Origin of the sequence: Afipia massiliensis, from assembly GCF_014203115.1 — a bacterium.
GTDB classification, from domain to species: domain Bacteria; phylum Pseudomonadota; class Alphaproteobacteria; order Rhizobiales; family Xanthobacteraceae; genus Afipia; species Afipia massiliensis.
The window spans coordinates 284,844-341,075 of record NZ_JACHIJ010000005.1 but is presented as its reverse complement, the minus strand read 5'-3'; the positions used below and the strand labels follow the sequence as shown (position 1 = coordinate 341,075).

The window sequence follows — 56,232 nt, the reverse complement described above, 5'->3', positions numbered from 1 at the left end:
GGACTTCGGCCGGATCGATGTGCTGGTCAACAGCGCGGCGCAGCCGAGCGGGCAGGCCAAGCCGCCGTCGCTGAGCGAGATCACCGACGAGATGTTCTGGAGCGACGTCAACGTCAAGGTCATGGGCTATCTGCGCATGGCGCGCGAGGTCGCGCCGCTGATGACGGAGCAGGGCTGGGGCCGCATCATCAATATCAGCGGGCTTGGCGCGCGTCAGACCGGCACCACCATCGGCAGCATCCGCAATGTCGGCGTGGCTGCGCTCACCAAGAATCTTGCAGATGAACTGGGGCCGCGCGGCATCAACGTGACCTGTGTGCATCCCGGCCTGACCCGGACCGAGAAAACGCCGGGGGTGATCGCGTGGCGCGCTGGGCTCACGAAGAAGACGGAAGCCGAAGTCGAGAAGGCGATGAACGATCTCAATACCATCCGCCGTCTCGTCACGGCCGAGGAGATCGGCCATATCGTCGCATTTCTGGCGTCGCCAAAGTCGATCGCCATCAACGGCGATGCGATTGCGGCGGGCGGCGGCGCGCCGGGAAGCATCTACTACTGAATCATCCCAGCTTGTGCAGGATCAGGTTCAGCTCCAGCTCGCGGAAGCGCGTGTAGTTGGTGCGCACCCATTGATGCAGTTCCGACGACTGATCCTTGTTGGTGCGCAGGTAGTGCGAGAACGAGAAGTTCAGCCGCCCGATAATTGATTTCAGGAATGCGGGCAGCGCCGCGACCTTGAACGGCCGCACGCGGGCGAATTCTCGCGGTAACGGTCCCCACAACACGTGTTCGTTCTCGACCGGCACGATAGCGGCGTTCGGAAACGTCTCGCGCAGCATCGCCCACGCCATGATGGAGGCCCGGTCGCGATCGGGAATGAACAGAACGATCGGATCGACGCCGCGCCGGTCCGCTTCCTTCATGAAGCCGATTTCCGCGATGAGCTTGAAAAAATCGTCGAAGGCGTGAAAGCCGAGGTCGATGACCTTGGGCACGCCGTCATTGACGATGAGACGGTCCATCAGCGCCATCTGCCCGAAGGTATCGCTGATCAGCGCGGTCTCGGTCACGCCGGGGAGATAGTTCAGCAGCGACGGCTCGCGCAGGTTGATGTCGAAAGCGGTCACCGCGCCGCGCTGAAGCACGAGGAATTCGGTCAATGCCCGCGCGATCAGGGTCTTGCCCACCGCGGGGCGGGGCGAGCAGACGATATAGACAGGCGTGCGGCGCATCGGCGCGATGTCCGGCGGTCAGACGATCAGATCTCGCTTGTCGGTGCGCGCGACGTATTGGACTTGTCCTTGGAGCCGACGATCTCGGTCAGCTTGATGCGGTCGAATTCGCCCCAGACATTGCCCAGCCAGTGGCGGACATAGCCGCGCAGCACGAACGAGTAGTTCGCGGCCTCGTCCTTCGTCCCCTTGTTGGCCACGAATTTGAGGAATGGCACCGAGGCGACTTCGACCTGCTCGTAGGCCATTTCGTTCAGCTTCGGAATCGTGATCTCGGTCGCGTTCTTGATGCGGTGGAAATAGGAATTGTAGGTCGCCTGATCCCACTCGAAGAAGCTGGTGTTGTTGATGAAGTTCTTCACCAGGAAGTACTTCGCGCCGTCCATGAAGTTCGCGGTCTCGGCGATCTCATCGAGCGAGGCAATCGACGGGCCGAGGATGTGGAACACGGCGAAGGTGATCTGGCCGGAGCGGGCGGCATCGAGAAAGCCGATGTCGCGAAGCGCCGCGAGGGTGGGGGACAACAGTCCTGCGCGAACGTCGATAACGGTCACACTGGTGCCCGACGAATTCAGCGTATCGAAGATCTTCATCTGATCGGACGTCGAGGTAACGTCGACGATCTCGGTGATGTCGGGATGAAAACGCATCAGCGTGCCGCGCGGCGATTCGGTATCGAAGGCACGGGTTGGGATGTTGTTTGCGCTGAAATAGTCGAGAACGGTGCGCGAAACGGTGGTCTTGCCGACCCCACCCTTGTCTGCGCCCACTACGATCACTGCCGGTTTCGCCATAAGACCCCTTTACGCGCTAAACACGTCCGCCTGACGACGGGAGCTTAGCCTGCTTTCTGCCGGAACATGGCAGAATCGAGGGATAATTCAATTCTTGACGACGCTGTTATGCTTAATAAACAACGGCTTCGTTAATGCCGAAGGGTCATCGGCGGCCCCATGGACCGAGAATCGAGCCTGCCGGCGTCGACTGCGGGGAACTGCCCCATGGTCCGGTATGTGGAGGCTCCGGCCGCGCTTCGGGCGAGGGCTCGCCGGATTGGGGCGCGTCCTGGCCGGTTTCGGCGTCGCCGCCCGGCAGCGGCAGCGGCATCGGGCCGGGATCGTGGCCGCCCGCGTACTTCACCAATGCCTTGACCCGCGAATCGACCGAGGGGTGGGTCGCGAACAGGTCGGCAAAGCCCTCGCGCGGATTGTCGATGCACATTTCCATCACGGCGGAGGTCGCACCTAGCAGTTCGCCGCGGCCCTCGATCTTGCGCAGCGCCGAGATCATGGCGTCCGGGTCCTTGGTGAGTTCGACGGAACCCGCATCCGCCAGCAGCTCGCGCGAACGCGACAGGGCAAAGCGCACCACCAGCGACAGGCCCCAGGCGACGCCGATCAGGGCAATCGCCAGCAGCACGATGGCGAAGGCACCACCGCCCTTCTTGTCACCGTCCGACGATGACGAGGAGGACCGTCCACCGCCGCCGAGGCTCCAGTTGGAGTTGAAGAAGATGCGGAAAAACAGTTCCGCGAAAAAACCGATCACGCCGGCGATGACGACCGCGATCACCAGCAACTGCACGTCGCCGTTGCGGATATGCGTCAACTCGTGGCCGAGGACGGCTTCCATTTCCCGGTCGCTGAGCGCCTTCATCAGGCCCGTGGTGACGCTGATCGCATACTGGCTGCGGTTGAGACCGGTGGCGAAGGCGTTGAGCGCGGGGCTGTCGACGATCTTGAGCTTCGGCATCGGAATGCCGCGCGAGATGCAGAGGTTTTCGAGCAGGTTATAAAGTCGCGGCTGTTCCTGCCGCGTGACGTCATGCCCGCCGGTGACCGCATCGATGATGTTCTGGTGAAAAAAGTAGGCGATCACGATCCAGACCGCGGCGCCGATGGTGGCGAAGGGGAACGCCTTGATCAGGTCGCGCCCGGCGAGGGTGATATAGGCGTCGAACGGACGGTTGCTGTTGAGTGCGACTTCCGCCAGCAGCGCACCGGCGAACACCATCACATAGACGAGCAGGAAAAGGCCGCCGAGCAGCAGCATCGAACGAAACTTGTTCGACGCGATGTGCGTGTAGAGACCGTACGCGGCCATGATGCGCTGCTCGTCGTTTCCGGGATCAGGCGATCAGAACTTGACCGATGGCGCCTGCTCGAGTTGACCGCGCTGCTCGCCGAGGTCGAAGAAGTCCTTTTTGGTGAAGCCGAGCGCACCCGCGAACAGGGCTGCCGGCAATTGCTGGATGCCGGTATTGTATTCCTGAACCGCATTGTTGAAGAAGCGGCGGCTGGCGGCGATCTTGTTTTCGATATCGGACAGCTCGGACTGCAACTGCTGGAAGTTGGCGTTGGCCTTGAGGTCCGGATAGGCCTCTGAGAGCGCGATCAGCCGGCCCAGCGCCGCACCGAGCTGGCCTTCCGCTGCCGATACCTGCGCCGGTCCCTGCGCGGACATGGCCGCGTTGCGGGCCTTGATAACGTCCTCCAGCGTGCCGCGTTCGTGGGTGGCGTAGCCTTTGACCGTCTCGACCAGGTTGGGAATCAGGTCGTGGCGCAGCTTGAGCTGCACGTCGATGTCGGCGAACGCTTGGCTGACGCGCTGCGCCAGCGCGACCAGCCGGTTGTAGGCGCCGAACACGAACAGCGCGATGACGACGATGACACCGAGTAAAATCCAGCCGGACGACATGAGGGAAAACTCCTTGAGGACAACGAATGGCGCACCCTAAACCAAAAACCGCCCGTGCGGCAGGGGCCGCACGGCGGAGTGGTTCTCATTGGTCGCCTTCAAGGAGCGATGGTTCAAGGCCCTGCAGACAATTTAACAGTCTCGATCTCTCGTTCGTCATGTCCGCGCATAGTCGTTCGAAAGAACGGCGTCGCTTCCGCTCGCCTATGTCGCGGGCATCCACGTCTTTCTTTGGGAGGTTCAAGACGTAGATGGCCGGGACAAGCCCGGCCATGACGCTCTTTTCTGATGGGCGTTCTGGCCTTTCAGCCGATCAGGGCTTGGCCATGTGCCATGCGCCGTTGAGGAAACCGTCGCCGGTGGTATCGCCGGGCTTGGTGTCCTTCGCGAACGTGTAAAGCGGCTTGCCCTTGTAGGCCCACATCTTGCTGCCGTCGTCGCGGGTGACGATGGTCCAGTCGCCCGAGGCCTTGGCGTCTGCGGCGGCCATCAGCGGCGGCCAGTTGGTGGCGCAGGGGCCGTTGCAGGCCGATTTGCCGCCAGCGTCCTTGTCGAATGTATAGAGCGTCATGCCCTTGGCATCGACATAGGTCTTGCCAGCCGGAGTGTCAGCGACTTTCGCCGCCTGCGCGAAGGCACCGGTTGACGCGAGCATGAGAGTCGCAGCCGCAATCGCGGCGAATGTTTTGGACATCGCAGTTTTACTCCTGATGAATTTTGCGTCGGACGCGAACGCGTCATCAGGACAAACTCCGGCATGGCGAAATTATTCCGGCCCAGCATTCTCAGCGGGAAAAACTGCGTCGCCCCAATCCCATTTCTTCGCGCGCTTGTACGCAGCCTTGTCCCGATGCGGGACGCTCGCGGTTTCTATTCCATCGGCTGCGCAAATTTTTGCGGTCACCGCGATCTTGGTCACCTGCGGCTGGGCCAGCACGCGCGAGGGCCTGTGCGCGGGCGGCGCGCGTGACAGAACGACGTAGCTGAATTTTTCATCCTCGTAGGGAAGGTCCGCCGCTTTGAGGTGTTTATGCGCGCGAGATCGTTGCAGCCGTTGCGTGAAATGACACCAGTCGGGTTTGGTCAGCGGACATGCTGCATCGTGCGGGCAGGGAGCGATCACATGCGCGCCCCTGGCGATCAGCCGCGTGCGCAGATCGATGATGCGCGCATAGCCTGCCGGTGTGCCGGGTTCGACGACCAGCAGCGTGTCGCTTGTTTTCGCCCACATGGCGTCGGCCAATGCTGCGCGTTCGTTCGCGCCCAACTCGTTGATGACATAGCTTGCGACGACGAAGTCCGCCTCGGGAGCTTCTGCAAGCGCTTTGCGCGCGTCTCCGGACTCGTAGCGCATCGTGTTGAACCGCGAGTGCGACTGCGCAAGCTCGGTGGCAAGATCGCGTAGCGCCGTATTGGCGTCCAGCAGGGTGAAGGCGTCTATGGACGCAAAGGCTTCGCTCGCAGCCCATGTCGCGGTGCCTGGTCCTGCGCCGATATCGAGCAGGCTACGTGGAGCGAAATCCGGATTGACCTCCGTCAGAGCATTGAGGCTCGCGGTGACCGCCGCATAGGTCGCCGGCATCCGCGCGAGCGCATAGGCGAGCGCGTCCGTACCGGTCCGGATACCGCCGGAGCCGCCGCCGTCGCGATAGGTGCGTGAGATAGTGTCCGCGCGCTGCGCGGCGTCGTTGCGCGACAGGCCCTCGACCTTGCGGGCAAGCGCGGCTTTCAGTTCGGCGGGGAGATCAGGTGTCATGAGAGTCCTCAGGCGGGTCCGGCCTGAGGCTTATTATGCCACGTTCTGGTCGAGAACCTTCATCGCACCGTCGAGATCGACCGACACCAGCTGCGACACGCCACGCTCAGCCATGGTGACGCCGAACAGCCGGTTCATGCGCGCCATGGTGATCGGGTTGTGGGTGATGATGATGAAGCGCGTCTCGGTGGATGAGGTCATCTCATGCAGCAGGTTGCAGAACCGCTCGACGTTGTGGTCGTCCAGCGGCGCGTCGACTTCGTCCAGTACGCAGATCGGCGAAGGATTGGTGAGGAACACTGCGAAGATCAGCGCCAGCGCGGTCAGCGCCTGCTCGCCGCCGGAGAGCAGTGACAGGGTCTGCGGCTTCTTGCCGGGTGGCTTGGCGATGATTTCCAGACCGGCCTCGAGCGGATCGTCGCTCTCGATCAGGGTCAGTTCGGCCTGGCCGCCGCCGAACAGCTCGGAGAACAGCCGCTTGAAGTGGGTGTTGACCGTCTCGAACGAGGTCAGCAGGCGTTCGCGCGCTTCCTTGTTGAGGCTCTGGATGCCGGTGCGCAGCTTCTTGATCGCTTCTACCAGATCGTCGCGCTCGGTGGTGAGGGTCAGGTGCTGGGCCTCGACCTCGCGCAGCTCTTCCTCGGCGCGCAGGTTAACAGCGCCAAGACGCTCGCGGTCGCGGCGGAGCTTTTCGAGATCGGTTTCGATGTCGGTCACGGCCGGAAGCTCGGTCTCCGGCGTGATTTCGGCCAGCGCGGAGACACCCTGCGGCTCGACTTCGAGCATGTCGCGGATTTCGCGCTCGATGTCGTCGAGCCGGCGGCGCGTCCCTTCCATCCGCTCTTCGGAGCGGGCGCAGGCTTCACGCGAAGCGGACAGCGCATCGAGCGAGGCGCGGGCGACGCGATCGGTTTCCGCCATCGCGGTTTCGGCAGAGGCCAACGCATCGGCGGCAGTGCGGCGGTCGGCTTCGGCGTATTCGATTTCGCTGATCAGCGCGCTGCGCTTCTCGGCGAATACCTCCGGCGCGTTTTCAAGCTCAGCACGCTCGGTCTTGACCTCGACGATGCGGGTCTCAACCGTCGCAATCTGCGACGCGGCGTTTTCCTTGCGGTTCTGCCATTCGTTGCGCTCGGCGATAATCGCCTGCACGCGCCGGTCGGCGAGTTCGGCTTCGCGCGCCAGCGCCTGCGCCTCGGCGCGGACCTGCGCCGCGAGACGGCGGTGACCGTCCATATCGGCGCGCACGGTGGCGAGCTTTTCCTCGTTCTCGGCGCTAGACGGCAATTCGCTCAAAACGCCGACGGCGGCTTCGTGCGCGTCGTGGGCCTCAGTGCGATCCGCGGCAAGGCGGGTTCGGCGCTCGTCCAGCGCGGAACGGCGCGAGGCGTGGCGATTGATCTCGCGTTCGGCGTTGGCATGCTGCTCGCGCGCGGCATTGGCTTCGCGCTGGGCGGAGCGTGCGGCTTCACGTGCGGCGCTCTCGGCGGCGGACGCGGCCTTGAGTTCGGCGTCGGCGTTGTCCAGCGCCCGGCGCTTTGCGACGGCATCGGCGCGCGCCTGCTCAAGTTCGGATTCGATGTCGATGAGGCGGGCGCGCTCGGCCAGCCGCCGTGCTGCGCCGGTCGGGGCATGCGCTGCCGCGACGAAACCGTCCCAGCGCCACAGGTCGCCTTCGCGCGAGACCAGCCGCTGGCCGGTCTTCAGTTGCGAGGCAAGCTGCGCACCGCGCTCGCGGCTGACGACGCCGATCTGCGCCAGACGCCGCGCCAGTTCCGGCGGAGCGGTGACATGGGCTGCAAGCGCTTCGATGCCCTCAGGCAGCGACGGATCGCCGTCGACCACGCCGAGGTTGGACCAGCGCATCGGCGCGGTCGGATCGACCGGTGCGTCGAGATCGTCACCCAATGCGGCGCCCAGCGCCTTTTCGAAACCCTTGGCGACGTTGACGCCGTCGATGATCGGCGGCCACAGGTTCTTGGTTTCGCCGTTGACGATCTTGGAAATCGTCTTGGCTTCGGTCTCCAGCCGCTGCACGCGCTTTTCGGCGTCGGCAAGCGGCGCACGCGAGGCCTCAAGCGTGGCGCGGGCATTCACATGCGCGGCCTCGCTGGCCTGGGTCGTGGCTTCGGAGATCATCAAGGCTTCCGCTGCCGCCTCCATCGCAGCGACAAGCGTATCGAGATCGCCAAGTCCGCCAGTCTCGGCGGCGAGCTTCTCGACTTCGCCCTCGACACTGACGATGTCCTGATCGAGCCGCGCAAGGCGATCACGATGGGTGCGGACATTGGCTTCGAACTGGTTGCGCTTGGCGGTGAGGTCGGCGAGCGCGGTGGTCAGTTCGGAGAAGGTCCGCTCCGCCGCGGCCAACGTGGCCTCGGCTTCCGCCACACGCTCATCGGCTCCGCTGCGCTTGTCGACGCGCGACTTGATCTCGTCCTTGAGGTCGTTGTCCTCGGCCTCCAGCCGCGCCAGTGCGACGTCGGCATCGGACAGCTGGCGCTGCTCGCGCTCGATGTCGGCGGCGAACTGCGTCAAGCGCCGGTCGAGCTCGATGACGCGCTCCCTGGCGCGCGCTTCCTCGCGGTCGAGCATTTCGCGGGCGTTGGTCAGGCGCTGCAAGCCGGCTGCGGCGCGCGCTTCGTTCTCGCGCAGGCCCGGAAGCTCGGAAGCGCGGATCGCCTGGATGCGTGCGGCTTCCGCCTGCTGAAGGGTGCGTTCGGCCTGCTCGCGGACATTCAGGTCGTGGGTCTGGCCTGCTTCGGCGACGTCGGTATTGGCCTGCAGCCAGCGCAGGTGAAACAGCAGCGCTTCGGCCTTGCGGACCTTGGCGGCGACTTCGCGATAACGGATCGCCTGACGCGCCTGCTTTTTCAGGCCTTCGATCTGGCTTGCAAGCTGACCGATAACGTCCTCGACGCGGGTGAGGTTGGTCTCGGCCGCCTTGAGGCGCAGTTCGGCTTCATGACGGCGTGCATGCAAACCGGCGACACCGGCGGCGTCTTCCAGCACGCGGCGGCGCTGGTCGGGGCGCGCCTGAATGATCTCGCCGATCTTGCCCTGGTGGACGAGAGCGGGTGAGCGCGCGCCGGTGGCTGCGTCAGCAAACAGGATCTGCACGTCGCGCGCGCGCACGTCGCGGCCATTGATGCGATAGACCGAACCTGCTTCGCGCTCGATGCGCCGGGAAATTTCCAGCACTTCCTGATCGTTCATCGCGGACGGCGCCGAGCGATCGGAGTTGTCGATGGTCATCGCGACTTCGGCGTGATTGCGCGCAGGGCGGTTGCCGGAGCCCGCGAAGATCACGGCGTCCATGTCCGCGGCGCGCAGCGACTTGTGCGAGGTTTCGCCCATCGCCCAGCGCAGCGCTTCCACCAGGTTCGATTTGCCGCAGCCGTTCGGACCGACAACGCCGGTGAGGCCGGGTTCGATCAGAAAGTCGGTCGGTTCAACGAAGGACTTGAACCCGTGAAGACGAAGACGCGTGAGTTTCATGCAATCGACACTCTGTTGGCCGGGGAATTCTCGAAGTCGGAATTTTCCAGCCGGGGCAAGGTCATAGCAGGCCTATGCCAGTATAACTGAGTCGCGGAATGCGCCTCGAACTGTCCGCACAATGGCGAGGCAGACCGCGCAGGGCAACCTGCGCAGGAGGCTTTTCCCAAGGGATTTACAGGGATTTCCGAGGGATTTCAGTGTGTTTTGGGGCGGATGTTCCCGGGAACCGGGTCGGTTCCGCCCGGAACGCCTTAGCTCTTGAGCAGTGGCTTGATCAGCTTTTCGAAGGCGTCGAATGAGATATCGCCCTTCACGACGGTTCCATTGACGAAGAAGAACGGCGTCGAGTTGACCTTGAGCTTGCTGTAGGCGTGCTCGCGCACGTCCAGAATGCCCTTCTGGATTTTCGGATCATTCTGCACGCAGTCCTTGATCATCTGCTCGCTGAAGCCGGCCTGCTTGCCGACGCGGTTGATGGTGCCGAGCGCGTCCGAGGCCAGATCGTTCTGCTGCTTGAACAGGATGTCGATGATCGCGAAATATTTCGGCGCATCGTCCTTGGCGACGCAGCGTGCGAGCGCCGAGGCGGCCAGCGCCACCTGATCGAGCGGGAACTCGCGGAAGATGAAGCGCACCTTGCCGGTGTCGATGTAGTTGGTCTTGATCTGGGGGAACACGTCCTTGGTGAACGACGCGCAGTGCGGGCAGGTCATCGAGGCGTATTCGATGATGGTGACCGGTGCGTCTTTCGATCCCATCGCCATGTCGCCGAGCTCGCCGGCTTGATTGATTTCGGCGGCGGTCTGCGCATTCGCCTGGCTGACAAGCTGCCAGGGCGAAAGGCCGAGTGCTGCGGCGAAGCCGGTGAGGGACAGGGCGGCGGTAAAGGTGCGGCGCGTGATGTTCAACGGTCTGCTCCGAAAATACGTGCGAACGGCGTCGTCACGCCTGATGAGGGATGTTTCGCTAGCTTGAAACGACAATTGTGGCAATGCCGGGCCGCTGCCGCGCGCCTTCCGGAGGCTCAATTTCGCTTGATCGAGGCGCCGAGCCGCGCCAGCGCCGCACGCAAATCGTCATCTTCAACGGTGCCGAGCGAGGCCGCAACTTTCGCGACGGCTGCCGCATCCGGCACTTTTCGGGCTTTTCGCGCAGGTTTGCGTGACAGCGGCGCCTGACGCAGCGCGATCCGCCCGACCGCGTTCCAGCCGAGGAAGCGGTTGACCCGCTCCAGAATGACATCCGAGGTGTGCTGGATTTCCAGCGCCATCGGGCCCTCGACCCGCAATATCAATGTCGCCGGTTCGGGGATCTGGTTCTCGACCGGACGGGGCCACTGGATTTTCAGCGGTTCCGAATGGGCCGCGACGTTCGGCCCCGCGATCTCTGCCCATCGCGTCACCAGTTCGCGCGAGGCAAAGCCCTGCTTGGCGAAGACGTCGTTGATCGCACTGCCGAGCAGTGCGGATAACGGCTTCGCGGTGAGGGGACCGGGCTTGTTCATGGGTGGCTGACGTCGGTACATAGTGTCCCATGACCTTATCAGGCGCAGCCGCGCGGCGAAAGAAATCTCCGGACAACGTTGAAGCGGATCGCCCGGCGCTGCTGCTCGCTTGGTACGACCGCCATCGGCGACAATTGCCGTGGCGCGCGCTGCCGGGCCGCACGAGCGACCCTTACCGGGTATGGCTGTCGGAAATCATGTTGCAACAAACGACCGTGAAAGCGGTCGGGCCTTATTTCGAGAAGTTTACCGCGCGCTGGCCGACGGTGGCGGCGCTCGGCGCTGCCTCGCTCGATGACGTGCTGCGCATGTGGGCGGGGCTCGGTTACTATTCCCGTGCGCGCAACCTTCACGCCTGCGCCGTCACTGTGCTGCGCGAGCACGACGGTGCTTTTCCCGACACCGAAGAAGGTCTGCGGACGCTGCCGGGCGTCGGCCCTTACACGGCTGCGGCCATCGCGGCGATTGCATTTAGCCGGCAGACCATGCCGGTGGACGGCAATATCGAGCGCGTGGTGTCGCGGCTGTTCGCGGTGGAAGAGCCGCTGCCAAAATCCAAGCCGCAGATCCAGCAACTGGCGGCGACGCTGCTCTGGGAGTCACGCGCGGGCGACAGCGCACAGGCGCTGATGGATCTCGGGGCCACGATCTGCACGCCGAAGAAACCCGCCTGCGCGCTCTGTCCGCTCAACGACAATTGCGCTGCGCGTATACGGGGCGATCAGGAGACGTTTCCGCGCAAGGCGCCGAAGAAGACCGGTGCGCTGCGGCGAGGTGCTGCGTTCGTTGTCACGCGCGGCGATGAACTGCTGGTTCGCACGCGTGGTGAAAAGGGATTGCTCGGCGGCATGACGGAAGTGCCGAATTCCGAATGGCTTGCCGGTCACGACGACAAGGCCGCACGCGCGCAGGCTCCGGCGCTCAATGCATCACGCTGGCATCGCAAGGCAGGCGTCGTGACGCATGTGTTCACGCATTTCCCGCTCGAGCTTGTGGTCTACACCGCAAGCGTTGCCGCGCGCACGCGCGCACCGGACGGCATGCGCTGGGTGCCTGTCGCGACCTTGAAAGACGAAGCGTTGCCGAACGTGATGCGCAAGGTGATCGCGCATGGATTGGGCGATTAGCGAGAGCGGCATTGGTACGATTGGCCGCGATGTGAATCCCTCCCCCTTGTGGGGAGGGACGGTCGAGCGTAGCGAGACCGGGGTGGGGGTCTAATTTCTCCCCCACCCGGCGCGCCCGTTCGCTTCGCTCTCTGCGCGCCACCCTCCCCACAAAGGGGGAGGGAAAAGAGAGGCAGTGCCGTGAGTGCTATCCAGCGCTCGATAGCATCGACGTCTCAGGCCGGGGCACGATCGGCGGCTTGGCGTTGAGCGCATCGACCTGGAAGCCTGCGACGCGCTTGTAGGTGTTGGCGACGTCTTCCAGTTCCTGCTGCGACATCACCTCGGTCACGACATTGAATCCGTTCGGCGCGCGTTCCTCGACGAGCTGCATCACCTGCTCGGGCCCGTTGCGGCGATTGAGCTTGACGAGTTCGGTGGTTGCCGGGCGGCGTTCGGCTTCATAGGCCTGCAGGGCCTCGGACGTCTCGCCATGATTGAGGATTTCACGCGTGATCACGCGGGCGTCGAGAATGGCCTGCGAGGCGCCGTTTGAGCCGATCGGGTACATCGGATGCGCGGCGTCGCCCATCAGCGTCACATTGCCGAAGGTCCAGCGGTCGATCGGGTCGCGGTCCACCAGCGGATATTCGTAGGCGTGCGCGCAGTTGCGGATCAGGCCGGGGACATCGAGCCAGTCGAATGTCCAGTCCTCGAACCAGGGCAGGAATTCGTCGAGCTTCGCGGCGCGGTTGTAGTCCTCGCGTCGCCACTGATGGTCCGGCGGAAAGAAGCGTTCGGCAATCCAGTTGATGCGGAATTTGCCGTCTCGCGTCGGCGTATTCGAAATTGGATAGCAGACGAACTTCAGGCTTTCGTGGCCGGCCATGATCATGGTGCGGCCGGACAGAAAGGCTTCGCTTTCGGTGATGCCGCGCCAGAGGATGCGGCCGTTCCAGATCGGCGGCCCTTCGTCCGGATAGAGCTTGCCGCGCACGGCGGAGTGAATGCCGTCGGCGGCGATCAGCAGCGTGCCGTTATAAGTGCCGGCATCCTCGCCGGTCGCTTTGTCGATGAAGCGGGCAGAGACGCCATCCGGCGTGTCGGTGAAACTCGCCAGATGGTGGCTGTTGAGCAGGTTGTCCGCGCCCAGACGTTCGATCACGGTATCGAGCAGGATCTGGTGCAGCACGCCGCGGTGGATCGAGATCTGCGGCCACTTGTATCCGGCCTCAAGCCCGCGCGGCTCGCTCCAGATCGGCTTTCCCTGTTTGGAAAAGTAGGAGAGTTCCTTGGTCCTGACGCCCGAGGCATCGAGCTTGTCGAGCAGGCCAAGGTCGGTCAGTTCGCGCACCGCATGCGGCAGCACGTTGATGCCGACGCCCAGCGGCTTCAGTTCCGGCACGCTTTCAAACACGCGGCACGGAATGCCGATCTGATGAAGACTGAGCGCGAGCGTCAGCCCGCCAATCCCGCCGCCTGCGATAAGAACCGTCATGATACGCTCCTGTAACTGGCGTGGTCATGGCACGGGAAACGGCGAGGGGGCAACTGCGAAAGGACATTTTGGGGCTCTTGTCGCGGCTCCGCAGCCTCAAGATATCCGGCTTCAAAAGCGACGCGGTGGCGTTGGAGCGCGCGCTCGCTTTCGGCTTTTTCAGGTCGCGGACTTACGTCCAAGGTAATTGATCTTCTGATCCGACAGTCTACGCTCGGTTGCATGGGCACCCAGAATTCAGTTTCGCAAGACACGGCGATCGGGCCATTCAGTAGTCTGCTGAAGCATTGGCGCGGCGTCCGTCGCCTCACCCAGGTCGAACTGGCGGGCGATGCGAATGTCTCGGCACGGCACCTGTGTTTTCTGGAAACCGGCCGCGCGCAGCCGAGCCGCGAGATGGTGCAGTTGCTCGGGACCGCGCTGGATCTTCCGCTGGAAGAGCGCAACGCCTTGCATGTCGCGGCCGGATTTGTCCCGCCGTATGGCGACAGCGGCTTGGCGGCGGACAATTTGCAGCACGTGCGCCAGGCGCTGGACTTCATTCTTCGGCAGCAGGAGCCGTATCCCGGAATCGTCATCGATGGACGTTGGGACGTTCGTATCCGCAACGAAGCGTCGCGGCGCTTGCTCAAGCCGTTCCATGATGCCTACGACATGGAGCCGGAGTTCGCCGATAATGCCATGCACACGGTGTTTCACCCGAAAGGCCTGCGGCAGTTCATCGTGAACTGGGACGAGTTCGCCGGTCAGATGATCCAGATCCTTCATCGCGAGGTCGCGCAGGGCGGCGGGATCGCGGCGCAACTGCTTGCCGAGGTCATGGCCTATCCCGGACTGCCCGCGGAATGGAGGCTGCCGCGTCACGTGGCCGGATCCTCGCCGGTGATGACGATGCGGCTTCAGAAAGACGATTTTCGTCTCGCTTTCTTTTCGACATTTACGACGTTCGCCATGCCGACGGATGCGACGCTGCAAAAACTGAAGATCGAATGTTTCTATCCGGCGGACGACGCTACGGCGGAAAAGGCACGCGAACTGGCGCTCTGACAAAAACTCAGGAGATTACAATGCTTGCCCAACCCAACCATCAATCGGCCGAAACGATGAACATGCTGCGCGCGCTGAACGCACGCTTCATCCATAACTTTGTGACCAACGACGTGGCCTCGCACGACGCCATTCTTCATCCGGGCTTTATCGACATCCGGCCCAACGGCCAGCGGCAGGATCGCGCGATGTATCTCAAGCACTGGGCGACGGGTTTCGATCCCAAGGTGATCGTCTACTGGGACGTTCGCGACGAATTGATTACGGTGATAGGCGATGTCGCGCTGGTGCGGTCCACCAACAAGTGCACGCGCCGGCGCGATGGAACGGATGTGACCGGGATGACGACGTATACTGACACCTATCTGTTCGAGAACGGCAAGTGGACATGCATTCAGGCGCAGATCACGACAGTTGCTCCCGAGAACTATCCGTCCGACGATACCATCGTCAGCGTCTACATCGAGGGAAAGCTTCAGAAGCAGCTTTCATGACGGAGCGCGGCGTTTCGGCCGCTCAAGCTCCCGTCCGATCCCGAGCATGACGGTCCGCAGCCAGATCGAGCCGGGGTCCATCTGCGCGCGGGTCGGATAGAACATGAACTGCTCGTCGATTCCCGGATCGACGGGCGGGGCGACCGTCACCAGCGACAATTGCTTCGACAGCGCGGCGATCAGGCGGCGCGGCACGAACGCGACGAGATCGGTACGCGCGGCGACGTGCAGGGCCTCGATATAGCTCGGCACCACCAGCGCGATCCTCCGCTCCAGCTTTTTGGTCTGCAGCCACGTGTCGATCAGGTCTTCGCTCTGGCCGCGAATGACGACCGCGACATGCCTCGCCTTGAGAAACGTGTCCTTGCTCTTCAGCCGCACTCCCGCCGGATGCCCCTGCCGCACCGCCAGCGCATCGGAGTCGGTATAGAGCAGTTGCCGGTGAAATCCCCTGAAGGCATCGCCGATGCTGATCACCATGTCGATGGTGCGCGCGAACTCGGCGGTGAAGATCGCGGGGCCGCGCCACGGCACGACGTCGATCCGCACACCGGGTGCTGTGGCATCCAGCTTTTTCATCAGCGGTGGCATCAGCAGTTCGACGGCGAGGTCGGGCATCATCAGGCGGAAGCGCCGCTCGCTGCGGGCGGCGTCGAAATCGTCCGGCATGAACAGGCCGCGCACCTGATCCAGCGCCTGCGCCAGCGGTGCACGTAACGCCTGCGCCCGTGGCGTCAATTCCATGCGCGCGCCGGCGCGCACCAGCAACGGATCGCCCAGGGCATCGCGCAGCCGTCGTAGCGCGTGGCTGGCCGCCGGTTGCGACAGGCCGATCCGCATCGCCGCGCGGCCGACATTGGCCTCCAGCAGCAGCGCGTCGAGGGCAACCAGCAGGTTGAGATCGAGCGAGGCTAAATTCATCAGGCGAATATATATCATACAAAGCATCGATTGGAAGAATATCGATACGCGCTCCATCATCCGTTCATCACACAAGCAGAGGACGGAACTCATGAGTGCCGAAGCCAACAAGAAACTGATCCAGCAGATCTTCGCCGACTCCGCCAACCGCAGCGGTACGACCTTCATCGATAACATTGCGGAGGATGTGACGTGGGTAGTGATGGGGCAGTATTCGTGGTCGGGAATCTACACAGGGAAGGAGGCCATCACGAACGGCCTTCTAGGCCACTTGCGAACCTTGCTGACCGATCGCGCAAGAACCGTTGCCTTCAATTTTGTTGCCGAGGGCGACGCCGTTGTGGTCGAAGCGAAAGGCGATAACGTCACCAAGACCGGCGACCGGTACGACAACGAATACTGCATGGTCTGGCGCGTTGAGAACGGCAAGATCAAGCAGATCAAGGAATACTGCGACACGGCATTGGTCGAGCGCGTGCTCGGGCCGTTTCCGAAATCGCAATCGCGGGCGGCGGGTTGAATGCTGGCTCACACCGGAGTCGGCGCCAACTCAGGTAGCCGGCGGTCAGAGCCATCATCGGGTGCGATGCTGGACATCGCTCGGGCGGCGGCGTCAATTTTCCGGACATGGCGAAGACGCAGCCGCGAACGGCGTCAACTCGCAGCGATGAGCGAACGTGACGTCAACGATATGGGCATGTGTTGGGCAGAGGTCGCGGCCGAAATCGAAAAGCCCTGCTGGCGAGAATAAGAATAGGCGGCGGGTCAGCCCGCCGCCATCTCGCTGCGGATTTCGGCGCGCAGCTCGTCGATCAGCTTGAGGCCCTTTTTGGTCTCGATGTGCCAGAAGGTCCAGCCGTTGCATGCCTCGGCCCCCTGAGCGAGCGCGCCCATGCGGTGGATCGAGCCGACCTTGTCGCCCAGCATGATCGCGCCGTCGGCGCGCACCAGTCCGGCGTGCTTCTTCTTGGAATCCACCAGCTTGGTGCCGGGCAGGATCATGCCGCGCTCGACCAACTCGGAGAACGCGACGCGCGGCGCACCGCGCGCGGTCATGAACGGCGCCAGCGTGGCTTCCGGCAGCGGCTCGATGGCGGCGATGCGGGCCTCGGCGGCCTTGGCGTAGGTTTTGTCGCGCTCGAAGCCAATATAGCTGCGGCCGAGACGCTTCGCGACAGCACCGGTGGTGCCGGTGCCGTTGAACGGATCGATCACGAGATCGCCGGGCTTCGACGACGACAGCAACACGCGCGCCAAGAGGCCTTCGGGCTTCTGAGTCGGATGAACCTTCTTGCCGTCGCCGCCCTTGAGGCGCTCGTCGCCGGTGCAAAGCGGGATCAGCCAGTCGGAGCGTGCCTGCACGTCCTCATTGGCGGCCTTCAGCGCTTCATAGTTGAAGGTATAGCCCTTGGCGTTCTCGTCGCGCGCTGCCCAGATCATGGTCTCGTGCGCATTGGTGAAGCGGCGGCCGCGGAAATTCGGCATCGGGTTGGTTTTGCGCCACACGATGTCGTTGAGAATCCAGAAGCCCAGATCCTGCATGATCGCGCCGACGCGGAAAATGTTGTGATAGGAGCCGATCACCCAGATCGTTGCCGACGGCTTCATGGCGCGGCGCGCGGCAAGCAGCCATGCGCGCGTAAAATCGTCATAGGCGGCGAAGGATGAGAACTTGTCCCAGTCGTTGTTGACCGCATCGACGTGGGATTCGTCGGGGCGCTTGAGATCGCCCTTCAGTTGCAGATTGTATGGAGGGTCTGCGAAGACCAGATCGACCGATCCGGCTTGCATCTTCGACATCTCTGCGACGCAATCGCCAATGACGATATGCGAACTCGGAGCATTTTCAAATTGAGTGCGGGGCGCCTTTGCAGACGCCCCGCGACGCGACACTACCATGACTCAAAACCTGACTCAGGCGACGCAGCCGGCGACGCGGGACTAACTAATCCGACTGTCATCACCATGAATGGCCAAGGTAAAAATCGGCTTAATCAAAAACAGGTTTGTGACGAATCCGAAATTGATTCAGAAATCCGGTTTGCATCGCGGATCGCAAACGCACGCAGTGCGTTGAACAATGCAGCCAATCGCTGGAATACTGGCGCTGCGCACGTTTCGTTGCGAAATTCAGCCTGCATTCATGTCATGGAGTGGAAACCCATCGAAATGCCGCACCGAACTTGAAACGCCGCACTAGGCAATTTTTGCCGGGCGCGGTATGAATCGTTAACAGATACTTTTGCGGCTCCGTTGCATGTCGCTATGACGCGCCCGCCGGTTGAGGAGATTTCCGATGCGTTACGATGATTTCCGCCGCAGCGACAACATCGACGACCGCCGCGACGACAGCGGCTATGGCGGAGGCGGTGGCGGCGGTTTCGGATTTCCGATGGGCGGAGGCGGCGGGCTCGGCATCGGCACCATCGTCGTGTTCGGCCTGATCGGCTGGGCGGTGGGCATCGACCCGCGCATCCTGATCGGCGGCGCCGAGATCCTGACCGGCGGCCAGCAGCAGGCGCCGAGCTATCAGACCGATCGCAAAACCGGCAGCCCGCCGAAGGCCGGCGCGCCGACGGACGAAATGGGCAGCATGATCGCCGGTGTGCTCGGCGAACTCGACGACCGCTGGAGCGAGATATTCCAGGCCAGCGGACAAACCTATCGCGGCCCACGTATCGTGCTTTTCAAGAATGCCACCAACGGCGGACGCTGCGGCATGGCGCAGTCGGCCATGGGGCCGTTCTATTGTCCGCCCGACAAGCAGATTTTCCTCGACACGGCATTCTTCCGCGAGGTCGAGACCCGTTTCCGCGGTTGCTCCGGCAGCGCCTGCAAGTTCACGGCGGCCTACATCATCGCGCATGAAGTCGGCCATCACATCCAGAACCAGCTCGGCATTCTCTCCAAGGCGAGGCAGATGCAGGAGCAGGCCAGCAGCAAGGCCGAGGCAAACAATATTCAGGTGCGCGTCGAGTTGCAGGCCGACTGCCTGTCCGGCGTCTGGGTGAACCGCGAAGAGAAGAAGCGTCCGGGCTTCCTCGAAGCGGGCGACATCGATGCGGCGTTGCAGACGGCGGCGGCGATCGGCGACGATACCTTGCAGCGAAAGGCGCAGGGCCGCGTGGTGCCTGACTCGTTCACCCACGGTTCGGCGGCGCAGCGCAAGCGCTGGTTCATGACCGGCTTCCAGCAGGGCACGGTGCAGTCCTGCAACACGTTTGCGCCCGGCGTTCAGCTCTAGAGCCCGTTCATGACCAACGAGGCGCCTCAGTTCGTCCCGCTCAATATCGCGGTGTTGACCGTGTCCGACACGCGCTCGCTGGATGACGACAAATCCGGAACGACGCTGGCGGATCGCCTCACGGCGGCGGGACATCGTCTTGCTGCGCGCGACATCGTCACCGACGACGCCGATGCGATCCGCACCAAGCTGCGGATGTGGATCGCCGATCCCGGCGTCGATGTGGTTATCACCACGGGCGGCACCGGTTTCACTGGCCGCGACGTGACGCCGGAAGCGGTCGAACCTCTGTTTGAGAAGCGGATGGACGGTTTCTCGATCGCGTTCCACATGCTGAGCCACGCGAAGATCGGCACCTCGACCATTCAAAGCCGCGCCACCGCTGGCGTCGCCGGCGCGACATTCATCTTCTGCCTGCCGGGCTCGCCGGGCGCGTGCCGGGATGGATGGGACGGCATTCTCGCGCCGCAGCTCGATTACCGCACCAGGCCGTGCAACTTCGTGGAAATCATGCCGCGGCTGGACGAGCATCTGAAGCGCGGCAAGGCGAAGTAGTAGTATCGCGCGTCAGCGCCGCCTGAGAATTCTGGCTAGCCACATGGACAGAATGCGCCACATGTTCCGGCGTACTTGAAGACGAAGCCGCTTCGCATTGATCTTGTGAAACGCGACGAGGTCCGGCGTGGCGCGCCGCGCTGGTTCGCGACGCGAGGACATTACAAGTCACGCTCCCACGTCTCGCCGATCAAGTCGTGGCCGAAACTGCGATGCGGTTCGGTGGCGACATGCACGAAACCTGCGCTCTGATAGATACCGCGTGCCGCAAGCAGGATGCTCTGGGTCCACAGTGTGATCTTGCGGTAGCCGCAACTGCGCGCTAAGGCGATGCACTCATCAACCAGCCGTTTGCCGATCCCGAGGCCGCGGCCCGCCGGATCAATCAGCAGCAGGCGAATCTTTGCGACGTCGTCGGAATGCTTCACCAGAAACACCGATCCGACCTGTCGCCCGTCGATCTCGGCGATCCAGCAGCGTTCGCGCGCCGGATCGAAGTCTTTCAGGAACTGCGCGACGATCTCGGCGCAGAGACCTTCGAAGGCGATGTCCCAGTTGTATTCGCGCGCGTAGAGCAGGCCGTGCTGCTGCACGATCCATCCCATGTCGCCGGGCCGGTGAGTGCGCAGCGTCACTTCTGGACGCTCGTCCGCATCACCCAGCAACAGCTCGATGGTTGTCATCGCGGCCACGAGACGCTGCCCGCCGTCGCCAGGCAGCGCTTCGATCATTTTGCCGACTTCCTGACGCGACGCGCGCTCAAGGCGGCTGAAGGCCTGCTTGCCCTTGGCGGTGAGCGCGAGTTCGAACTGCCTGCGGTCGGAGGGGACCGGCTTGCGCGTGATCAGCCCCTGTTCCGTGAAGTCCTGAACGATGCGGCTGAGGTAGCCGGGATCGAGGCCCAACTCGCTGCCGATCTCCTTGGCGAGGGTGCGGTCGCGATGCGCCAGTTCGAACAGCACGCGGGCTTCGGTCAGCGTGAACGGGCTTTCGAGCAGATGCTGTTCGAGCACGCCGATCTTGCGGGTGTAGAAGCGGTTGAAACGCCGGATCGTGTCGATCCGCGTTTCCTGTTCGGCTTTGGAATGTGGGCTCATGGCGAGCGACGCCTCGTCGTGTTCAGACGGGCATCTTCGAGATATTGTTGACGCAGTCAAGTATTATTGTTGACGGGGTCAACTAATGTCAGGCGGCGACGAAAATCCGCGTCCGCAGGACCGCGCGACCGGTCCGGCCCAGCTTTGAGAGCAGTTTGGCCTCGGCGCGCCGCGCCGCAGGGGCATAGCCGCCGACCCGCTCGTAATGATCGCGGGAAATCAGCAGACCCTGATCGGGGGACGGGCCGGAGATGAACCGCGCCAGCGATTTCACCCCGTCGCGCACGGTGGCGTCTTCATAGGGGGAGCGCGCGTAGCGGAAGACGCCGGCGCGCTGGCGGCCGCTCAGGGAAACGCCCTGAATGAACTGGGTGGTTTCGTCGATCCACCCCGAATCCAGCACAGCACCGGGTAGCAGGAACAGTAGCCAGGGCGAGCGGCTTTGCTGGGCGCCCGCCGCGAGCGCGGCAGCGCGTGAGCCCTCGAACTTCAGGAAATGGCAGCCGGCAATATCGGCGACCCGCTCGATCGCCTCGGACGCAGCGCGATCCACCAGCACCACGTCCCGCACGAGGCCGGCCGCCGCGCCTGGCACCAGGGCCGCGAGGGTGGCAACAACGGGTTGCTCGACGCCTTCAGTGGGAATGACAACGCTGATCATGAGTGGGTGAAATACGTGTCCGCCAAACGATTGATGCGAAACCGTTATCATCTTGTCACAGTCAGAACAGCCCGTCAGGTGCAGCTTTTTGCGGCATTCATTAACGGCAAGGCAGGCTCGGGAACTGTCGCTGGACGATCCGTCGGATGGATCGTGCCCTTGCCACGACCGGCCCAAATATTTGGGGATAGGCGCCCTTGAAGTTCTTGTTTTGTTCTCATGCGATGCTATGTTCTCTCCATGAGCCATGCATCCCATGCCCTCAAGCACCCGCCGGTGACGCCCCCCTCTGATCCGGCGGGTGTTCCTTCCCCGTTTCCCGAGATCGAAGTCGCGATCGACCGTCAGCGGCGCAGGGGACGCGGAGCGCAATCCAACGCCAGCGGACGCTTCGAGGCCGAAGCGCGGGTCACCTTCGACGACGGCTGGCAAAGCCTCGAAGAACTGCCGCCGTTCAAGACCACGGTTGCGGTCGATACCGCGCGCAAGGTCATCACCCGCAACGACTCGCCCGACATCGGCTTCGACCGCTCGATCAATCCGTATCGCGGCTGCGAGCACGGCTGCGTCTATTGTTTCGCGCGTCCGACCCACGCCTATCTTGGCCTGTCGCCGGGGCTCGATTTCGAATCCCGGCTGTTCGCCAAGCCGGACGCGCCGGAACTGCTAGAGAAGGAATTGTCTGCTCCGGGATACGAGCCGCGCATGATCGCGATCGGCACCAACACCGATCCGTATCAGCCGATCGAGCGCGAGCACAAAATCATGCGCGGCATTCTCGAAGTGCTGGAGCGCGCCGGACATCCGGTCGGAATTGTCACCAAATCCGCCTTGGTGGCGCGGGACATCGACATCCTCGCGCGGATGGCAAAACGAAACCTCGCCAAGGTCGCGATTTCGGTGACGACGCTGGACCCGAAGCTTGCGCGCACCATGGAGCCGCGCGCCGCGACGCCGCCGAAGCGACTGGAGGCGCTGCGCCAACTGGCCGACGCCGGAATTCCGACGACGGTGATGGTCGCGCCCGTGATCCCGGCGCTGAACGATTCCGAGATCGAGCGCATTCTCGATGCCGCCGCCCATGCCGGCGTCAGGGAAGCGAGTTATGTCTTGCTCCGCCTGCCGCTCGAAGTGCGCGACCTGTTCCGCGAATGGCTGATGGCGAACTATCCGGACCGCTACCGCCACGTCTTCACGCTGATCCGCGACATGCGCGACGGCCGCGATTACGACTCGCAATGGGGCACGCGCATGAAGGGCACCGGGCCGATGGCCTGGATGATCGGGCGGCGGTTCGAGATCGCCTGCGAGAAGCTCGGCCTCAACAAGCGGCGGTCGAAACTCACGACCGGCCACTTCGCGCGCCCCAAGCGTGCCAATGAGCAACTGGATTTATTTTAGGCTCGTAGTCGTGTCCCATTTATTTCTTGTCATGGCCGGGACAAGCCCGGCCATGACGGCAATTTGGTTCAGTGCTGATGTTTTCAGCCGCCTCAAATAGCGGGCACGGCTGAAAATTCCGGCTTGCGGGATGGTCGATGCGCCCGCAGCATCGCCGCATGATTCGGAAGTCCCCAGCGGTTCCAAAAGAGGCAAAAAAAGCGAAGCGAAGCGGCGTGATCGCCGTCGCGGCGCCGAGCTTTCGCCGTGAGCGTGCATTGCTGAAGCGCGGCGTCTGGCCGGTTGCGGGTTGCGACGAGGCGGGGCGCGGGCCGCTGGCCGGTCCGGTGGTTGCGGCTGCCGTGATCCTCGATCCGAAGCGGGTTCCGAAGGGCATCGACGATTCCAAGCGGCTGACGCGCGAGCGCCGTGAGGAACTGTTCGAGGAGATTTGCGCGACGGCGCTGGTTTCAGTTGCGATTGCGCCGCCGTCGCGGATCGACCGCGACAATATCCTGCGCGCTTCGCTCTGGGCGCTGGCGCGCGCGGTGCATGCGCTGCCTGAGACGCCGAAGCACGTCTTTGTCGACGGGCGCGACCGGCTGGCTACGTCCTGCGATTGCGAGGCGGTGATCGGCGGCGACGGTATTGTCCTGTCGATCGCAGCAGCCTCCATCGTCGCCAAGGTTTCGCGCGACCGGCTGATGTGTCGGCTGGCGCAGGATCATCCCGGCTACGGCTTCGAACAGCACATGGGTTACGGCGTCCCGGCCCATCTCGAAGCGCTCGACCGACTCGGGCCGACCATTCATCACCGCCGCTTTTTCGCGCCTGTCGCGGCGTCACGCCGCAAGCATTTCGGGGAAGACGACACCCCGGCGGCGGCCCAGATCGAGATGATCATGTCGTCCGAAGAGGCAATCGCGGCCATCTGAGCGGTTCGGTTGCCTGATTGCCTCGTGCGCTCTATCAGTGAGGCATCCTTCCAAAGGCCGGTTCGAACGTTTCATGCGTTTCACATCCCTGATCGTTGAACTGGTCCGCGCCCGGCCGCGGCTGATCTTCTGGATCGTGGTGCTGGCGCAGGCGGGGCTCTGGCTGCTTTTGCCGTGGTTGTTGTACGGAAGTCCGCCGGGCGACGTCGCCACGGTGCTGGCTTTCGGCAGGGAGTACCAGGTCGGCACCCATCTCGGCCCGCCGCTGGCATTCTGGCTCGGCGATGTCGCCTTCCGTCTGTCCGGCAATCATATGTTCGGCGTCTATCTGCTGGCGCAGCTCTGTTTCATCCTGACGTTCTGGGCGCTGTTCAGGCTTGGCCGCGCCATCGTAGGTGCGCAGCAGGCCGTTCTTGCGGTGCTGCTGACTGCGACGATCACGGCGTTCTCGTTTCCCGGTGCGGAGTTCGGCCCGCTCATCGTGGCGCGGCCGCTGTGGGCGCTGATCCTGCTTCACACCTGGGAGATCGTCGGGCAGGGTCGGCGGCGCGCGTGGTTCTGGCTGCCCATCGAGATCGGCCTGTTGATTTTGACCACGTCGGCCGCGCTGCCGTTGCTGGCGATGCTGGCAGTGTTTGTGCTGGCGACGGCGAAAGGCCGTCGCGCGTTGTTATCGACTGATCCGCTTTATGCAGCCGTCGTGGTGATCGTGCTGGTGCTGCCATATTGGATCTGGCTGATCCGCGCGAATGCGCTGGCGCTGCCGTCGTTGCCTGCGGTGGCGGAGTTTCAGGAGCGGCTGCTCGGATGGGGCGGGCTGCTGGCGGGACTGCTGTTCGCCCTGTCCGGTGTGGCGCTCCTGCTGATCTTCAATTCCCGCGCGCTCGACCGCAAGAGCGAGGATCCGCCGCTGATCTTTCGTCCGCCGGCCGATCCCTTCGCGCGGCTGTTCGTTTACGTCTTCGCGCTCGTACCTCCGGTTGCGCTCAGCTTTGTTGCCGCGCTGCTCGGCCAGGATCAGGTCATCGGCGGTGACGGGATCGCTCTGCTGCTCGCAGGACTTGCGGTGATCATTGCGGCGGGGGATCTCATCGCGCTGCGGCGGCAACAGCATCTGCGCTCGGTGTGGCTGGTCATCATGGCCGCGCCGATTGCGGTTGTCCTCGGCATGACATTCATCCAGCCGTGGATCGGTAGCACCGAGGTCAAGACGTCGCTTCCGGCGCGCGATATCGGGCGCTTCTTCGGCGAGAATTTCGAGCGCCGCACCGGCCGACCGCTCGCCGCGGTGGCGGGCGATCCGCACCTCGCAACATTGATCGGCTTCGGGGCGTCCTCGCGCCCGCACGTCATGTTCGATGCAACACCACAAGAGACACCGTGGATCACGCCAAAGCTGTTCACCGAGAACGGCGGCGTGGTGGTCTGGCGCGCGGCGGATACCGCCGGCACGCCGCCCGCCGATATTCTGAAGCGGTTTCCCGGCCTCGTGCCGGAAGTGCCGCGATCTTTCGAACGCCTGGTCAAGGGCCGCCAGGCGCTGGTGCGGATCGGCTGGGGCATCGTCCGCCCGCAGACACCAGGGCAAAGCTCCCGATAACAGCGAGACATCATGAGCGAGCAGGCGGAAAAATCCGGGACGACATTTCTCGACCGCCAGTTCGGCCTCACGGAGCACGGCACGACAGTCCGCACCGAATTTGTTGCCGCGGTCACCACGTTCCTGACGATGGTCTACATCGTGTTCGTCAATCCGGTCATTCTCGCCAATGCCGGCATGGACAAGGGCGCGGTGTTTGTCGCGACCTGCCTTGCGGCGTCGGTCTCGACACTGGCGATGGCGTTTCTGGCGAACTATCCGATCGCGCTCGCGCCCGGCATGGGGTTGAACGCGTTCTTCGCGTTCACTGTCGTGCTCGGCTACAAGTATACGTGGCAGCAGGCGCTCGCAGCGGTGTTCTGTTCGGGCGTGATCTTCTTCGCGCTGTCGATCTTCCGGCTGCGCGAATATGTCATCGACGCCATTCCGCGAAACCTGAAATTCGCGATCTCCGCAGGCGTCGGGCTGTTTCTCGCGATCATCGCGCTCGAACAGGCGAAGATCGTGGTGGCGAGCCCGGTGACGCTGGTGACCGCGGGGCCGCTTGGCATCGCGCATCCGGCGCCTGTGCTGTGCCTGCTGGGTTTCGCGCTGATCGTGGCAATGAACGCGCGCAACATCGCCAGCGGCACGCTGATCGGCATTCTCGCGGTCTCGCTGATCGGGCTTCCGCTGGGGCTGACCAGCTTCAACGGCGTGGTGTCGTTGCCGCCGTCGCTGGCGCCGACATTGTTCCAACTCGATTTCTCGCGCGCCACTGAGCTGACATTCCTGATCGTGGTGTTCAGCTTTCTCTTCATCGATGTTTTCGACAATGCCGGAACGCTGATCGGCGTCACCCACCGCGCCGGTCTCACCGACAAGGATGGAAATCTGCCGCGCATGAAGCAGGCGCTGATGGCGGACAGCTTCGCCGCGATGTTCGGTGCGCTGATCGGGACATCGACCACCACGAGCTACATTGAAAGCGCATCCGGTGTCGCGGCGGGCGGCCGCACCGGGCTGACGGCGGTGTTCGTCGCGCTGTTCTTCCTGTTGGCGCTGTTCTTTGCACCGCTCGCCGGGATGGTGCCGGCCTATGCGTCCGCCGCCGCGTTGCTCTACGTCGCCTGCGTGATGGCGCGGGGGCTCGCGGACATGGCGTGGGACGATGTCACGGAATATGCGCCAGCGGTGGTCACTGCGATTGCGATGCCGCTGACCTATTCGATTGCGACCGGCCTCGGCCTCGGCTTCATCAGCTACGCAGTGATTAAGATTCTCGCGGGCCGGTTCTCGGATGCGAGGCCCGCCGTGCTGGTGCTCGCGGTCGTGTTCGCCGCCAAGTTCGCGATCGGCTAGTGTCCCGTATCCGACGTTTGCTTCATTTGCAGCGCTTCCCGAGCAAACGTCGGATACGAAAGGACACTAGCAAATAATAATTCTAGTGATCCTTTGGTTCTGACATTCGTAAAGTGCCTACGAAAAACACATACGAATGTTAGAACCGGATCACTAGCTAGTCACAGCCCGCCGCTGCATGAGCGCGGCGACGGCAAGGGCGGCCAGCGCGAGGGCAACCGCCGGAAACACCACCATGTTGACCATCGACCAGCCGTAGCTCGCGAGCAACTGGCCCGACGAGAACGAGCCGATGGCCACCAGGCCGAATACGATGAAGTCGTTGAAGGCCTGCACCTTCTTGCCTTCCTGCGGGCCATGCGTCTCCACGATCAGCGCGGATGCGCCGACGAACGAGAAGTTCCAGCCGACGCCGACCACGAACAGCCCGGCCCAGAAATGCATCGCGGTGATGCCCGCCAGTCCGATCACCGCGGCTGCGGCTTCCAGGATCAGGCCGACCACTGCGACCTTCGCCGCACCGAAACGGGCGATCAGGTGTCCGGTGAAAAAGCTTGGTCCGAACATCGCGACGATGTGCCATTGGATGCCGAAGTTGGAATCGCTCAGGGTCAGTCCGCAGAACTTCATGGCCAGCGGAGCGGAGGTCATCAGGAAGTTCATCGCCGTATAGGAGACTGCACCGCAAATCACAGCGGCGATGAAGCGCGGCCGCCGGACGATCTCCAGCAACGGCCGGCCTCCGGTCATTTGTGCGGGGGCAGGCTTTGGTGCATTGACGCCGGCAAGCACCACCATGGCAATCAGTGCAACGACGGCCTGAACCAGAAAGCTCACCGCGAACAGATACGGCGGCCAGATGTCCATGGTCCATTGCACGAGCTGCGGCCCGAGCACGCCGGCGAACACGCCGCCGGCCATCACCCACGAGATCGCCTTCGGCCGATAGGTCGCGCTGGCGCTGTCGGTCGCGGCGAAACGATAGGATTGTGAGACCGCGCCATAGACTCCGCCGAGGAACGTCGCGAAACAGAAGAGAGCGAAAGAGCCGTACAGAATAGCGACGGCCGCGAGGACGCCGCACAGCGCGCCGCACGCGGTGCCTGCGATGAAGGCTGCGCGGCGGCCGAAGGCCTGCGAAATCATGCCGGTGGGCAATGTGCCGGCGGCGAGGCCGAGCATGTAGATCGAAAGCGGCAGGGTCGCGAGCGACATGCTGGGCGCAAGCGTCGCGCCGACAATCGAGCCGGTCGCGAACACGACGGCGGCATTCGCGCCGGTCAGAGCCTGTGCAGCCGCAAGTCGCCGCACATTTGCCCGCGCCACCGTGTCGTCGATCGCTCCGTCTGCAATGTGCATATTCATGACAAGCGCCTCGCATGGCTGCGTAAAGCGCAGCACCGATGGCTTATGGCCTGAACCGGCCGCGAGCGCTACACGCGCGGATGCATAGAGGCTTTGTATTCCGTGCGATCGCCAGTTTGTCGCGGCCTCAGCCTTGAAGCGCCTTCTGCACCGCGCGCAGGTCCTGCCAGGTCAGACGCTTGTAGATCGGCTGCCGCAGCAAATAGGCCGGATGGAACGTCGCCATCGCCTTGATCTTCCGCGTGCCGGTGTCGTAGTCGATCCACTTGCCGCGCGTTTTCATGATGCCATCCTTGAGGTCGAGCACCGCCTGCGACGAGGGCTTGCCGAGACACACCAGCACGTCCGGATCGACCAGTGCGATCTGCCGCCGGATGAAGGGCAGGCAGATCTGCGTTTCCTGCGGTGACGGGTCGCGATTGCCGGGCGGCCGCCACGGAATGATGTTGGCGATGTAGACCTTGGTGCGGTCGAGGCCGATCGCGGCCATCATCAGGTCGAGCAGTTTTCCGGAGCGTCCGACGAACGGCAGACCTTCGAGATCCTCGTCGCGTCCCGGCGCTTCGCCGACGAACATGATCTTCGCTTCCGGATTGCCGTCCGCAAACACCAGCCGCGTCGCGGTCGACTTCAGCGCGCAGCCGTCGAAGCGTTCGAGCAGTTCGCGCAGCTCCTGCAGCGATGCAGCCCTGGGCGCGATCTCGCGGGCCGACATGATCGCGGCGTCGGGCGCGGCGGGTGCGGAATGGGCAGAAGCCGGAACAACAGGGGGCGGGTTCGCAGTGCGGAACAGTGCGGGCTTCGCGGCAGGCCGCTCCTCGCTTGCCGGTTCTTCCACCAGGCGATTGACGGGGGTTTCCGACAACGCGCAATCCACTCCCGCCTCCAGATAAAAGGCGAGCAGTTCGCGGGCGTTGGGCATGGGTTCGGGTGTGGTCACGGCCGGCACATTAGGACGGATCGCGCTGCAGCGAAACGGGGTTGTTCTTGCGCGAAAAATCGGGAAGAACGATGATTAGAAACATTCTGAACCATCATTTTGAGATGACATCATGAGTACCGAAGAGCTTCCTCCGCGCGATTCCATGGAATTTGATGTTGTGATCGTCGGAGCAGGACCCTCAGGTCTGGCTGCTGCCATCCGGCTGAAGCAGATCAACCCGGAACTGACGGTTGTCGTGGTCGAAAAGGGCTCGGAAGTCGGCGCTCACATTCTGTCCGGCGCGGTGATTGATCCGGTGTCGCTCGACCAGTTGATTCCGGATTGGCGTGAGGATGCCGACTGCCCGCTGAAGACGCAGGTGAAGGACGACCAGTTCTTCTGGATGACGTCGAGCGCCGCGATCAAGCTGCCGAACTTCATGATGCCGCCGCTGATGGACAACCACCATTGCTACATCGGCTCGCTCGGCGACGTCTGCCGCTGGCTTGGACCGCGTGCCGAAGCGCTCGGCGTCGAAATCTATCCGGGTTTTGCCGCGGTCGAGGTGCTGTACGGCGAGAACGGCGAGGTGCGCGGTATCGCCACCGGCGACATGGGCGTGGCGCGCGACGGTTCGCACAAGACCTCCTATACCCGTGGCATGGAACTGCTCGGCAAGTACACGCTGTTCGCCGAAGGCGCGCGCGGCTCTCTGACCAAGCAGTTGATTGCGAAGTTCGCGCTCGACAAGGACAGCGAGCCGTCGAAGTTCGGCATCGGCCTCAAGGAAGTCTGGCAGATCGATCCGGCCAAGCACAAGAAGGGGCTGATCCAGCATTCCTTCGGCTGGCCGCTGGGCATGTCCACCGGCGGCGGATCGTTCCTCTATCACTACAATGAGAATCTCGTCGCCGTCGGCTTCGTGGTGCATCTGAACTACGACGATCCGTATCTGTCGCCGTTCGAGGAATTCCAGCGCTTCAAGACCCATCCGAAGATCAGCGGCGTGTTCGAGGGCGCCAAGCGCATCGCTTACGGCGCGCGTGCGATCACCGAAGGCGGCTATCAGTCGGTGCCGCGTCTGACCTTCAAGGGCGGCGCGCTGATCGGCTGCGCGGCGGGCTTCGTCAACGTGCCGCGCATCAAGGGGGTGCATAATGCGATGGGCACCGGCATGCAGGCGGCCGAGCAGGTCGCGGCTGCGCTGGCAGAGGGCCGCGCGAACGACGAACTGGTTGCGTATGAAAATGGCTGGCGCGATTCCGCAGTGGGCAAGGACCTGCACAAGGTCCGCAACGTCAAGCCGCTGTGGTCGAAGTTCGGCACCATCATCGGCGTCGGGCTCGGTGGCTTCGACATGTGGACCAACACGCTGTTCGGCTTCTCGCTGTTCGGAACGCTGTCCCACGCCAAGCCAGACCGCAAGACGCTAGATCCCGCCAAGGCGCATCAGCCGATTCCGGGACCGAAGCCGGACGGCAAGCTGACCTTCGACAAGCTGTCATCGGTATTCCTGTCCAACACCAATCACGAGGAAGATCAGCCGATCCACCTCAGGGTCGCGGACATGAACCTGCAAAAATCCTCGGAACATGACGTGTTTGCCGGTCCGTCGAACCGCTATTGCCCGGCGGGCGTCTACGAGTGGGTCGAGGAAGATTCCGGTCCACGGTTCCAGATCAACGCGCAGAATTGCGTCCACTGCAAAACCTGCGACGTGAAGGACCCCAACGGCAACATCACCTGGGTTCCGCCGGAAGGCGGCGGCGGGCCGAATTACCAGTCGATGTAAGCACGATTGCGCGAGATCGGTGCACCGCCACGATTGCGCCACAGTAACTGGGCTCCTCGACCGGCCGCTCGAATCCTTGCGGATGCGGGCTAAACAAGCCATTGTCCCTATGCTGCTGGCCTGACCGGTCGCACCCCTTTCAATCCATGGAGCCGGCGAGCGTGATCCTCCAACGTCGTTTCAGCCGCGTGGCCGTCGCCACTCTCGCGTTTGCATCGGTTCTCGCCTCCAGCGGGCCGCTCGCGGCGCAGACCCGGACCAGCGCCAGCGAAGACGCCAAGCAGGCACCATATCCGAGCGCGCGTGATCTGATCGGCCTGACGGTAGCGGGAAGCTACCTCGCCGCGCGCCACGCCAGTGTCGAGCGCGACGCGACTGCGGCGTCGGCATTCTACCGCGCGGCGCTGCGCTCCGACCCGAAGAACAGCGAACTGCTGGACCGTGCCTTCATCGCAGCCCTTGCCGATGGCGACATCGACGCGGCGGTGAAACTCGCCGACCGCATTCTGACCGTCGACAAGAACAACCGCGTCGCGCGGCTGGTGGCGGGCGTCCGCTCGCTGAAGCAGAAGAACTACGCCGTCGCCCAGCAGAACATCAATCAGTCCATCCGCGGGCCGATCACCGATCTTGTCGCGACGCTGCTGTCCGGTTGGGCCAGTTACGGCGCGGGCAACACCCAGACCGCGGTCTCAAGCATCGACAAGCTGGCGGGGCCGGAGTGGTATCCGATCTTCAAGGACCTGCACACCGGCATGATCCTTGAACTTGCCAACAAGCAGAAGGAAGCCGGCGCCCGCTTCGAGCGCGCCTACAAGCTCGACGACTCCGCATTGCGGGTGTCGGATGCCTATGCGCGCTGGCTGTCGCGCAACAGGGACGCGGCAGCGGCGACTGCCATCTATCAGGGCTTCGACAAGAAGCTCGCGCGTCATCCGCTGGTGGTGGAAGGCATTCGTGAAACCAAGGCCGGCAAGAAGCTGTCGCCGCTGGCGGAAAATCCGCAGCAGGGCGCGGCGGAAGCGCTGTACGGCATCGGCGCATCGCTGACGCGCCGCGGCGGCGAGGACCTTGCGCTGGTCTATCTTCAGCTTGCGCTCTACCTCAACCCGAACCATTCCCTCGCGCTGTTGTCGCTGGCCGATCTGTATGAAACGGTGAAGAAGCCGCAGATGGCGATCAAGATCTATGAGCGCGTGCCCGCCAATTCGCCGCTCAAGCGCAACGCGCAAATCCAGCTTGCGACCGATCTCGATGCCGTTGATCGCACGGAGGAAGGGATCAAGATCCTGAACGGTGTCGTCGCCGACGATCCGAAGGATGTCGAGGCGATCATGGCGCTCGGCAATATCGAGCGCGCCCGCAAGAAGTTCGCCGATTGCAGCGAGACCTACGGCAAGGGCATCGAGGCCCAGGCCAGCACCACCGACAAGCCGAACTGGGTGTTCTACTACTTCCGCGGCATCTGCAACGAGCGCTCGAAGCAGTGGGCGAAGGCGGAAGTCGATCTGAAGAAGGCGCTCGAGATGCAGCCCGAGCAGCCGCACGTCCTGAACTATCTCGGCTATTCGTGGATCGATCAGGGCATCAATCTCGATGAAGGCATGAAGATGATCCGCCGCGCCGTCGAGCAGCGGCCGGACGACGGCTACATCGTGGACTCGCTGGGCTGGGCCTACTACCGCATCGCCAATTACGAGAACGCCGTGAAGCACCTCGAACGCGCGATCGATCTCAAGCCGGAAGACCCGACAATCAACGATCATCTTGGCGATGCCTATTGGCGCGTCGGGCGGACGCTGGAAGCAAAATTCCAGTGGCAGCATGCGAAGGATCTCAAGCCCGAGGCGGACGAATTGCCGAAGATCGAGACCAAGCTGCGTGACGGCCTTCCCGAAGACACGTCCAACGCGGCTGCCGCCGAGAAGAAGAAGGACGACGGCAGGGGCGGCTAGTCCTGTCGGGCGCCCGATCGTTCTGCCATCGCCGGAATTGTCATTGCCGGGCTTGACCCGGCAATCCATCTTCTTGAATAAACGTTGATGGATGCGCGGGTGCGCAGACAAGTTTACGCGGTCTGCGCAAGGCAGGCTGCTGCGCCCGCGCATGATGCATTGTGGCCGGGGCGGCAAATACCATGACACTGCTGACTGAAACCGCGCGCGCCAAGGTCAACCTCACCTTGCGCGTCCTTGGCCGCCGCCCGGACGGCTATCATGACATCGAGAGCCTGGTGGTGTTTGCCGATTGCGCGGACACGCTGACGTTTGCGCCGGGGGCTGAGCTTGGCCTTGCGACCGGAGGGCCGGGCGCGGCGGACTGCGGCGAGATGTCGGATAATCTCGTGATCCGCGCTGCAAGGCTGCTCGCCGAACGCATTCCGGGTCTCACGTTCGGGCAATTCACGCTGGACAAGCATCTTCCGGTCGCTGCCGGCATCGGCGGCGGATCGGCGGATGCGGCTGCGGCACTGCGGCTGCTGGCGCGCGCCAACGGACTTGCTATCGACGATCCGCGCATTGTCGATGTCGCGCGCGAAACCGGTGCGGACATTCCGGTGTGTCTCGCGTCACGCGCCTGCACCATGACGGGTGTCGGCGAGAATTTGTCGATGCTCGATGTTCCTTCGATGCCGTGCGTGATGGTCAATCCGCGCGTCGGCGTCGCCACCAAGGATGTGTTCGCAGCGTTGGGCCTTGGCAAGGGCGAGCTTCTCGCGGGCGCCGGCGATATCATGCTGTCGCGAGGCTGGCCGGCGGACGGCGCGTCGTTCGGCGCGTGGATCGAGGCCATCGGCTCGGGCACCAACGATCTCGAACGGCCCGCGCTCAAGGTCGAGCCCGTCATCGATGAGGTCCTGTCCGCGCTGCGCGCGACGGACGGCGTGCAACTCGCGCGGATGTCAGGCTCCGGTGCAACGTGTTTTGCGATCTATGAGACCATCGGCGATGCCGGACAGGCCGCGAAAGCCATTACGCAAACTCACCCCAACTGGTGGGTTCACGCCGGCGTGCTGAGCTAAGTTTTCAGAGGTGGCGATCGCTCAGTGCGATCGCGCCAGACAGAATGCGACGACCTGTTCGAGCGCGGTCTTCATCGGCGACGATGGGAACAGCGCCAGTGCATCGACCGCCATCGCGCCGTAGTGCTGCGCGCGGCTCATGGTGTCTTCCAGAGCGCGGTGCTTGGTCATCAGACCAATGGCCTGATCGAGATCGCCATCACCGATCTCGCCCTTTTCCAGGGTGCGGATCCAGAACGCACGTTCGACATCGTTGCCGCGCCGGAACGCCAGCACCACCGGCAGCGTGATCTTGCCCTCGCGGAAATCGTCACCGACATTCTTGCCGAGCTTGGCGGCCTTGCCGCCGTAGTCCAGCACATCATCGACAAGCTGGAACGCGATGCCGAGATTCATGCCGACCGAGCGGCAGGCGGTCTGCTCCGCCTTCGGGCGATTGGCGATCACGGGGCCGACTTCGCAGGCGGCTGCGAACAGCTCAGCGGTCTTGCCGCGGATCACGGCGAGATACTCGTCCTCGGTGGTGGCGGTGTTCTTCGCTGCCGCAAGCTGCATCACTTCGCCTTCGGCGATGGTGGCGGCGGCGGAGGAGAGAATATCCAGCGCGCGCAGCGAGCCGACCTCGACCATCATGCGGAAGGCCTGGCCGAGCAGGAAGTCGCCGACCAGCACGCTGGCCTCGTTGCCCCACAGCATCCGCGCGGAGAGCTTGCCGCGCCGCAGCTCGCTTTCGTCCACCACGTCGTCATGAAGCAGCGTCGCGGTGTGCATGAATTCGACGGCCGCCGCGAGCTTGATATGGCCGTCGCCGGCGTAGCTGGTGAGGTTGGCCATGGCGAGCGTCAGCATCGGCCGCAGGCGCTTGCCGCCCGACGAAATCAGGTGGTTGGCGACCTCCGGGATCATCGTGACTTCGGAGCCGGTTCGCGACAAAATCGTGCTGTTGACGCGTTCCATGTCGGGCGCGACAAGCTCAACCAGCCGATCTATCGATGGCGTCGAGTGGCTCTCAAAGGGTACAATAACCGCCACGTCCGGTCTCCAGATGAATTTGAGGGCACCATAGAAACTGCCGTGCGATGCGGCAAGAGCAACGAACGGGCCTTTGGGGCCCCTTCCGGGAGATGGCGGCCTTGCGTGAACTCGTGCGGACCAACGATGTGGTGCTGGTGTCCGCGGTGGGGGCGCTGCTGGACGGCGCCAATATCCATCACCTCGTTCTCGACAGTAACATGAGCATCATGGACGGATCGCTGGGCGTACTTCCCCGGCGCATTCTGGTCCACGAGGACGACAATCTGGCCGCCCGCCGCCTGCTCACCGATGCGGGCCTGGCCCATGAATTGCGGGACAATGACTGACCCCGTCCAGGCTGAATTTGCGGATGTGACCGAGGACATGTTTCTCGGCGGGCAGTTGCTGCTGCGCCAGCCGAGGCGCGGCCACCGCGCGGGCCACGATGCGATCCTGCTGGCTGCGGCGACACCGGCGCGGGCAGGCCATCGCGTGGTGGAGTTCGGCGCTGGCGTGGGCACGGCGGGATTGGCGGTTGCGCGCCGCGTGACGGGGCTCGATCTGGTGCTCGTCGAAATCGACGACATGCTTGCAGCGCTGGCGTACGCCAATGCCGAGGCGAACGACATCAAGGCGAAGGTGACGGTGCTCGACGTCACTGCGAGCGCGGATGTTTTCGCCGCTTCTGAATTAGGACCCGACAGCGCCGACATTGTGCTGATGAATCCGCCGTTCAACGATGCGGAGCGACACCGCGCGTCGCCGGACCCGGCGCGGCAGTCCGCGCATGTGGCTTCCGCCGATACGCTGGAGCGATGGACCCATGCGGCGCGGCGGGTGCTGAAATCCGGCGGGGTGCTGACGCTGATCTGGCGCGCGGACGGGCTGGCGCAGGTGCTGGCGGCGCTGGAGCGCGGCTTCGGCAGCGTCGGGATTCTGCCGGTTCATCCCAATTCGCAGGGGGCGGCGATCCGCGTCATTGTCAGCGCGACGAAGGGCGGGCGCGCGCCGATGGCGCTGCATCCCGGATTTGTTCTGCAGGACCCGGAAGGCGAGGGCGGAGCGGAGGCTGCGGCGGTCCTCGGCGGAAAGGCCGTTCTGTTGCTGGCGAAGGAGCCAGGAAGCCGTTGAATGCCGGCTGCTCCGCAGACGGGCAGTCTGCTTACTGCGATACCGATTTTTGGCCGGTTTCAGGGGTCTTGGTGAAGTGGATCGTCGTGAGGAGAGCGCCAATCAGCAAGATCAGGAGGTAAATCTTCATTTCTGCACCTTCGGGACTGCGCCGTTGCAGCCTGCGTCGTTGTTGCAATGCAAAGTGCGTTCCAGTTTCTTGTCGCGCTCCGGCGAAGAACCGGAGAGTTTTGTAAGAAATCCCGTCCGATCAGATATTTAGACGGAATTCAGGCACAATGGACGTGCTTAACGATTGTCGAATGTGCTTGGGCTTCTGATGCCAGTTACCGAATAATAAACCGTGAAGATGAAGGACGTTCCATGGCCGAAAATGGCGCTAGCAGTCACATTGGCGAGAGGTTGAAACGCTGGCTGCCGGCGTGGCTGCGCGGCGAGGCGGTGGTGCCGGTGGTGCGGCTGTCCGGGGTGATCGGGGCGGTGACGCCGCTGCGGCCGGGGATGTCGCTGGCCGGCGTGTCGCGGACGCTGGAGCGGGCCTTTTCCATCAAGGGCGCCAAGGCCGTCGCGCTGGTGATCAATTCGCCGGGTGGCTCGCCGGTGCAATCGCGCCAGATCTATCAGCGCATTCGCCAACTCGCCGCCGAGAAGAATCGGCGCGTACTGGTGTTCGTCGAGGACGTCGCGGCATCCGGCGGCTACATGATCGCCTGCGCGGGCGACGAGATCTTTTGCGATCCGTCCTCGATCGTCGGCTCCATCGGCGTGGTCGGAGGCACGTTCGGCTTCACGGAACTGATCAAGAAGGTCGGGATCGAACGCAGGCTCTACACGTCGGGCGATCACAAGTCGCAGCTCGATCCGTTCCTGCCGGAAAATCCGGAAGACGTCGCCCGGCTGAAACAGATCCAGCGCGAGATCCACGACACCTTCATCACGCTGGTGAAGGACAGCCGCGGCGCGCGGCTGAAGGGCGAGGACGGTTACCTGTTCACCGGCGAATACTGGGCCGGCGAGCGTGCGGTGAAGCTCGGCCTCGCTGATGCGCTTGGCGATCTGCGCACCGTGCTGCGCGCGCGCTACGGCGACAAGGTGCGGATGCCGGTGATTGCGCCGCCGACCGGGCTGCTGTCAGGACTTTCGGGCCGCAAGCCCGGCGCGGGCGCGGCGCTGCCGGGTTTCCCGGGGTTTTCGGAAGACCTGATTTCGGCGCTGGAAGAGCGCGCGATCTGGGCGCGCTACGGATTGTAGGATGGGAGACTGGTTATGCCGCCGCTGATCCTGGTCGCTGCCGGAATTCTCGGCGGGGCGGCGCTGCTGCGTCTCGCAGTGCGCGAAAGCAGGCGCATCAACCGCGAGCTCGAGGAGGCGCGCAAGGCCAAGCCCGCCGAGAAGGAGAGCATGCCGAAACTGCGCCGCGATCCGGATAGTGGAACATACCGGCCGGGGTAACCGGCGCGCCGACACACGTGGTGTCGTCATCCTTCGAGGCTCGCCGCAAGTGCGGCTCGCACCTCAGGATGACGTTTCTTTGTAGATATTTGATCGGCGTATTGCGGAGGCCGTCATCCTGAGGTGCGAGCTCTTGCGAGCCTCGAAGGATGCGGACAAGCGTGCTCAGCCGTGCCTGCGTACGTCGTTGATCATCATGATGCACAGCGAGGCCATGATGGCCGCCGCGGCCAGAACCTGAAAAGCGATCATTGTCGTCCCTGCCGAAAAACGCACCGCCGGTTAAGCCCGGCCGTTGGTTGCAATGCCGCCGTTGCTAGCGGGCAGTTGCTAACAATCGGAAAGTCTTGAGCGGTCCTTGGGCGCTGACCTGTCGCTGCGGTTAAACCGGCGTTCGGGCGATCGCTAAAATCCGGCCGATTCCGGCAGGAATTGGCTTAAGGACTGGGCTATCGCCTTGATTCCGTTAGCCTGCGCCGATACGGTCCGCGCGCAAATCACCCCTTCCAGATTGTCAAAGATTTCTGATGGATTCCCTGCCTCCGCACATGCGACCCGAGCGTTCGTTTCAGGGCCTGATCCTGACGCTGCAGCGCTATTGGGCTGACCATGGCTGCGTCATCCTGCAGCCCTACGACATGGAAGTCGGCGCGGGCACGTTCCATCCGGCGACCACGTTGCGCGCGCTCGGTCCGAAGCGCTGGAACGCGGCTTACGTGCAGCCGTCGCGCCGCCCGAAGGATGGCCGCTACGGCGAGAACCCGAACCGCTTGCAGCACTACTATCAGTTTCAGGTGATCCTGAAGCCGTCGCCGCCGGACATTCAGGATCTCTATCTGAAGTCGCTCAAGGCCATCGGCGTCGATGCGGCGCTGCATGACATCCGCTTTGTCGAGGACGACTGGGAGAGCCCGACGCTGGGCGCGTGGGGCCTCGGCTGGGAGTGCTGGTGCGACGGCATGGAAGTCTCGCAGTTCACTTACTTCCAGCAGGTTGCGGGCGTCGAATGCGCGCCGGTCGCAGGCGAACTCACTTACGGGCTCGAGCGGCTCGCGATGTATGTGCAGGGCGTCGACAACGTCTACGATCTCAACTTCAACGGCCGCGACGGTGATGAGAAGGTCACCTATGGCGACGTGTTCCTGCAGGCCGAGCAGGAATATTCGCGGCACAATTTCGAACATTCCGACACCGCGATGCTGTTCGAGCAATTCAAGATGGCCGAGAGCGCCTGCAAGAAATATCTCGATGCTGGCTGGAAAGATGGCAAGCGCGAGGCGCATCTGATGGCGCTGCCGGCCTACGACCAGTGCATCAAGGCGAGCCACGTGTTCAACCTGCTCGACGCACGCGGCGTGATCTCGGTCACCGAGCGTCAGAGCTACATCCTGCGCGTGCGCGAACTCGCCAAGGCGTGCGGCGAAGCATGGATGCACACAGAAGCAGGCAAGGTGGCTTAAGATGCCTGATCTTCTCCTCGAACTGTTCTCCGAAGAAATTCCCGCGCGCATGCAGGCGAAGGCGGCGGAAGACCTGCGCAAGATGGTCACCGACAAGCTGGTCGCCGAGGGCCTCGTCTACGAAGGCGCGAAAGCCTTCGTGACGCCGCGACGTCTCGCGCTCACCGTGCACGGTATTCCGGCGCGTCAGCCGGACCTGAAGCAGGAGCGCAAGGGCCCGAAGATGGGCGCGCCCGACGCCGCCGTGCAGGGCTTCCTGAAAGCCACCGGCCTCAAGTCGCTGGATGAAGCGAAGATCCAGCGCGATCCGAAAGGCGATTTCTACATCGCGCTGATCGAGAGGCCGGGCCGTCCCGCCATCGACGTGATCGCGGAAATCATCCCGCTGATCATCCGCACCTTCCCGTGGCCGAAGCAGATGCGCTGGGGCGAGCGCTCCGCGAAGAACGGCGCGCTGACCTGGGTGCGCCCGCTGCATTCGATCATCGCGACCTTCGGTCCCGAGACCGAAGAGCCGGAGATCGTGAAGTTCGACGTCGCGGGTATCGAGGCCGGGCAGACCACGCATGGCCACCGTTTCATGGCGCCCGCCGCCATAGAGGTGCGCCGCTTCGACGATTACGTGTCGAAGCTGGAAGCCGCCAAGGTCGTGCTCGATCCCGAACGCCGCAAGAACATCATTCTTGAGGACGCGAAGGAGCTTGCGTTCGCGCAGGGCTTTGAACTGGTCGAAGATCAGGTGCTGCTCGACGAGGTCGCGGGCCTGGTCGAATGGCCGGTGGTGCTGATGGGCTCGTTCGACGAAGAATTTCTGTCGATCCCCGGCGAGGTGATCCGCGCCACCATCCGCAACAATCAGAAGTGCTTTGTGGTGCGCGACCCGAAGACCGGCAAGCTCGCCAACAAGTTCATTCTCACCGCGAACGTCGAAGCCTCCGACGGCGGCAAGGCGATTGTCGCGGGCAACGAGCGCGTCATCCGCGCGCGCCTGTCGGATGCGAAGTTCTTCTATGAGAGCGACCTGAAGAATTGGAAGAACAAGTCTCCTGAAGACTTGCTCAAGAAGTTCGATCAGATCGTGTTCCACGAAAAGCTCGGCACCCAAGCGGAACGCATCGCGCGCATCACGCGGCTTGCCGTTGAACTTGCGCCGTTGGTGAAGGCTGATCCAGCGAAGGTGGAAGCTGCCGCGAAACTTGCCAAGGCCGATCTGCTCACTGAAGTGGTCGGCGAATTCCCCGAAGTGCAGGGGCTGATGGGCAAGTACTACGCTCTGGCACAGGGCGAAGACGCCAGCGTCGCTGCGGCCATCGAGGATCACTACAAGCCGCAGGGGCCTGCGGATCGCGTGCCGACCGATTCGGTCGCGATTGCTGTCGCACTCGCGGACAAGCTCGACATTCTGACGGGCTTCTGGTCCATCGACGAGAAGCCGACCGGATCGAAAGACCCGTATGCATTGCGCCGCGCGGCGCTGGGCGTGATCAGGTTGATGCTCGAAAATAGAATAGAACTGAAACTGAATAGCGTCCTCACATCTGCGTATGAAAAATATATTGAGGTTTGGGCGGGAACACTAAGATTTGGTGCCGAAAAGACGAAGCGTTTTGACGGCGGTGGCTTTCAGTCAAGCACGAGTGAACGCATTTCCGATGAAACGGAAGCCGATCCGGACATCCGGTATCGAGTTGTTACAAAGGCGTGGGCGAGCGGCAAAGCGTGGGCGATGACGCCCGGCGAACTGACGATGACGCCTTTTGCGAAGAGATATGAGGTGGTACGAGATTTGCTGCCTTTCTTCGCCGACCGCCTGAAAGTTCAGCTTCGCGATCAGGGCGCGCGGCACGATCTCGTCGACGCCGTGTTCGCGCTCGGTGGTCAGGACGATTTGCTGATGGTCGTGCGTCGCGTCGAGGCGCTCGGCAAATTCCTCGACAGCGACGACGGCAAGAACCTGCTCGCGGGCACCAAGCGCGCGTCGAACATCCTCACCATCGAGGAGAAGAAGGACAAGCGCAAGTTCGACGGTGCGCCGGACGCGTCGCTCTACAAGCTCGATGAAGAGAAGACGCTCGCCAGCGCGATCGCTCAAGTGAAGACTGACGCCAGTGCCGCAGTCGCCAAGGAAGACTTCGCGTCAGCGATGACGGCGATGGCCAAGCTGCGTCCCGCGGTCGATGCTTTCTTTGACAAGGTGAAGGTCAACGACGACGTGGCCGCGGTGCGCGAAAACCGCCTGAAGCTGCTCAACGAAATCCGCGAGGCCACCCGCGCGGTGGCGGACTTCTCCAAGATTCAGGACTAGGCGCGAGAGCGTCTCAGATTGTTAGGTCGTCCCAGCGAAGGCCGGGACCCATAACCACCGGCCATTCTTTTGAGCGGAATGGCTGGGCGTATTCCCATTTAATGACGCCTCGACAGGGAGTATGGGTCCCGGCCTTCGCCGGGACGACCCGGTTTATGTTGCGCGTTACCCCCTTGAGCCTTTGCCTCGCTCAGGCACTTCAGAGTAACAGCGCCGCGCCGTTTACCCCTCGTTAACCATGTTCTGAAAGGTTCCGGTAACCTTCGTTAACAAGGCATGACGGCGGACGACCCATGACGTCGATCACTACCGGCACCAATCCCTACGCCCAACTCGGCTCGGCCTATGCGCGCACGGCGGCGGCGGCGACGCAGCCGTCGTTGCTGGACGCGATCAACACGGCTGACGCGGCCGGTTCGTCCGATCCCAACGCGGCGACCAACCTGACGCTATCGGATGCCGCGAAAGCGCGTATGGCCGCGGAGGCGAAGACGCCGGATTTTACGACGGTCACGAACGACGCGCGTCCGGCGCTCGACAAACTTTACGCTGCCGCGAAGGTCACCGGCCCGCTGGGTGCTGACGGCAAGACCGCCATCGATCTGTCGGCGCTGGATCGCCGCTCGCTGTTTGCCATCGCGACCAACAGCGGCGGAAAGTTCACGGCTGACGAACAAAGCGTCGCGTCCAGCGAACTGACCAATCGCTTCAACGCCGCGCTCGCGCCTGCGGCCGCAGCAACGTCGATGACGAAGAACTACACCGTCGTCTACAAGGCGGCGCTGGACTATCTCGACGGCGCGAGCAGCGAAGAGAAGGGGACCGCGGCATGGTCCGCGCAGCGTGCCGCCGTGCTGAAGGGCTATGAGGCCGCGAAGCAGAAGTCGGATACCGCACCGTCCGGCATTTCAGGCGATCCGGTCGCCAGCTATCTGACGCTGTATCCGGATGGCGCGCCGGTCGGCACGACCAAGACGTTCAGCACGGTTGCAACCAATGTCCGCGCCGCGCTTGATGCGCAGGCCAGCCTCGCCGCTGAAAAGGGCACAGAACTGGTCTACGATCCGGCGCGGAAATTCGGACAGCTTGTGGATTTTTCGTCGATCGACAACCGCTCGCTGTCGGCGATCACGCTCAATCAGGATCAGCAGTTCTCGAACCAGGAGATCTACGCGGCCAAGAAGGAACTCGATACACGGACGCGCATGAGCATTCTGGAATCGCTGAAGCAAAGCCAGCAGAGTGGCGATCCCACGCAGCTTAGCCTTGGAATTCTTCAGAGCTATTCCGCGATGAGCGATGAGGAGCGGCAGGCTTCAGGCTGGAGTCCTGCATTCCGCGACAACGTGGTCCAGAGTTACAGATCGACCAGCAACATCCTGTCCATGCTGCAAGGATCGTAACAGCAAACTTCCGAAAAAAGCCCCGCACGATTCACGTGCGGGGCAATTTCGTTTGGGCCACCATGGCGGGGATGGACCATCGGCTCAAACGAGAGCGTTATTGCTATTCCCGCTCGTCCCCGCGAAAGCGGGGACCCAGTCTTTTGTTGAAGGTCTGGATTCCCGCGTTCGCGGGAATGAGCGGAGTTTGATTTCCCAGCGTGCTAGTCGATCACCTGCATCACGCGGCGGGTGCGCGGTTCAACCAGGATAGGCCGGTCGTTCACCACCGTGTAGCGATAGCTGGTCGCGCCATACTGCTGCGGCACGTCGTAATAGGTCACGCCGCTTTCCGGCAGGATGGTGCCGACGCGCACAGGCGATTCGATCGCATACGACGGGACGCGCTCCTGAACGATGTACTGGCGGAAGCGCGGGCGCTCGTCTTCGGCAATGATGCCGACGCCTGGGCCGACGAGACCAGTCGTCACGCCTTCCTCGACAATGATGCGCTGCTGGGCATGTGCCGCGAGCGGCATTGCTGAGGCGGTGGCCAGCAGCGCTGCTGCGAGAAGGGGATTACGCATGGGTTTCTCCTTGATCAAAAGGAGCCTGATCGTGCGCCGAGCGGCTTCGCTCATGTCGATCACGCTCGGAAAATCGGTGAAGGCCGATCAACAGCGGTGACAATGGCGAGCGTGGAGCATCGTTCCTGCCCGATTGTGATTTCACCGGGGCATTTTCATGAAAGTGACGGCAGTGCGTGGCTGCACAACTTCTCAGCCGATGTGGAACTCACCGCTTATCCAGGCCGTTGGCTGTTGCGGCACGCGGCAGGAGGATAACTTTTGTCCCGATTCGCGTGCCGTTTCATCCTTTCAATGTCCGGGAGACATCAGATGTCCATCAGCGTCGCCAACATTCAGCCGATCGTCGCACTCATTGCCGGTGTGCTGATTCTCGTCATGCCGCGGCTGCTGAATTTCATCGTGGCGATCTATCTGATCCTGATCGGGATCATCGGACTGGGCATCATTAAGTAACGGAGTATTTCAGATTGTTACAGAGTTGGTAACAAAACATCGCGATTCACGCGAATCTGTAACAATCTGTAACCGTCCGTGACCAACAACGCGGATATCGGGCGGGAGTCGCTTGCGCGTCGCCGGGCAACCGTGGTGTAACGCCGCTGCCGTTTCACTCATGCAGCGTCTGGAAGCCATGGCCAAAGCCTCATCGAAGAAATCCGCCGCGAAGTCCTCTCCGAAATCAGTTTCAAAATCGAAACCGGCCGCAAAAGCGAAGCCGGTTTCCGCAAAACCCGTGAGCAAGGTGGTAGCGAAAGCTGCTGCGAAGACATCCGCGCCTGCTGCGAAGAAGGTCGCGAAGCCAGCGGCGAAGCAAACCGTTCAGGCTGGCAAGTGGGTTTATACATTCGGTGACGGACGCGCCGAGGGCAAGGCCGGCATGCGCGATCTGCTTGGCGGCAAGGGTGCGAACCTCGCCGAGATGGCTAATCTCGGCTTGCCGGTGCCTCCCGGATTCACGATTCCAACCTCGGTCTGCACGTATTTCTACGCCAACGACAAAACCTATCCGAAGGAGCTGAAGGCGCAGGTCGAGAAGGCGCTCGACACTGTCGGCAAGATCGCCGGCAAGACCTTCGGTGATGCGAAGAACCCGCTGCTGGTCTCGGTGCGATCCGGCGGACGCGCCTCGATGCCGGGCATGATGGATACCGTGCTCAACCTCGGCATGAACGACACCACAGTGGAGGCGCTGGCGCAGCTCTCGGGCGACCGCCGCTTCGCCTATGACAGCTATCGCCGCTTCATCACGATGTATTCGGACGTGGTGCTCGGCTTCGAGCATCATCATTTCGAGGACATCCTCGACACCTACAAGGACAGCAAGGGCTATTCGCTCGATACCGAGCTGACCGCTGACGACTGGGTCGATCTGGTCGGCCGATACAAGGAAGCGGTGGCGCGCGAAACCGGCAAGGACTTCCCGCAGGACCCGCACGCGCAGTTGTGGGGCGCGATGGGTGCTGTGTTCTCGTCGTGGATGAACGCACGCGCGGTGACCTACCGCCGCCTGCACGATATTCCGGAGTCTTGGGGCACCGCCGTCAATATTCAATCTATGGTGTTCGGCAACATGGGCGACACCTCGGCGACCGGCGTTGCCTTCACGCGCAATCCGTCCACCGGCGAAAAGCGGCTCTACGGCGAATTCCTCATCAACGCGCAGGGCGAGGACGTGGTCGCGGGCATCCGCACGCCGCAGGACATCACCGAATACGCGCGCAAGGAATCCGGTTCCGACAAGGCATCGATGGAAGTCGCGATGCCGGACGCGTTCAAGGAACTGACGCGGATCTATACGCTGCTCGAGAAGCACTACCGTGACATGCAGGACATGGAATTCACGGTGGAGCAGGGCAAGCTGTGGATGCTGCAGACCCGCAATGGCAAGCGCACCGCGAAGGCCGCGCTGCGTATCGCGGTCGACTTCGCCAATGAAGGCCTGATCACCAGGAAGGATGCGATCATGCGGATCGATCCGGCCTCGCTCGATCAGTTGCTGCATCCGACCATCGATCCGGTCGCCAAGCGCGATGTCATCGCCACTGGTCTGCCGGCATCGCCGGGTGCTGCCGCCGGTGAAATCGTGTTCTCGTCGGACGAGGCTGCGAAGCTGCAGGCCGATGGCCGCAAGGTCATCCTGGTGCGCGTCGAGACGTCGCCGGAAGACATCCACGGCATGCACGCCGCGGAAGGCATTCTCACCACGCGCGGCGGCATGACCTCCCATGCGGCGGTGGTCGCGCGCGGCATGGGCAAGCCCTGCGTGTCCGGTTGCGGCACCGTGCGTGTCGATTACGGCCGCGGGCTGATGACCATCGGCAACCGCAGCTTCAAGGCTGGCGATGTCATCACCATCGATGGCTCGCTGGGCCAGGTTCTGGCCGGCCGCATGCCGATGATCGAGCCGGAACTGTCCGGCGATTTCACCACGCTGATGGGCTGGGCTGATCAGGTCCGCAAGCTGAAGGTCCGCACCAATGCGGATACGCCGTCGGATGCGCGCACCGCGCTGAAGTTCGGCACCGAAGGCATCGGCCTGTGCCGCACCGAGCACATGTTCTTCGAGGAAACGCGCATCCGCACGGTGCGTGAAATGATCCTCGCCGAAGACGAAGGCGCGCGCCGCGCAGCGCTGGCCAAGCTTCTGCCAATGCAGCGCGCCGATTTCGTCGATCTGTTCGAGATCATGAAGGGCCTGCCGGTCACCATCCGTCTGCTCGATCCGCCGCTGCATGAATTCCTGCCGCACTCGCAGAGCGAGATCGAAGAGGTTGCGCGAGCGATGAACACCGATCCGCGCAGGATCGCCGACCGCGCACGTGAACTCGCCGAGTTCAATCCGATGCTCGGCTTCCGCGGTTGCCGTCTGGCGATCGCCTATCCGGAAATTGCCGAGATGCAGGCGCGTGCGATCTTCGAGGCGGCGGTCGAGGCCGGCAAGCGCACCGGCAAGCCGGTCGGCCTTGAGGTGATGGTGCCGCTGATCGCGACCCGCGCCGAGTTCGATATCACCAAGGCGCGCATCGATGCCACCGCGCAGTCGGTGATGAAGGACACCGGCGTGAAGCTCAACTATCAGACCGGCACCATGATCGAACTGCCGCGCGCATGTCTGCTCGCGGGCGAGATCGCGAAGACCGCCGAATTCTTCTCGTTCGGGACCAACGATCTCACGCAGACCACCTACGGCATCAGCCGTGACGACGCCGCGAGTTTCCTCGGCACTTATATTGCCCGCGGTATCCTCGAGATCGATCCGTTCATTTCGGTCGATCGCGACGGCGTCGGCGAACTGGTGAAGATCGGCGTGCAGCGCGGCCGCAAGGCACGTCCGGGCCTCAAGATGGGCATCTGCGGCGAGCACGGCGGCGATCCTGCGTCGGTCGCGTTCTGCCATGAGATCGGTCTCGATTACGTGTCGTGTTCGCCGTATCGCGTGCCGATCGCGCGTTTGGCGGCGGCACAGGCCGCGCTCGGCAAGACTGTCGCCAGCCAGGCCTGAGTTCTACATTATCCCCAAACATCATGCCGTCTCCGAGAGGAGGCGGCATTTTGCTTTTCCGCGCATCTCAACGCGCGCGTGAAATGGAACCGCGTCAAATTCGCGTTCACTATTTTCGTTGACGCGATCTTTACCACCTTGCTGGAGGCGCTGTTTACCAACGCTTTCGATGTCATGGCGCGTTTTCAAGCGCGCGCTTGCGTGTGGCGCGCGAGACGCGGCGATTAACCCCCCGGCAACTTTAATTCGATACCAACGAAATTGATCGAATTGCACTGAATGCGCGGTTCGGTTGCGTGTGTATAGCGTTAGTTGCGTGAGCGTATCGATGTCTGTGTTGCGTAACGGGTCGAAGGGCGCGCGGTTCGCGCCCTTCGGCTTTGTTCTCTGTCTTCTGACAGTGAGCCCGACCGAAATCGGCTATCAGGATCTCGCATCGTTGCTGGCGCGCCAGCCTGGTGTTGCCGAGCGCTGGCAGGAATACATCTTTGCATCGTCGCGCCGCATGCTGCAGGTGGCCTCGTTCAATCTGCCCCGCCCGATCGGCACCAATACCCGCGAAACACCGGCGTATCATCTGGCAAGTCTCGTCAGCCAGGGCGTCGACGTGGCCGGCTCTCTCGGCCGCGATCCGCTCGGACCCGTTTTGCGCCCATTGCAGAAATCGGATTTCCCCAAGGTTGTGCGCTCGTCGAAGGGCGATCGTCTTCCGGTTTACACGCCGGAGCTTGTCGCGCCTGTCGCCGCGCCGCAGCCGGAGCAGGATCAGCTGAATTCCAACGCGTCGGTGCGCGGCGCGAAGACGGCGGAGTTGGCGCCTGCGAATGCAGCCGCGCCGCTCGATGCAGAACTGGAAGCCGCGCTGAACGCTCCGCGTCTGCCACAGTATGATTCCGCCGTTTCGCTGCAGAACATTCCTGCCGATCATCCGCTGAACGCCGCTCCGGCAGCCAGGGAAGACGGCACTGCCGTCGAGTCGGAACCGGGCCGCGACGGCTTCTCGTTCCAGACCGCGACGCTGTTTTTCGGCAACTCATCGCTCGGCGTCTCGAGCGGGTCACTCGAGCGCTGGCAGCCCGGCGAAGAACCGATCATCGTCATTCCGGGCGTCGATCCGGACATGAAAATGCCGGCGGCCTTGCCCGATCAGTCCGCCGCGCCATCGACCGGCGGCGAAAGCGTCGCCAGCAAGGGCGAAGTGACCGGCGAGCACCAGCGCCCTCGCACACCGGCGGAACGCCTTGGCCTCGACGCCAAGAACCGTGCGAAATCCGAAAAGTGCCTGACCGACGCGATCTACTTCGAGGCGCGCGGCGAAGCGGTGCGCGGCCAGATCGCGGTGGCGCAGGTCGTGCTGAACCGCGCCTTCTCCGGCTATTATCCAACCACGGTCTGCGGCGTCGTCTACCAGAATTCGCACCGCCACCTGTCGTGCCAGTTCACGTTTGCCTGCGACGGCATCCGCGACGTGGTGAAAGAGCCGGACATGTGGGAACGCGCCAAGAAGATCGCGCGGGAGAGTCTGGACGGCCGGCTGTGGCTGCCGGAAGTTGGCAAGTCCACGCACTATCATGCCTACTGGGTGCGCCCGTCATGGGCCAACGAGATGAAGAAGATGTACAAGTACGGCGTACATACCTTCTATCGTCCGCGGGCCTGGGGCGACGGCAAGGACGCGCCGACCTGGGGCACGGCGGCGGAAACGGCGGCGATCTCCGCAAAGCTGGCCGAAGCAGCCAGGAGTTCGGCTGAAATAACGGCCGGAAAGTAGCGGTCGTTCTGTGGGAATCTCGATGGTCGTCCCGGCGCATGCCGGGACCCATCACCCCTGGACATGATGCTCATCACGAGAGTTGGAGAGGCATCCCGCTTTCTCAGATTGTGTAGGGCTTATGGGTCCCGGCTCGCGCTGCGCTTGGCCGGGACGACGCAGATGTCACGCATCGATATCCAGCGCGACATCAAAGTTCGGCGCAGAATGCGTCAGCGCGCCCGCCGACACATAATCGACGCCGGTTGTCGCGATCTCGCCGATCGACGCCAGCGTGACGCCGCCGGACACCTCCAGCACCACGCGTTTGTTGGTGATCGCGACCGCTTCGCGCAGCGTCGGAATGTCCATGTTGTCGAGCATCACCACGTCCGCAAGGCCGGTCGCAAGGACTTCGCGCAATTGGTCGAGTGTGTCGACCTCGATCTCGATCTTGACCAGATGACCGGCATGCGCACGCGCGCGTTGCAGCACGGCTTTGACGCCGCCGGCGACAGCGATGTGATTGTCCTTGATCAGGATGGCATCGTCGAGGCCGAAGCGGTGATTGAAGCCGCCGCCGCAGCGCACCGCGTATTTCTCCAGCGCGCGCAGCCCCGGCGTGGTCTTGCGGGTATCGCAGATGCGCGTCTTGGTCACGCCGGCGTGGCGGATGTAGTCCGAGGTCAGGGTCGCGATGCCGGAGAGGCGGCCGACAAAGTTCAGCGCGGTGCGTTCGCCTGAAAGCACCGCGCGAGCCGGGCCTGAGATGGTCAGCACGTGAACGCCCTTGGCGACGTTGACGCCGTCATGGGCGTGGGCCTGAATCCGGACGTCGGGCGACAGCTTCAGAAAGGTCGCAACCGCCAGCGGCAGGCCCGCGATCACGCCAGCCTGCCGCGCCACCAGTTTGGCAAAAGCCTGGGTGTTGGCCGGGATGGTCGCAATCGAGGTCACGTCTCCGGCGCGGCCGAGGTCTTCCGCCAGCGCGCGCTCCACCGCGTCATCGATCGCCAGCGGCGACAGAAATGCCTGCGGGTGCATCAGGGCGGCGGGGTTCAGGACATCGGTGACGCTCACGTTCAAACTCCCGTGGATAGTTTAGCGGATCGTTTGGCGGTTGCACCGTCAGACAGCATGAGCGCGATGTTACGCGCCTCAATGAGCGTTGTCATGGTGCGGTGCCTTTGCGCCGGATCTTCCGCCGTATAGTCGGAGCGGAAATGCGCGCCGCGGCTCTCGCGCCGCGACCATGCCGATGCCGCGACGATCAGCGCCGTGGTTGCCATGTTGCGCAGTGCAATGTTTCCGGTGCTCTGTTCGATGGCCGCGAACGCCTGTACGGCTTCCATCAGCCGGTCGCCGTCGCGGACGACGCCTACATGCGAACTCATCATGGAGCGCAGATTGGCTTCGGTGAGCGGCGGCATGGCGCAGTTGCGCGGGGTCTGCGACGGCACGGCGAGGGGGCTGCGCGCAAACACATTGCCGTCGATGTCTTCGGCGATCCGCGGGGCATAGACCACGGCTTCGAGCAGCGAGTTGGAGGCGAGGCGGTTGGCGCCGTGCGCTCCGGTGCTCGACACTTCGCCGCCGGCCCACAAGCCTTTGAGAGAAGTGCGGCCGTGCCTGTCCACGGCGATGCCGCCCATGTGGTAATGAGCCGCCGGCGCAATCGGGATGGGTTGCTTGGCGGGATCGATACCCGCCGCCATACAGCTTGCGTAGACCGTTGGGAATTTTTTGGCGAACGCCGCGCCAAGCGCCTTGGTTGCATCCAGATACGCGCCACGGCCAGCGGCGATTTCCGCGAACACGCCGCGCGCAACGATATCGCGGGGTGCGAGTTCCGCGAGCGGATTGAGCGCGAGCATGAACCGCTCGCCCTTGCCGTTGATCAGCGTCGCGCCTTCGCCGCGCAAGGCTTCGGTCGCCAGCGGCGCGGGGTCGCGACCTACCATGATGGCGGTCGGATGAAACTGCACGAATTCGGGATCGGCAATCACCGCGCCGGCGCGCGCGGCAATCGCGAGACCCGATCCGCTGGCCTCCGCCGGATTGGTCGTGACTGAATAGAGATGCCCGATGCCACCGGTCGCCAGCACGATCGCGCGCGAGGGGATGATGATCGGCGCAGCGATTGCATCGTCCGCCTTGCGCAATTGCAGGCCGGACACGGCGTCGCCCTCTGCGATCAGGGCTTCGGCGACATAGCCTTCGATCACGCGGATCGACAGTGTCTTGCGCACTGCCTCGATCAGCGCCGCGATGATCGCCTTTCCCGCCATGTCGCCCTGAACGTGGACGATGCGCCGGGCGGAATGCGCGGCCTCGCGTCCGACGGCGAGCTTGCCTTCGAGGTCGCGGTCGAACGGCACGCCGTATTGCAGGAGATCATGAATCCGCGCGCCGGCCTCGCGGGCGAGTCCCAGCGCGACGTCTTCATCGACGATGCCGCCACCGACCGCGATCGTGTCGGCGGCATGCGCTTCGGCGCTGTCGCCTTCGGCAACCGCGGCTGCGATGCCGCCCTGGGCCCATGCGCTCGACGCGCCTTCGCCGAGCGGTGCAGCGGAAATCACCGTGACGGGCCGGGGGCTAAGTTTCAGCGCGCAGAACAGCCCCGCCAGTCCGCCGCCGACGATGATGACGTCTGTGGTGCGCGCGAGATCGTTAGAGTTGAGTGTCATGCCAATTGGCTTTCAACTTTGGGATCGTCATGCCCGCGCTTGTCGCGGGCATCCACGTTTTTTTGTATGATTAAGGCGTGGATGGCCGGGACAAGCCCGGCCATGACGGCTGTAGCCGTATCGCGCTCAATTCTTCAGGTTGATCATGCGTTCCACCGAACGCCGGGCCTTGTCGATGATCATCGGGTCGATGGTCACTTCCTCACGCATGTAGATCAGGCTGTCGAGAATCTTCGGCAGCGTGATGCGCTTCATGTGCGGGCACAGGTTGCACGGCTTGACGAACTCGACATTCGGCAGTTCGGCCTGGACGTTGTCCGCCATCGAGCATTCGGTGACCATGACGATGCGCTTCGGCTGGTGCTTCCGGACCCAGTCGATCATGTGCGCGGTCGAGCCGGTGAAGTCCGCCTCCGCGAGGACGTCGGGCGGGCACTCCGGGTGTGCGATGATCTGCACTGATGGGTCGGCCTCGCGATAGGTGCGCAGCTCGTCGCCGGTGAAGCGCTCGTGCACCTCGCACGCGCCTTTCCATGCGATGATCTTCACGGTGGTTTTCGAGGCGACGTATTTCGCCAGATACTGGTCGGGGAGGAAAATCACGGTCTCGGCGTTGAGGCTTTCCACCACCTGCACGGCGTTCGACGAGGTGCAGCAGATATCGACCTCCGCCTTCACATCGGCCGACGTGTTGACGTAAGCCACCACCGGCACACCGGGGAAACGCTCGCGCAGCAGGCGCACGTCCGCGCCGGTGATCGACGACGCCAGCGAGCAGCCGGCGCGCGAATCCGGGATCAGCACGGTCTTCTCGGGATTGAGGATCTTCGAGGTCTCGGCCATGAAGTGCACGCCGCACTGGACGATGACTTTCTCTTTCACTTTCGTCGCCTCGCGGGCGAGCTGCAGCGAGTCGCCGCCGATATCGGCGACGCAATGGAAAATCTCCGGCGTCTGGTAGTTGTGCGCCAGGATCACCGCGTTGCGCTGCTGCTTGAGATCGTTGATCGCCTTGACGTAAGGCGCCATGAACGGCCATTCGATTTCGGGAATGACGTTCTTTACCTTGGCATAGAGATGCGCGGTGGCGCGCTCGACCTCGGGCGTCCATTCCAGCGACGGCATCGGCAAGGCGTGCGCACGTTCCGCATCGGTGATGCGGGCGCGGGCAACGCTCTGCGCGCGGTGGGTCGGATTCCCGAAATCGTCGGGACCGTAAATTCCGGTGATCGGCATCGCAGCCTCCTGAAGTCGCCTAATATACTCAATTTGAGCATATTAGGGTTTTGAGAAATCCGGCCTTTTGGGCCGGCGCTCCAAACTCGGTTTCCTCACAGGGACGACGGATTTAGCGTGTCCGCGTTCCCTGACTCGCGAGATCGTTACTTATTCTCATAACGAGCAAAACAAATATAGCAGGTTGGTTCCGGCCTCGCCAGAGGGGTACTCGGAATTTTCCGCATGGCGGAAATGCATCTGCCCTCAAGCGATGCGAACCTGCGGCTAAGGGCTTGGCAAACCGGGCCGGAGCCGCCAATCAGGGGGCCGGATTCATTCGCACAAGAAAAAACGGAGATCGGGTTTGGCAACCTTCAAGGCAATCAGAATCGACAAGGCAGACAAAGGCACCACGGCGGCGCTGACGCAGTTCGACGAAGCGGAACTGATGGAAGGCGACGTCACCGTCGCGGTCGAGTGGTCCACGGTAAATTACAAGGACGGCCTCGCCGTCACCGGCAAGTCGCCGGTGGTGCGCCGTTTCCCGATGATTGCCGGTGTCGATTTTGCAGGCACGGTTCTGGAATCGTCACACTCGGGCTGGAAGGCGGGCGACAAGGTGGTCTCCACCGGCTGGGGTTTGAGCGAGACCCATCTCGGTGCGTATGCGCAGAAGGCACGCGTCAAAGGCGACTGGCTGGTGCGTTTGCCCGAGGGCATGACCGCGCGTCAGGCGATGGCGATCGGCACGGCGGGTTTCACCGCGATGCTGTCGGTGATGGCGCTGGAGAAGTATGGCCTCACGCCGAAGCATGGCCCGGTGGTTGTCACTGGCGCTGCCGGCGGTGTCGGTTCGGTGGCGGTCGCGATCCTCTCAAAGCTCGGTTTCCATGTCATCGCATCGACCGGACGTGCAGCCGAGGCGGATTATCTGCGCGGTCTCGGCGCAACTGAGGTGATCGACCGCAACGAATTGTCGGGACCGCCAAAGGCGCTCGCCAAGGAGCGCTGGGCCGGTGGCATCGACAGCGTCGGATCGACCACGCTGGCCAACCTGCTGTCGATGACGAAGTACGGCGGCGCGATTGCCGCCTGCGGTCTTGCCGGCGGTATGGACCTGCCGTCGTCGGTCGCGCCTTTCATTTTGCGCGGAGTGTGCCTTTTGGGCATCGATTCCGTGATGTGCCCGATCGAGCCGCGCAAGGCCGCCTGGGCGCGCATCGCGAAGGATGTGGACCACGCAAAACTTGCTGAAATGACTACGGAAATCGGCCTCGACGAGGTTATCGGCGCAGCTCCGAAAATTCTCGCCGGACAGCTTCGCGGCCGGACGGTGGTGAAAATTTCCTGAGGACGTTCAGACTTTGCAAACCATGGTGCTCCAATGTTGCCATGGTTGGTATGGTAATCACCGGGTTAAGGCGTAAACCGCCGGGCGCTTTGCCCGGCCGGTTCTTCTGATCCGCAGTTAGTCAGTTGGAGTAGCTCATGCTCGTCCGCATCGTTCTTGGAGCCGCGCTGGCCTGTTCGGTTTCAGCGCCTGTGTTTGCTGAAACCCTGAACGCGGACGAAGCCCGCAAATTCGTCGCCAACAAGATGTTCGCCTTCACGTGCTTCGACGGCACCAAGGGCGTCGGCAAGATCACGCCCGATGGTGCTGCGGCTGGCGCGGTGCAGTTCAGCGGCGCCGGCGCGACACGCCATATGCGACTGCCGTCCAATACGCTTCAGGTCCGCGGCCAGCAGATCTGCGCTTCGATCAAGGGCATTCCCTTCGAGCCCTGCTTCAACCTGAACAAGACCGACAATGTCAGCTTCCGCGGTTCGGTGTCAGGCATGGGCTTCGCCTATTGCGATTTCCGCAAGCACGGCAATGCGCGCGTGTTCCTCGCGCGTTCGATCTCGCGTCCGCGCTCGCTGCACGCGCCGGGGACTCAATCGGCTGACGCGACTCCGCGCGCGGAAGTGCGCCCGGCTTCGGTTCGCAGCGAGCCGGCGCTTGAGCTGCGCCGCTCCGCCAGCGAGTAAATCAAATTCCGCTCGTCCCCGCGAAGGCGGGGACCCAGGCTTTGAAAGGTGCTGGATTCCCGCTTGCGCGGGAATGAGCGGAGATAATGATTGCACTTCCGCTTAGGTGAATCACGCCGTCGGCTGAGCCGGCGGCGTTGTCGTCTGCCTGAACAGGATGCGCTGATACAGCCATCCGATCGCGACCAGCACCAGACCCAGACCGATGAACGAGAACGCCCGGTAGGCCCCGGTCAGATTCGACATGTCGATCAGGAACACTTTGAGAATGGTGATGGCGATCATCACCGCCGACGCAAGCCGCGCGCGCTGCGACGGCAGCAGCAGGCCAATCCCCAGCAGGATCACGCCGAACACCAGCCACGCCACCGAGTAGGTGTACTGCTCGGCGTCGAAGGTGCGGAAGCTGTTCAGATACGGCCCGTGATAGAGGTGACGGATTTGCAGCGTGATGTAGGCCAGCGCGAGGATAAGCGCGCCGGCCGCGATGGTGTTGGCATAGGCCGCGGCGCGGCGTCCCGCCACGGCGTAGGACAGCAGTAGCGCGAGCACAGCCGGGATCGCGTAGCCAAGGATCAGCGGATTGAAGAACGTTCCCGCGATCTCGATCCGCCAGATCAGCGGGTTCGCGATGAAGAACAGCCCGAACAGGATCGCAAGGCCCGCGAACCATGTCAGCAGCAGCGCCCCGATGTTGTGAATGACGCTGCCTGTCCGGATGCGAAGCCGCTCAAGCCCGATCGCCATTGCCAGCGCGACGCAGACCTGCAGGCCGACCTCGATCAGGCTCGACGACGTGCGATAGATATCGCCGTTGTTGATGTAGTGGCGGATCTGGGTGAAGGCGAGCAGCACCGTGAACAGGATCGCGGCGGCCTCGACACTGCGCAGCGGCGCATCGTCGCCGCGCCGGCGCAGGAAGATGCTGCCGAGCCAGAACGAGGCTGCGGGAATGCCGTAGCCGAGCAGCAGCCAGTTGAAAATTGGCGTGGTGCCGAGATCGTTGCCCGCGATGCGCGGCTCGTAGCCAACCCGCAGCACCACGATGCCAGCGAGAATGGCGGCCAGCGAACGCAGGAACGGGATCGGCCGCTTCATGGAAATCCATGCTGTGCCGAGCGACATCAGGGCGAGCGCGATGGTGAGCCAGCCTTTTTCAAGCGCGAACGTAAACGCCAGCGCCAGCGCGGCGAGCGTGCCGGTGGCGAACAGCGCTGTTGAAATCATCTGGCCGGGACGCACCTCGCGCTTGGTCAAGAGTTCGGTTGCCGCAGCGAATGCACCCGCGACTGCGATGGCGATGATCGCGAACGGAATCGAGCGATCCAGATGCGCGATGCGTGCGTAGAGCGCGACCAGCAACGCCAGCGGTGTGAACACACCGGCCGCCGCCCAGATCACCGGAATGATCGCGCTGATCGAGCGGCCCTGCGCGAGGAAACCCGCCGCGCCGAACGCCACGCCGAAACCCGCCGCCGTGATCAGATGCATGCTGATCGATCCATCGTCGGCGCGTGTGCCGATGCCGGGCAGGGGACCGCCGGGCATCACGGTGAGCTCGGGATTGGCGCGGATCGCCCATTCCGCGAACACCGCGAACACCAGCACGGCGGCAGCACCGATCGCGGCGGTCGCGCTTTCCGCGCGCCAGGCAATGGCGAACGTGGCAGCGACCAGCAGCGCGAACACGATCATCGCCGGGTCAGCGTGATTGTTGGTCAGCACCAGCACCGTGGCACCGAACAGGAACACGCCCAGCGAAATCGACGACACCGGCTCAACGCGGCCCTGATCGGCGGGCGGTCCGAACATGAATCCGGCGACCACCAGCAACGCGGCGAGTGCGAAGCTTGCGATGATATCGAATGCTTGAGGGCCGAACGTATGGGGGCGGGCAATGTCGATCAGCATCCAGAACGCGCCGAACACGATCGTGGTGACGGCCAGCCAGCGCCACAACCGGATGCGCGCCAGGCCGAACGCGGCTGCGGTCACGATGGCGATGTAGATATAGAGCGCCCAGTAGTCCGGCTCGTCGGA

The 56,232-nt window shown here is 63.2% G+C and carries 51 protein-coding genes (2 of these 51 running past the window's edge); 27 read left to right on the top strand and 24 right to left on the bottom strand.

The window, feature by feature from the left end; translation table 11 throughout:
• Positions 1 to 559, top strand: the 3' portion of a protein-coding gene (locus HNQ36_RS18525) for an SDR family NAD(P)-dependent oxidoreductase (RefSeq protein WP_184087405.1). 242 nt of this gene lie to the left of the window's left edge; 559 of the gene's 801 nt are visible here — the last part of the coding sequence; its start codon lies beyond the left edge, outside the window; the stop codon is at positions 557 to 559.
• A gap of 1 nt (position 560) precedes the next feature.
• On the opposite strand, the gene HNQ36_RS18520 is transcribed toward HNQ36_RS18525, so the two are convergent.
• From HNQ36_RS18520 to HNQ36_RS18480, 9 genes are all read right to left on the bottom strand, one after another.
• The gene (locus HNQ36_RS18520; RefSeq protein WP_184087404.1) at positions 561 to 1,232 is read right to left on the bottom strand and encodes a P-loop NTPase family protein; all 672 of its coding nucleotides are present in this window, start codon (positions 1,230 to 1,232) and stop codon (positions 561 to 563) included.
• Positions 1,233 to 1,258: 26 nt separating this feature from the next.
• Positions 1,259 to 2,026 (bottom strand): P-loop NTPase family protein, encoded by a 768-nt coding sequence (locus HNQ36_RS18515; RefSeq protein ID WP_184087403.1) that lies wholly within the window; start codon positions 2,024 to 2,026, stop codon positions 1,259 to 1,261.
• A gap of 145 nt (positions 2,027 to 2,171) precedes the next feature.
• Complete coding sequence (locus HNQ36_RS18510; protein ID WP_184087402.1) at positions 2,172 to 3,335, bottom strand: M48 family metallopeptidase; 1,164 nt, start codon at positions 3,333 to 3,335, stop codon at positions 2,172 to 2,174.
• Between the two features lie 33 nt (positions 3,336 to 3,368).
• Positions 3,369 to 3,929, bottom strand: coding sequence for a LemA family protein (locus HNQ36_RS18505; protein ID WP_184087400.1), 561 nt, complete (start codon positions 3,927 to 3,929; stop codon positions 3,369 to 3,371).
• 313 nt (positions 3,930 to 4,242) lie between these two features.
• Positions 4,243 to 4,623, bottom strand: a complete 381-nt coding sequence (locus HNQ36_RS18500; RefSeq protein WP_184087399.1) for a COG4315 family predicted lipoprotein — start codon at positions 4,621 to 4,623, stop codon at positions 4,243 to 4,245.
• A 72-nt stretch (positions 4,624 to 4,695) separates the two neighbouring features.
• Positions 4,696 to 5,685, bottom strand: a complete 990-nt coding sequence (locus HNQ36_RS18495) for a small ribosomal subunit Rsm22 family protein (protein ID WP_184087397.1) — start codon at positions 5,683 to 5,685, stop codon at positions 4,696 to 4,698.
• 33 nt (positions 5,686 to 5,718) lie between these two features.
• On the bottom strand, positions 5,719 to 9,183 hold the full coding sequence (gene smc / locus HNQ36_RS18490) for a chromosome segregation protein SMC (RefSeq protein WP_184087395.1): 3,465 nt from the start codon (positions 9,181 to 9,183) through the stop codon (positions 5,719 to 5,721).
• A 254-nt stretch (positions 9,184 to 9,437) separates the two neighbouring features.
• Positions 9,438 to 10,094: a DsbA family protein gene (locus HNQ36_RS18485; protein WP_184087393.1), complete on the bottom strand. Its 657-nt coding sequence runs from the start codon at positions 10,092 to 10,094 to the stop codon at positions 9,438 to 9,440.
• Positions 10,095 to 10,210: 116 nt separating this feature from the next.
• Entirely contained in the window at positions 10,211 to 10,690 is a 480-nt protein-coding gene (locus HNQ36_RS18480; RefSeq protein WP_184087391.1) for a DUF721 domain-containing protein, read from the bottom strand.
• Between the two features lie 29 nt (positions 10,691 to 10,719).
• Between HNQ36_RS18480 and mutY the strand changes: the two genes are divergently transcribed.
• Positions 10,720 to 11,817, top strand: a complete 1,098-nt coding sequence (gene mutY, locus HNQ36_RS18475) for an A/G-specific adenine glycosylase (protein WP_184087389.1) — start codon at positions 10,720 to 10,722, stop codon at positions 11,815 to 11,817.
• A 187-nt stretch (positions 11,818 to 12,004) separates the two neighbouring features.
• On the opposite strand, the gene HNQ36_RS18470 is transcribed toward mutY, so the two are convergent.
• Positions 12,005 to 13,294, bottom strand: coding sequence for a flavin-dependent oxidoreductase (locus HNQ36_RS18470; RefSeq protein WP_184087387.1), 1,290 nt, complete (start codon positions 13,292 to 13,294; stop codon positions 12,005 to 12,007).
• A gap of 222 nt (positions 13,295 to 13,516) precedes the next feature.
• Between HNQ36_RS18470 and HNQ36_RS18465 the strand changes: the two genes are divergently transcribed.
• Positions 13,517 to 14,341: a helix-turn-helix domain-containing protein gene (locus tag HNQ36_RS18465; protein WP_184087385.1), complete on the top strand. Its 825-nt coding sequence runs from the start codon at positions 13,517 to 13,519 to the stop codon at positions 14,339 to 14,341.
• Positions 14,342 to 14,361: 20 nt separating this feature from the next.
• Positions 14,362 to 14,835 carry a nuclear transport factor 2 family protein gene (locus HNQ36_RS18460; protein ID WP_184087383.1) on the top strand — a complete coding sequence of 158 codons (474 nt, stop codon included), beginning with the start codon at positions 14,362 to 14,364 and terminating at the stop codon, positions 14,833 to 14,835.
• On the opposite strand, the gene HNQ36_RS18455 is transcribed toward HNQ36_RS18460, so the two are convergent.
• Positions 14,830 to 15,756 (bottom strand): LysR family transcriptional regulator, encoded by a 927-nt coding sequence (locus HNQ36_RS18455; RefSeq protein WP_184087381.1) that lies wholly within the window; start codon positions 15,754 to 15,756, stop codon positions 14,830 to 14,832. The genes HNQ36_RS18460 and HNQ36_RS18455 overlap by 6 nt on opposite strands.
• Positions 15,757 to 15,847: 91 nt before the next feature.
• Here HNQ36_RS18455 and HNQ36_RS18450 point away from each other — a divergent pair, with 91 nt between their 5' ends.
• Both HNQ36_RS18450 and HNQ36_RS26485 read left to right on the top strand, forming a co-directional pair.
• Positions 15,848 to 16,276 carry a nuclear transport factor 2 family protein gene (locus HNQ36_RS18450; protein WP_184087379.1) on the top strand — a complete coding sequence of 143 codons (429 nt, stop codon included), beginning with the start codon at positions 15,848 to 15,850 and terminating at the stop codon, positions 16,274 to 16,276.
• A complete protein-coding gene (locus HNQ36_RS26485) occupies positions 16,277 to 16,507 on the top strand; it encodes a YjiS-like domain-containing protein (RefSeq protein ID WP_347339983.1) in 231 nt (76 codons plus the stop codon).
• A gap of 14 nt (positions 16,508 to 16,521) precedes the next feature.
• Here HNQ36_RS26485 and HNQ36_RS18440 read toward each other — a convergent pair whose 3' ends face one another.
• A complete protein-coding gene (locus tag HNQ36_RS18440; protein WP_184087374.1) occupies positions 16,522 to 17,655 on the bottom strand; it encodes a site-specific DNA-methyltransferase in 1,134 nt (377 codons plus the stop codon).
• A gap of 397 nt (positions 17,656 to 18,052) precedes the next feature.
• On the opposite strand from HNQ36_RS18440, the gene ypfJ reads away from it, so the two are divergent.
• Both ypfJ and moaB read left to right on the top strand, forming a co-directional pair.
• Positions 18,053 to 19,000 (top strand): KPN_02809 family neutral zinc metallopeptidase, encoded by a 948-nt coding sequence (gene ypfJ, locus HNQ36_RS18435; RefSeq protein WP_184087372.1) that lies wholly within the window; start codon positions 18,053 to 18,055, stop codon positions 18,998 to 19,000.
• Positions 19,001 to 19,009: 9 nt separating this feature from the next.
• Positions 19,010 to 19,555, top strand: coding sequence for a molybdenum cofactor biosynthesis protein B (moaB, locus tag HNQ36_RS18430; protein ID WP_184087370.1), 546 nt, complete (start codon positions 19,010 to 19,012; stop codon positions 19,553 to 19,555).
• A 161-nt stretch (positions 19,556 to 19,716) separates the two neighbouring features.
• Here the strand turns inward: moaB and HNQ36_RS18425 are convergent, their stop codons facing one another.
• Together HNQ36_RS18425 and HNQ36_RS18420 are read right to left on the bottom strand one after the other, a co-directional pair.
• Positions 19,717 to 20,652, bottom strand: a complete 936-nt coding sequence (locus tag HNQ36_RS18425; RefSeq protein ID WP_184087368.1) for a bifunctional helix-turn-helix transcriptional regulator/GNAT family N-acetyltransferase — start codon at positions 20,650 to 20,652, stop codon at positions 19,717 to 19,719.
• An 88-nt stretch (positions 20,653 to 20,740) separates the two neighbouring features.
• Entirely contained in the window at positions 20,741 to 21,313 is a 573-nt protein-coding gene (locus HNQ36_RS18420; RefSeq protein ID WP_046828961.1) for a glycosyltransferase family protein, read from the bottom strand.
• A gap of 240 nt (positions 21,314 to 21,553) precedes the next feature.
• Between HNQ36_RS18420 and HNQ36_RS18415 the strand changes: the two genes are divergently transcribed.
• From HNQ36_RS18415 to HNQ36_RS18400, 4 genes are all read left to right on the top strand, one after another.
• Positions 21,554 to 22,714, top strand: coding sequence for a PA0069 family radical SAM protein (locus HNQ36_RS18415; RefSeq protein ID WP_184087366.1), 1,161 nt, complete (start codon positions 21,554 to 21,556; stop codon positions 22,712 to 22,714).
• 158 nt (positions 22,715 to 22,872) lie between these two features.
• Entirely contained in the window at positions 22,873 to 23,628 is a 756-nt protein-coding gene (rnhB, locus tag HNQ36_RS18410; protein WP_184087364.1) for a ribonuclease HII, read from the top strand.
• 73 nt (positions 23,629 to 23,701) lie between these two features.
• Positions 23,702 to 25,228, top strand: a complete 1,527-nt coding sequence (locus HNQ36_RS18405) for a glycosyltransferase family 39 protein (RefSeq protein WP_184087362.1) — start codon at positions 23,702 to 23,704, stop codon at positions 25,226 to 25,228.
• A gap of 12 nt (positions 25,229 to 25,240) precedes the next feature.
• On the top strand, positions 25,241 to 26,569 hold the full coding sequence (locus HNQ36_RS18400; protein ID WP_184087360.1) for an NCS2 family permease: 1,329 nt from the start codon (positions 25,241 to 25,243) through the stop codon (positions 26,567 to 26,569).
• A gap of 153 nt (positions 26,570 to 26,722) precedes the next feature.
• On the opposite strand, the gene HNQ36_RS18395 is transcribed toward HNQ36_RS18400, so the two are convergent.
• Together HNQ36_RS18395 and HNQ36_RS18390 are read right to left on the bottom strand one after the other, a co-directional pair.
• Positions 26,723 to 27,934, bottom strand: coding sequence for an MFS transporter (locus tag HNQ36_RS18395; RefSeq protein ID WP_184087358.1), 1,212 nt, complete (start codon positions 27,932 to 27,934; stop codon positions 26,723 to 26,725).
• A 127-nt stretch (positions 27,935 to 28,061) separates the two neighbouring features.
• The gene (locus HNQ36_RS18390) at positions 28,062 to 28,856 is read right to left on the bottom strand and encodes a uracil-DNA glycosylase (RefSeq protein WP_184087788.1); all 795 of its coding nucleotides are present in this window, start codon (positions 28,854 to 28,856) and stop codon (positions 28,062 to 28,064) included.
• A 130-nt stretch (positions 28,857 to 28,986) separates the two neighbouring features.
• Between HNQ36_RS18390 and HNQ36_RS18385 the strand changes: the two genes are divergently transcribed.
• The 3 genes from HNQ36_RS18385 (at position 28,987) to HNQ36_RS18375 (ending at position 33,670) form a co-directional block, all read left to right on the top strand.
• The gene (locus tag HNQ36_RS18385; RefSeq protein ID WP_184087356.1) at positions 28,987 to 30,648 is read left to right on the top strand and encodes an electron transfer flavoprotein-ubiquinone oxidoreductase; all 1,662 of its coding nucleotides are present in this window, start codon (positions 28,987 to 28,989) and stop codon (positions 30,646 to 30,648) included.
• Between the two features lie 146 nt (positions 30,649 to 30,794).
• Positions 30,795 to 32,603 (top strand): tetratricopeptide repeat protein, encoded by a 1,809-nt coding sequence (locus HNQ36_RS18380; RefSeq protein ID WP_184087354.1) that lies wholly within the window; start codon positions 30,795 to 30,797, stop codon positions 32,601 to 32,603.
• Between the two features lie 182 nt (positions 32,604 to 32,785).
• Positions 32,786 to 33,670 (top strand): 4-(cytidine 5'-diphospho)-2-C-methyl-D-erythritol kinase, encoded by an 885-nt coding sequence (locus HNQ36_RS18375; RefSeq protein WP_184087352.1) that lies wholly within the window; start codon positions 32,786 to 32,788, stop codon positions 33,668 to 33,670.
• 21 nt (positions 33,671 to 33,691) lie between these two features.
• On the opposite strand, the gene HNQ36_RS18370 is transcribed toward HNQ36_RS18375, so the two are convergent.
• Positions 33,692 to 34,702 (bottom strand): polyprenyl synthetase family protein, encoded by a 1,011-nt coding sequence (locus HNQ36_RS18370; protein ID WP_184087350.1) that lies wholly within the window; start codon positions 34,700 to 34,702, stop codon positions 33,692 to 33,694.
• Between the two features lie 101 nt (positions 34,703 to 34,803).
• Between HNQ36_RS18370 and HNQ36_RS18365 the strand changes: the two genes are divergently transcribed.
• From HNQ36_RS18365 to HNQ36_RS18335, 7 genes are all read left to right on the top strand, one after another.
• Positions 34,804 to 35,031 carry a putative signal transducing protein gene (locus HNQ36_RS18365; RefSeq protein ID WP_184087348.1) on the top strand — a complete coding sequence of 76 codons (228 nt, stop codon included), beginning with the start codon at positions 34,804 to 34,806 and terminating at the stop codon, positions 35,029 to 35,031.
• On the top strand, positions 35,024 to 35,815 hold the full coding sequence (locus HNQ36_RS18360) for a tRNA1(Val) (adenine(37)-N6)-methyltransferase (protein WP_184087346.1): 792 nt from the start codon (positions 35,024 to 35,026) through the stop codon (positions 35,813 to 35,815). The genes HNQ36_RS18365 and HNQ36_RS18360 overlap by 8 nt, the downstream gene beginning before the upstream one ends.
• Before the next feature lie 363 nt (positions 35,816 to 36,178).
• Positions 36,179 to 37,066, top strand: coding sequence for a S49 family peptidase (locus tag HNQ36_RS18355; RefSeq protein WP_184087344.1), 888 nt, complete (start codon positions 36,179 to 36,181; stop codon positions 37,064 to 37,066).
• Between the two features lie 15 nt (positions 37,067 to 37,081).
• The gene (locus tag HNQ36_RS18350; RefSeq protein ID WP_184087342.1) at positions 37,082 to 37,267 is read left to right on the top strand and encodes a hypothetical protein; all 186 of its coding nucleotides are present in this window, start codon (positions 37,082 to 37,084) and stop codon (positions 37,265 to 37,267) included.
• Between the two features lie 527 nt (positions 37,268 to 37,794).
• Entirely contained in the window at positions 37,795 to 38,727 is a 933-nt protein-coding gene (locus HNQ36_RS18345; protein WP_184087340.1) for a glycine--tRNA ligase subunit alpha, read from the top strand.
• 1 nt (position 38,728) lies between these two features.
• A complete protein-coding gene (gene glyS, locus HNQ36_RS18340; protein WP_184087338.1) occupies positions 38,729 to 41,032 on the top strand; it encodes a glycine--tRNA ligase subunit beta in 2,304 nt (767 codons plus the stop codon).
• Positions 41,033 to 41,325: 293 nt separating this feature from the next.
• On the top strand, positions 41,326 to 42,435 hold the full coding sequence (locus tag HNQ36_RS18335) for a hypothetical protein (protein ID WP_184087336.1): 1,110 nt from the start codon (positions 41,326 to 41,328) through the stop codon (positions 42,433 to 42,435).
• A gap of 203 nt (positions 42,436 to 42,638) precedes the next feature.
• Here the strand turns inward: HNQ36_RS18335 and HNQ36_RS18330 are convergent, their stop codons facing one another.
• Complete coding sequence (locus HNQ36_RS18330) at positions 42,639 to 43,001, bottom strand: DUF1236 domain-containing protein (RefSeq protein WP_184087334.1); 363 nt, start codon at positions 42,999 to 43,001, stop codon at positions 42,639 to 42,641.
• Positions 43,002 to 43,313: 312 nt separating this feature from the next.
• On the opposite strand from HNQ36_RS18330, the gene HNQ36_RS18325 reads away from it, so the two are divergent.
• On the top strand, positions 43,314 to 43,457 hold the full coding sequence (locus HNQ36_RS18325; RefSeq protein ID WP_083992656.1) for a DUF3096 domain-containing protein: 144 nt from the start codon (positions 43,314 to 43,316) through the stop codon (positions 43,455 to 43,457).
• A gap of 9 nt (positions 43,458 to 43,466) precedes the next feature.
• Here HNQ36_RS18325 and HNQ36_RS26260 read toward each other — a convergent pair whose 3' ends face one another.
• Positions 43,467 to 43,745 carry a hypothetical protein gene (locus HNQ36_RS26260; RefSeq protein WP_246395462.1) on the bottom strand — a complete coding sequence of 93 codons (279 nt, stop codon included), beginning with the start codon at positions 43,743 to 43,745 and terminating at the stop codon, positions 43,467 to 43,469.
• Between HNQ36_RS26260 and ppdK the strand changes: the two genes are divergently transcribed.
• Positions 43,636 to 46,506, top strand: coding sequence for a pyruvate, phosphate dikinase (gene ppdK, locus HNQ36_RS18320; protein ID WP_246395455.1), 2,871 nt, complete (start codon positions 43,636 to 43,638; stop codon positions 46,504 to 46,506). The two genes, HNQ36_RS26260 and ppdK, sit on opposite strands and share 110 nt — an antisense overlap.
• 21 nt (positions 46,507 to 46,527) lie before the next feature.
• Here the strand turns inward: ppdK and HNQ36_RS18315 are convergent, their stop codons facing one another.
• Positions 46,528 to 46,782 (bottom strand): hypothetical protein, encoded by a 255-nt coding sequence (locus HNQ36_RS18315; RefSeq protein WP_184087330.1) that lies wholly within the window; start codon positions 46,780 to 46,782, stop codon positions 46,528 to 46,530.
• Positions 46,783 to 46,834: 52 nt separating this feature from the next.
• Here HNQ36_RS18315 and HNQ36_RS18310 point away from each other — a divergent pair, with 52 nt between their 5' ends.
• A complete protein-coding gene (locus HNQ36_RS18310) occupies positions 46,835 to 48,277 on the top strand; it encodes a cell wall hydrolase (protein WP_184087328.1) in 1,443 nt (480 codons plus the stop codon).
• Positions 48,278 to 48,442: 165 nt separating this feature from the next.
• Here HNQ36_RS18310 and nadC read toward each other — a convergent pair whose 3' ends face one another.
• The 3 genes from nadC to nadA all read right to left on the bottom strand — a co-directional run bounded on the left by nadC (position 48,443) and on the right by nadA (position 52,182).
• Positions 48,443 to 49,336, bottom strand: a complete 894-nt coding sequence (gene nadC, locus HNQ36_RS18305) for a carboxylating nicotinate-nucleotide diphosphorylase (protein ID WP_347339982.1) — start codon at positions 49,334 to 49,336, stop codon at positions 48,443 to 48,445.
• Positions 49,337 to 49,338: 2 nt separating this feature from the next.
• Positions 49,339 to 50,946 (bottom strand): L-aspartate oxidase, encoded by a 1,608-nt coding sequence (locus HNQ36_RS18300; protein WP_184087326.1) that lies wholly within the window; start codon positions 50,944 to 50,946, stop codon positions 49,339 to 49,341.
• A 126-nt stretch (positions 50,947 to 51,072) separates the two neighbouring features.
• Entirely contained in the window at positions 51,073 to 52,182 is a 1,110-nt protein-coding gene (gene nadA / locus HNQ36_RS18295) for a quinolinate synthase NadA (RefSeq protein ID WP_184087324.1), read from the bottom strand.
• Positions 52,183 to 52,528: 346 nt separating this feature from the next.
• On the opposite strand from nadA, the gene acuI reads away from it, so the two are divergent.
• Together acuI and HNQ36_RS18285 are read left to right on the top strand one after the other, a co-directional pair.
• Positions 52,529 to 53,515 carry an acrylyl-CoA reductase (NADPH) gene (acuI, locus tag HNQ36_RS18290; protein WP_184087322.1) on the top strand — a complete coding sequence of 329 codons (987 nt, stop codon included), beginning with the start codon at positions 52,529 to 52,531 and terminating at the stop codon, positions 53,513 to 53,515.
• Positions 53,516 to 53,652: 137 nt separating this feature from the next.
• Entirely contained in the window at positions 53,653 to 54,192 is a 540-nt protein-coding gene (locus tag HNQ36_RS18285) for a hypothetical protein (protein ID WP_184087320.1), read from the top strand.
• 111 nt (positions 54,193 to 54,303) lie between these two features.
• Here HNQ36_RS18285 and HNQ36_RS18280 read toward each other — a convergent pair whose 3' ends face one another.
• On the bottom strand, positions 54,304 to 56,232 hold the 3' portion of the coding sequence (locus tag HNQ36_RS18280; RefSeq protein ID WP_184087318.1) for a DUF2339 domain-containing protein. The gene runs 744 nt beyond the window's last position; 1,929 of the gene's 2,673 nt are visible here — the last part of the coding sequence; the start codon falls outside the window, past its right edge; it ends in the stop codon at positions 54,304 to 54,306.

Excerpts from the sequence above, each read along its gene's own strand:
- HNQ36_RS18520 (WP_184087404.1), bottom strand. The coding sequence starts at position 1,232 with ATGCGCCGCACGCCTGTCTATATCGTCTGCTCGCCCCGCCCCGCGGTG.
- HNQ36_RS18515 (WP_184087403.1), bottom strand. The coding sequence starts at position 2,026 with ATGGCGAAACCGGCAGTGATCGTAGTGGGCGCAGACAAGGGTGGGGTC.
- HNQ36_RS18510 (WP_184087402.1), bottom strand. The coding sequence starts at position 3,335 with ATGGCCGCGTACGGTCTCTACACGCACATCGCGTCGAACAAGTTTCGT.
- HNQ36_RS18505 (WP_184087400.1), bottom strand. The coding sequence starts at position 3,929 with ATGTCGTCCGGCTGGATTTTACTCGGTGTCATCGTCGTCATCGCGCTG.
- HNQ36_RS18500 (WP_184087399.1), bottom strand. The coding sequence starts at position 4,623 with ATGTCCAAAACATTCGCCGCGATTGCGGCTGCGACTCTCATGCTCGCG.
- HNQ36_RS18495 (WP_184087397.1), bottom strand. The coding sequence starts at position 5,685 with ATGACACCTGATCTCCCCGCCGAACTGAAAGCCGCGCTTGCCCGCAAG.
- smc (WP_184087395.1), bottom strand. The coding sequence starts at position 9,183 with ATGAAACTCACGCGTCTTCGTCTTCACGGGTTCAAGTCCTTCGTTGAA.
- HNQ36_RS18480 (WP_184087391.1), bottom strand. The coding sequence starts at position 10,690 with ATGAACAAGCCCGGTCCCCTCACCGCGAAGCCGTTATCCGCACTGCTC.
- mutY (WP_184087389.1), top strand. The coding sequence starts at position 10,720 with ATGACCTTATCAGGCGCAGCCGCGCGGCGAAAGAAATCTCCGGACAAC.
- HNQ36_RS18470 (WP_184087387.1), bottom strand. The coding sequence starts at position 13,294 with ATGACGGTTCTTATCGCAGGCGGCGGGATTGGCGGGCTGACGCTCGCG.
- HNQ36_RS18465 (WP_184087385.1), top strand. The coding sequence starts at position 13,517 with ATGGGCACCCAGAATTCAGTTTCGCAAGACACGGCGATCGGGCCATTC.
- HNQ36_RS18460 (WP_184087383.1), top strand. The coding sequence starts at position 14,362 with ATGCTTGCCCAACCCAACCATCAATCGGCCGAAACGATGAACATGCTG.
- HNQ36_RS18455 (WP_184087381.1), bottom strand. The coding sequence starts at position 15,756 with ATGAATTTAGCCTCGCTCGATCTCAACCTGCTGGTTGCCCTCGACGCG.
- HNQ36_RS18450 (WP_184087379.1), top strand. The coding sequence starts at position 15,848 with ATGAGTGCCGAAGCCAACAAGAAACTGATCCAGCAGATCTTCGCCGAC.
- HNQ36_RS26485 (WP_347339983.1), top strand. The coding sequence starts at position 16,277 with ATGCTGGCTCACACCGGAGTCGGCGCCAACTCAGGTAGCCGGCGGTCA.
- HNQ36_RS18440 (WP_184087374.1), bottom strand. The coding sequence starts at position 17,655 with ATGGTAGTGTCGCGTCGCGGGGCGTCTGCAAAGGCGCCCCGCACTCAA.
- ypfJ (WP_184087372.1), top strand. The coding sequence starts at position 18,053 with ATGCGTTACGATGATTTCCGCCGCAGCGACAACATCGACGACCGCCGC.
- moaB (WP_184087370.1), top strand. The coding sequence starts at position 19,010 with ATGACCAACGAGGCGCCTCAGTTCGTCCCGCTCAATATCGCGGTGTTG.
- HNQ36_RS18425 (WP_184087368.1), bottom strand. The coding sequence starts at position 20,652 with ATGAGCCCACATTCCAAAGCCGAACAGGAAACGCGGATCGACACGATC.
- HNQ36_RS18420 (WP_046828961.1), bottom strand. The coding sequence starts at position 21,313 with ATGATCAGCGTTGTCATTCCCACTGAAGGCGTCGAGCAACCCGTTGTT.
- HNQ36_RS18415 (WP_184087366.1), top strand. The coding sequence starts at position 21,554 with ATGAGCCATGCATCCCATGCCCTCAAGCACCCGCCGGTGACGCCCCCC.
- rnhB (WP_184087364.1), top strand. The coding sequence starts at position 22,873 with ATGATTCGGAAGTCCCCAGCGGTTCCAAAAGAGGCAAAAAAAGCGAAG.
- HNQ36_RS18405 (WP_184087362.1), top strand. The coding sequence starts at position 23,702 with ATGCGTTTCACATCCCTGATCGTTGAACTGGTCCGCGCCCGGCCGCGG.
- HNQ36_RS18400 (WP_184087360.1), top strand. The coding sequence starts at position 25,241 with ATGAGCGAGCAGGCGGAAAAATCCGGGACGACATTTCTCGACCGCCAG.
- HNQ36_RS18395 (WP_184087358.1), bottom strand. The coding sequence starts at position 27,934 with ATGAATATGCACATTGCAGACGGAGCGATCGACGACACGGTGGCGCGG.
- HNQ36_RS18390 (WP_184087788.1), bottom strand. The coding sequence starts at position 28,856 with ATGCCCAACGCCCGCGAACTGCTCGCCTTTTATCTGGAGGCGGGAGTG.
- HNQ36_RS18385 (WP_184087356.1), top strand. The coding sequence starts at position 28,987 with ATGAGTACCGAAGAGCTTCCTCCGCGCGATTCCATGGAATTTGATGTT.
- HNQ36_RS18380 (WP_184087354.1), top strand. The coding sequence starts at position 30,795 with ATGGAGCCGGCGAGCGTGATCCTCCAACGTCGTTTCAGCCGCGTGGCC.
- HNQ36_RS18375 (WP_184087352.1), top strand. The coding sequence starts at position 32,786 with ATGACACTGCTGACTGAAACCGCGCGCGCCAAGGTCAACCTCACCTTG.
- HNQ36_RS18360 (WP_184087346.1), top strand. The coding sequence starts at position 35,024 with ATGACTGACCCCGTCCAGGCTGAATTTGCGGATGTGACCGAGGACATG.
- HNQ36_RS18355 (WP_184087344.1), top strand. The coding sequence starts at position 36,179 with ATGGCCGAAAATGGCGCTAGCAGTCACATTGGCGAGAGGTTGAAACGC.
- HNQ36_RS18350 (WP_184087342.1), top strand. The coding sequence starts at position 37,082 with ATGCCGCCGCTGATCCTGGTCGCTGCCGGAATTCTCGGCGGGGCGGCG.
- HNQ36_RS18345 (WP_184087340.1), top strand. The coding sequence starts at position 37,795 with ATGGATTCCCTGCCTCCGCACATGCGACCCGAGCGTTCGTTTCAGGGC.
- glyS (WP_184087338.1), top strand. The coding sequence starts at position 38,729 with ATGCCTGATCTTCTCCTCGAACTGTTCTCCGAAGAAATTCCCGCGCGC.
- HNQ36_RS18335 (WP_184087336.1), top strand. The coding sequence starts at position 41,326 with ATGACGTCGATCACTACCGGCACCAATCCCTACGCCCAACTCGGCTCG.
- HNQ36_RS18330 (WP_184087334.1), bottom strand. The coding sequence starts at position 43,001 with ATGCGTAATCCCCTTCTCGCAGCAGCGCTGCTGGCCACCGCCTCAGCA.
- HNQ36_RS18325 (WP_083992656.1), top strand. The coding sequence starts at position 43,314 with ATGTCCATCAGCGTCGCCAACATTCAGCCGATCGTCGCACTCATTGCC.
- ppdK (WP_246395455.1), top strand. The coding sequence starts at position 43,636 with ATGGCCAAAGCCTCATCGAAGAAATCCGCCGCGAAGTCCTCTCCGAAA.
- HNQ36_RS18310 (WP_184087328.1), top strand. The coding sequence starts at position 46,835 with ATGTCTGTGTTGCGTAACGGGTCGAAGGGCGCGCGGTTCGCGCCCTTC.
- HNQ36_RS18300 (WP_184087326.1), bottom strand. The coding sequence starts at position 50,946 with ATGACACTCAACTCTAACGATCTCGCGCGCACCACAGACGTCATCATC.
- nadA (WP_184087324.1), bottom strand. The coding sequence starts at position 52,182 with ATGCCGATCACCGGAATTTACGGTCCCGACGATTTCGGGAATCCGACC.
- HNQ36_RS18285 (WP_184087320.1), top strand. The coding sequence starts at position 53,653 with ATGCTCGTCCGCATCGTTCTTGGAGCCGCGCTGGCCTGTTCGGTTTCA.